Genomic DNA, 57,671 nt, shown 5'->3' on the forward strand with positions numbered 1-57,671 from the left:
GTGCCGGCGCGAGATATCGACAAGGCCAAAGAGCTGATGAAGGAGGCGGGTTACGAAAAGCTCGACATCGAGCTTCAGCACGCCAACAACACCACGCAGACGCAGATGATGCAGGTCATCCAGTCAATGGTCGCGGAAGCCGGCTTCAACGTCACCCTGAAGGCGACGGAATTTGCGACGCTTCTGTCCGAACAGACCGCCGGCAACTACCAGCTCAGCCGTTCCGACTGGTCGGGACGTATCGATCCGGATGGCAACCTGCATCAGTTCGTCACCTGCAAGGGCGGCATCAACGATGTGAAATATTGCAATCCTGAGGTCGACAGGCTGCTGAACGAGGCCCGCGCCTCGACCGAAGATGCGGTGCGCAAGGAAAAATACGATGCCGCAAGCGTCATCCTCAACGATGACATGCCGATCATCTATCTCGGTCACCAGCCCTATGCCTATGCCATTTCCAACAAGGTCAAGGGCTGGGCGCCGTCGCCGGATGGCATGATCCGCCTTCTCGGCGTCTCCAAGGACTGAACGCTTCGCATGCGCCGCACGGCCTTGCCGTGCGGCCCTCACGAATTGGCACGAACGAGGGCCATGCCATGCCTGTTTATATCGGCAAGCGACTGCTGGTCGCTATCCCGACGCTTCTGATCATCTCCATCTTCGTCTTCTCGCTGCAGAAACTGCTGCCGGGCGATCCGGTGCTCGCCATGGCTGGCGAGGAGCGCGATCCGGCGACGATTGAATTCCTGCGGGAGAAATATCGCCTCAACGACCCCGTTCCACTTCAGTATCTCAACTGGCTGGGCGGTGTGGTGACGGGTGATTTCGGTATTTCGCTGCGCACCAACCAGCCGGTGCTGGAACTGATCGGCCAGAAGCTGCCGGTCACCATTCAGCTGGCGGTTATGGCGATGTTCTTTGCCATGGTCATAGGCATTCCCATCGGCATTCTGGCCGCCGTCAAGAAGAATACGTGGATCGACTACACGGCCAATATCGTGGCGCTTTCCGGCCTCTCCATCCCGAACTTCTGGCTCGGCATCATGCTGATCCTGCTGGTGTCGGTCAAACTCGGCTGGTTGCCGGCATCCGGTTATGAATCGATCTTTGTCGATCCCGTGCGTTCCATCGAAACCATGATCATGCCCGCCTTCGTGCTGGGCAATGCGCTTGCGGCGACGCTGATGCGCCATACGCGTTCGGCGATGGTGGCGGTGCTCAGTTCCGATTATATCCGCACCGCCCGCGCCAAGGGTCTTTCGCCGCGCGAGATCGTCCTGTCGCACAGTTTCCGTAACGCGCTTCTGCCCGTCATCACGCTGCTGGCGCTGCTTTTCGGAGAGTTGCTGGCCGGTGCGGTGCTGACGGAGCAGATATTCACCATTCCCGGCTTCGGCAAGATGACGGTCGATGCGGTGTTTACCCGCGATTACGCCGTCGTGCAGGGCATCGTTCTTTGCACCGCCGTCGGCTTCATTCTCATGAACCTTCTGGCCGACATTGCCTATGTCCTGCTCAACCCTCGCCTCAGGGCGACGATCTGAGGCCCCGATATCATGACCGTTCTCGATCAAAACCTCTCCGTAGCGGCGACGCGGCAGGAAAGCCGCGCCTGGAAGAAGATGAAGCGCAACAAATCGGCGCTTGTCGGCATGGTTATCGTGCTGTTTTTCGCCGCACTTGCCATCGCCGCGCCGATCCTGCCGATTGCCGATCCGGTGGCGACCAGCTGGTCTGCCATCCGCAAGGCGCCCTCGGCCGCCCATTGGCTCGGCACCGACGATCTCGGCCGAGACATCCTTTCCCGCATGATCTATGGCGCGCGCGCCTCGCTGATGGCGGGCGTCGTCTCGGTGATGATCGCGGTGGTGATCGGCGTGCCCTTTGGCCTGATTTCAGGTTATTTCGGCGGCTGGGTGGATATGGTCATATCCCGCATCACCGAAGCGTTGCTGGCCATGCCGTTTCTCATCATGGCGATTGCGCTTGCCGCCTTCCTCGGTCCGAGCCTTACCAATGCGATGATCGCAATCGGCCTTTCCGCCATGCCGATTTTCGTGCGGCTGACGCGCGGGCAGGTGCTGGCGGTCAAGACCGAAGATTATGTCGAAGGCGCAAGGTCCATCGGCCTCAACCACATCGACATCATGACGCGTTACATCCTGCCGAATGTCTTCGCCCCCATCATCGTGCAGGCGACCCTGACGGTGGCGACCGCCATCATCGCGGAGGCGAGCCTTTCTTTCCTCGGCCTCGGCCAGCAGGCGCCGGCGCCCTCCTGGGGTTCGATGCTGAATACCGCGAAGAATTTCTTGAGCCAGGCGCCGTGGATGACGATGTGGCCCGGCATCGCCATCTTCCTCGTCGTCATCGGTTTCAATCTTCTGGGTGATGGCCTGCGCGATGCGCTCGATCCGCGCGAAGCATGATTTTTTACAAGGAATATCCGAATGAATGAATTCACAACACGCCCTGAAATCCTTGGCACCTTCGGCGTCGTCACCTCAACGCACTGGATCGCCTCGGCCGTCGGCATGGCCATTCTCGAAAAGGGCGGCAATGCTTTCGACGCCGCCGTCGCCACCGGTTTCGTCCTGCAGATTGTCGAGCCGCATCTGTGCGGTCCGGGCGGAGATATGCCGGCCGTGTTTTATTCGAAGCACAAGGACAAGGTCGAAGTCATCTGCGCACAGGGCTCGGCCCCGAGCGGTGCGACGATTGAACATTACACGTCGGAAGGGTTGAAGCTGATCCCCGGCGACGGGCTGCTCGCCACCGTCATTCCCGGCGCTTTCGATGGCTGGATGCTGATGCTGCGCGACTATGGCACGATGAGCGTGCGCGAGGTGCTGGAACCCGCCATCTATTATGCCGAGCACGGGCATCCGACATTGCCGCGCGTCTCCGCCACCATCAAGGGTCTGGCCGATTTCTTCGAGAAGGAATGGCCGACATCCCATGAGACATGGCTGCCGGGCGGCGCGGCACCCGAGCCTCACGCCAACTTCCGCAATCCGGTCCTGGCCGCGACCTATCAGCGGATCGTCACCGAAGCCGAAGCGCGCTCCGGCCGCGAAAACCAGATCGAGGCGGCACGCGACGCCTTTTATCGGGGTTTCGTTGCGGAAGCTATCGACGGTTACGTAAGGACAGCGGAAGTCATGGATGCCAGCGGCGCACGGCACAGGGGCGTGCTGACGGCGCAGGATATGGCGGACTGGAGCGCGACCGTCGAAGCGCCGCAGACGCTCGACTATCACGACTGGACGATTGCCAAGACGCCCGCCTGGGGGCAGGGTCCGGTTCTGCTGCAATCGCTTGCGCTTCTGAAAGGCTTCGACATTGCGGCCATGGACCCCTCCGGTCCCGATTTCATCCACACCATCGTCGAAGCCATGAAGCTCGCTTATGCCGACCGCGAGGTCTATTACGGCGATCCTGAATTCGGCCAGATCCCGACGGAATATCTCCTGTCGGAAAGCTACAATGCCGGCCGCCGCGCGCTGATGAGCGGCGAGGCATCGCTGGAGCTGCGCCCCGGCACCGTGCCGGGTTACGAAAAGCAGGTGGATGCCACCATGGCCATGCTGGCCGAGATGAGCGGCACCGGCACGGTCTACGAGCCGACCATGTCGCATCTGACGGAGAAGCGCGGCGACACGGTGCATATCGATGTCATCGACCGCTGGGGCAACATGGTCTCCACCACGCCCTCCGGCGGCTGGCTGCAATCCTCGCCCATCGTGCCCGGCCTCGGTTTTGCGCTCAATTCCCGCGCCCAGATGTTCTGGCTGAAGGAAGGCCTGCCGACCTCGCTTGCACCGGGCAAACGCCCGCGCACCACGCTGACGCCTTCGCTTGCGCTGCATCAGGGGCGTCCCTCCATGGTGTTCGGCACGCCGGGCGGCGATCAGCAGGATCAGTGGCAACTGCCCTTCTTCCTGCGTTATGCCCATCACGGCAAGAACCTGCAGGCCGCCATCGATATGCCGCTGTTCCACACCGCGCATTTCCCGGGCTCGTTTTATCCGCGCACCAGTTCGCCGGGTGAAATCACCGTGGAAAGCACCGTGGGCGAAGCGACCTTGCAGGAGCTTCGCCGTCGCGGGCACCGCGTCACGGTTGCCGATGCATGGTCGGTCGGGCGGCTCACCGCCGCGCGTCGCGATGCGGACGGCCTGCTGCGCGCCGCCGCAACACCGCGGCTGATGCAGGCCTATGCGGTGGGGCGGTGACACCATGGAGACAAAACCCGTCCTTTCCGTCCGTAACCTCACCACCTCCTTCCTTGTCGATGGCGCCTGGAAGAGCGTCGTGCGCAACGTGTCCTTCGATGTCGCGCCCGGCGAAACCGTCGCGATTGTCGGCGAATCCGGCTCCGGAAAATCGGTGACGTCGCTGTCTCTCATGCGCCTGCTTGCCCCGGCCTCCAGCCGGATCGAGGGGGAAGTGCTGCTCAACGGGCGCGATCTTCTTGCGCTTTCCGAAAGAGAAATGCGCGGCGTGCGCGGCAACGATATCTCGATGATCTTTCAGGAGCCGATGACCTCGCTCAATCCGATCTTCACCATCGGCCGCCAGATTTCCGAAGTGCTCATCCGGCACAAGGGGCTTTCGAAGCAGGAGGCGCGGGCGGAGACGGTGCGGCTGCTGGAAAAGGTTCGCATTCCAAACGCTTCCGGCCGTTTCGACGAATATCCGCACCAGTTTTCCGGCGGCATGCGCCAGCGCGTGATGATCGCCATGGCGCTCGCTTCACGGCCGAAACTGCTGATCGCCGACGAACCGACGACGGCGCTCGACGTCACCATTCAGGGCCAGATACTCGATCTGATCAAGCTGCTGCAGGAAGAGGAGGGCATGTCCGTTCTCTTCATCACCCATGATATGGGCGTTGTGGCCGAAATCGCCGACCGGACGATCGTGATGTATCGCGGCGATGAGGTTGAGACCGGACCGACCGAGGACATCTTCCGGCGCGGCAAGCACTCCTATACGCGGGCGCTGCTTTCGGCGGTGCCGAAGCTCGGCTCGATGCGCGACCGGCAATGGCCGACACGGTTTCCGGTGCTCGACATGAAAACCGGCCTTTCGAGCGAGCCGCAGGAGGTGGCGGGGACGGTTGCGAGCGGGCAGACGCCGGTTCTGTCGGTCAGGAACCTTGTGACGCGTTTTGCCATCCGCTCCGGCCTGCTGGCACGCCAGACGGGTGCGGTTCACGCCGTCGAAAACGTCTCCTTCGATCTGTTCCAGGGCGAAACGCTGTCGCTGGTGGGTGAATCCGGCTGCGGAAAATCCACCACCGGCCGCTCGATCATGCGGCTTGTGGAGCCGACGGCCGGCGACGTGTCGCTCGATGGTTACGACGTGATGCGGCTCGATACGGTCGGCTTGCGCAATATGCGCAAATCCGTGCAGATGATCTTTCAGGACCCGTTCTCCTCGCTCAATCCGCGCATGACGGTAGGCACGGCTATTTCCGAGCCCTTCATCAAGCACAAACTCGGCAGCACCAGACAGGCGAAGGAAAAGACTGCCGATCTTCTCGAAAAGGTGGGCCTGTCCGCCGATATGGCCAGCCGCTACCCCCATGAATTTTCGGGCGGTCAGCGTCAGCGCATCGCCATTGCCCGCGCGCTTGCGCTCGATCCGAAGGTCATCGTCGCCGATGAAAGCGTCTCGGCGCTCGATGTTTCCATCAAGGCGCAGGTCTGCAATCTGCTGCTCGACCTGCAACAGAGCCTCAACCTCGCTTTCCTGTTCATCAGCCATGACATGGCGGTGGTGGAGCGCGTCAGCCATCGTGTGGCGGTGATGTATCTCGGCGAGATCGTCGAAATCGGCCCGCGTGCTGCTGTCTTCGACAATCCGCAGCATCCCTATACGAAAAAGCTGATGGCCGCCGTGCCGGTGCCGGACCCGGCAAGGCGCGGGATAAGGCGCGGCATATCCAATGACGAGCTGAAAAGCCCGATACGGGCCATGGGATATGAAGCACCGACGCGGAACTACAGGACCGTATCGCCCGGCCACCTGGTGCAGGTGGCCTGAGACGATTGCTGCGGCATGGATGCTCCGAAGAAGAAGCCGTTATGCGGGGTTCTTGGGCGGAACGCCGCGCAGGTGCTCCATGAGATAGGCATGGGTCGCGGCATTGGCGACGATCAGCGTACCGGTCTTTTCATAGAACTCCGGTCCGCGGCCCCACCAGTCGGTCACGATGCCGCCGGCCTCCTGCACCAGCAGAATGCCGGCTGCCGTGTCCACGAAGCCCGTTTCCTCGTAATAGCCGGTCAGCCGGCCGCAGGCGACGTAAGCGCAGGAATTGGCGGCGCTGCCGACCACGCGGACCGCGCCGATGGGCGCACGAATGGCGTCGAGGCGCTGATAGGCGCCTGGATAAAGCTGGAGATTGGGCGTGGGCAGGCCCGTGCCGACGCACATCAGGGCGACATCGGTGCTGGCATTGACCCGCATGCGCTCGCCGTTGAGATAGGCGCCGTCTCCCTTGATCGCGGTGAACATCTCGTCGGAAACGGGATTGTAGACCAGCCCGCAGATCGTTTCATTGCCGCGGCGCAGCGCGATGGTGATGGTATAGTGCTGGCCGAAGATGAAATTGGTGGTGCCGTCGATGGGGTCGACCAGCCAGCGGTGATCCTGATCCGCCCCTTCGACGGGCGCGAATTCCTCGCCGGTCAGTCCCCAGGGATATTGCCCGAGCAGGCGGTCGCGGATCAGCGTTTCGGAATCCCTGTCTGCATCGGAAACGAAGTCCCCCGGTCCCTTGACGCCGATTTCGATCTCGCCGAAGCGCCTGAAATGGTCGAGCGTCAATACGCCGGCTTCGCGGGCGGTGGCGACCATGTGGTCGAGAATGGTGCTGTAATCGGTTGTCATCGGCTGAAAACCTCGGCGAGCCCTTCCGGATCATCGGTGGTGATCTGGTCCACCTTAAGCCGCAGGAGGCGTTTCACCTGTTCTATGGATTGCGGTGTGACGCTGTTGATCGTCCAGGCGTCGACCCGGCGGCCGGCGGCATGGATGGGGGCGATGATATCGACACCCGCATCCTCGGCGGCAAGAATGATCTGGTAATCGACATAGATCATTCCGGCGGCGGGTGCCGTAGCCAGGGCCTGTTCGATGAAGCCTGAAAAGTTTCCGTCCTTCTGCAACTGGGCGAGTGTCTCGTCTTCACAAGGGTCATATCCGGTCTTAAGATCAGGAACCGATGTCGCAAGCGTCGCGATGGCGTCGAAATCGCCGCCGGACAGGATCATTGCGCCCACCAGCGGCGCGATGCTGTCGCTGAAACCGGCGACCACCTGCGGGGTAAGCGCCTGCCGGTCTTCCTTGAAATCGAGCTGGAGCAGGGCGTCGGGATGAACGGCGCCCTCGGCAAGCAGGGCGCAAAGGTCTTCGAGCAGCATTACCTTCGCATCGATGGGCTGGCCGTCATTGTCGCGCAAACGAAGCTGACGCAGGGTGGCGGCGGATGTATCGCGCACCCGGCCGGTGCCGGTGGTCTCCCGCTCCAGCGTCAGGTCATGCAAAACGGCGCAGCCGTGATCGGCGTGAATGACAAGATCGACCTCGATGCTTGCACCGAGCCGCATCGCCTCGATGATACGCTCGCCGGTAAAGACCGGATCGTCAGCGCGGCGGCGGGCGCGATGCCATTTGAGCCATGTTCTGTGGCCGTCGCGGTCGATAAGGATCGGCTGGTTCATGTCAGCTCCGGTAGATTGGGCGGTTGTCGCGATAGGCCGTGACGGCACGGGGCGAAATCCGTACGCCCTGTCCCGTCTGGAACATATCCGGGTGGGCGACCATGGATTTGATCCTTGTACCATCGGCAAGATCAAGGTCGACAAGCCCGTGGGTCCCGTAATCCGTCACCCGATGCACACTTGCTTCCGGCGTTTCGGAAATCGTCAGATCGATGGCTTCCGGGCGAACGGCGAGAATGGCCGGTCCGTCGGAGACCGGAAGCGGCAGGGTGAAGTCGGCGCGCATGAAGTTGCCGTCTGAAACCGCGCCCTCTATCAGGTTCATGGTGCCGATGAAGCCGGCGACGAACGGGGTCTGCGGTTCGCGATAGATCACATTCGGCCGGTCGATCTGTTCGGTCTTGCCGTTCGCCATCACGACGATGCGGTCGGCCATGGAAAGCGCCTCGTCCTGCCCGTGGGTGACGAACAGGGTGGTGATGCCGAGACGCTGCTGAATATCGCGGACCTCTTCCCGCAGCCGCTCGCGCAGATGCTGGTCGAGGCTGGCGAAGGGTTCGTCGAGCAGGAGTATTTTCGGTTCGAGAACCAGCGAGCGCGCGAGCGCCACGCGCTGCTGCTGGCCGCCGGAAAGCTGGCCGGTGGCGCGCTCGCCATAACCGGAAAGCCCGACGAGTTCGAGCACGGCCTCCACTTTCTCTCTGATGACGGCAGCCGGCATGCGACGCAGCCTGAGGCCGAAAGCGAGGTTTTTGAAGACGTTCATGTGGCTCCAGAGCGCGTGGCTCTGAAACACCATGCCGGTCGGCCGCCGCTCTGGCGGCAGGTGGGTGACATCTTCGCCATCAATGGTGATCTGCCCGCCCGTCGGCTGCTCGAAACCGCCGACCATGCGCAGCAGCGTCGACTTGCCCGAACCGGAGGGGCCGAGAAGGCACACGAGTTCGCCATCGGCGACATCGAGCGAGAAGCTGTCGACTGCCTTTGTACCGCCGGAATAGGTTTTCGTGACCTGGCGGATGTGAAGTACGGACATGATGATTTCCTAACCGCCGAAACCGCGGGCGAATGCGCCGCCACCGATGACGCGGCGGGCGAACATGAGGGCAATGAAGGACGGCACCCAGAGCAGGACGGACAGGACCGCGCCATACTGGATGACCATCTGGTTGTTGATGTAGCTGATCATCAGCACCGGCATGGTGCGGATGCCGGGCGCACCGATCAGCCATGCGCCTTCCGTCTCGTAAAAAGTGCCGACGAAGCTCAGCAGCACGGCGGCGGCGATGGTCGGTCCCGCCTGCGGCAGCGTAATCGACCAGAAGACCCTGAGCGGACTGGCACCGACATCGCGGGCCGCCTCTTCCATGCGCCGGTCGACGGCCTGAAATGCCGCCACGGGAATCCAGATCATGAACATCAGCGTGCCGACGAGCTGGATGAGAACGACGCCCCAGAAGGTGCCGATGAGGTTGAGCTGCAGGAAAATGGCGGCAATCGCCACCAGAAGCCCGAATTTCGGGAAGGCGTGGCCGGCAAGGAAGGAGAAGAACAGCAGGTTGCGGCCGGGAAAGCTCATGCGCGCAAAGGCATAGGCGGCGGGAAGGCAGATCGCTGCCGAAAGCAGCGTTACCACCGTCGTCAGCCGCAGGCTCAGCATCAGCGCATTCCAGACATCGGCGCGGCCGAGCGTCTGGCCCCAGAAGCGGAAACCGAACTGCTGGGGAATGACGTTGGGAAAACGCCAGACCTCGGTGAATGCCCAGGTGCCCACCACAAGCAGCGGCCCGACGATGGCGACGGTGAGAAGGGTTGCGAAAAAGACGCCGGGCCAGTCCATGCGGGCTCGCGCCCGCGTCAGCGTTGTCATGTCATTTCCCCTGGTTGCGTGCGACCGAACGCACGTAGAACAGGCCGAATGCGATGCAGAAACCGAAAGCGATGACGGCCTGGGTCATGGCGCCGATGGGATCCTGCACTTCGCGCAGCGTGCGCTGCATGAAGGGGCCGAGCATTTCGGGAGAGGCCGGTCCGAGAAGATAGGGCAGGGTGAAGGAGGAAAAAATGCCGAGCACCGAAAATGAAAGCGCCACGAGAATGGAATTGGAAATGCGCGGCAGGATGATGTGCCAGAAGACCTGAAGCGCATTTGCGCCCACATCCCGCGCCGCCTCCACCGACTGGTTGGCGACGCTGCCGAGGCCCGCGAGCAGGATGAGAACGGTCAGCGGAATATTGTCCCAGACAAGACCGATGACCGGTCCCCACGGGGTGAGATAGGGCGTGCGGATTTTCGGCAGGTCGACCGCATTGAGCAATATGTCCACCATGCCGTTCGGCCCGAGAACGCGGATGAAGGCGAAGGCGAGGATGATGGAGGGCACGAACATCGGGAAGATGGCGAGCGCCTGCACATAAGCCGAAAGGCGGCCTTGCGAAAAGCGCAGGTAGAGCGCGATCGGCAGGCAGATTACGAGCAGGAGGATCGCGCAGACCATTGTCGTCCACAACGTCACGGCAAGATTGTCGAGGCTGTAGCGGTCCGAGAAAAAGAAGCCGTAGCTCGAAAGATCGAAACTCGTTTCACCGCTCGCTCCCGTGCGCCAGACGGTGCGGCCGATGGCGTTGATGGCAGGCCAGATGACGAGCCAGATCATCAGGAACACGGGGATGGCGACGAGCAGGAGGCCGACTGGCCTCCTGCCTGCCGTATTGTCGATGAGCGGGCGAACCGCTCCTTCTGCAATCTCGGTCACGACTTGCGGTCGACGTTGGGAGCGACGTTGCGATACCAGCCATCATTGATGGCGGTTTCCCATTTGCCGGCCGGGAAGGTCGGAATGGTCTGCGGGATGATGTCGGCGAAACGCTTGCGCAGGTCGGCCGACACATGGTCCCAGGAAACGCCAGGGAAACCGCCGAGTTCGGTGAGGATCGCGCCCTGGATTTCTTCCGACAGCACGAAATTGGCGAGCTTCAGGGCAGCATCGCGATTGGCGCCGTTGGCAAGCACCACGGCGCGCGAGAAGTCACCGCAAAGCGCCAGATCCTGAAGCTGGACGAGGCCGGTTTCTTGCGGCAGAACGCCCTGATCGATGGCCTTCAGCACCTGATCGGACCAGACAGGGGTCATGGTGACCACGCCCTGCGAAAGCAGCTGCAGCGACTGCGTGTTGCCGGAAGAATATGCGCCTTTGTCATAGAGCGACGGTGCGATGTCCTTGAGCAGCGCCCATGCCTTGCCGAGAGCCTTGTCGCCGGCTTCCTGGGTGTAATTGTCGACCGTGAAGGCCTTGGGGTCGAGACCGTTGGCCTGATGGATGGCGCGGCGGACGAAGTTACCGCCGGAGCCGCCCTTGTCGGGACGGTTATAGACGAACTGGCCGGGATTGGCCTTGATCCATTTGACGAGCTCGTCCCAGGTCTTCGGTGCATCCGCCGGCTTGAGCTTGCTGGTGTCATAGGCGAGCAGAACCTGGCTGCCGCGATAGGGCAGGCTGTATTCGCTGCGGATGGCGAGCGGATTGACGCGCGAATAGTTGGAGAGGCCGGCTTTCGCCATGTTCACATAGATGCCGGCATCGATGCCGCCGGTGGGAAGCAGCGGATCGGCCGTTTCGAAATAATCGGCCTGCGGATCGGTGCCCGTCTGTTTTGCGGCGATGGCGCGTTCGCCGATGGCGGTGATGCCGGCGCTGTCGCCGGCATCGACGAGGTTGAGCTTCAGGCCGGGATTGGCGGCTTCAAAAGCGGGCTTGATCGTATTGGACCAGAAATCGAGGATATTTGTATCCGAACTGGTGTACCAGTCGATCGTGCCCGGAGCGGCGAAGCTCATGCGCGGTGCAAGGGCGAGACCGGCGGCGGCGCCTGCGGCGGACATCATAAAGGTGCGGCGTTTCATCTATGTCTCCGATGTTTTCGGCGCGAGTGGAACTGCTGAGCGCTGGCCCCGGAAAGATGCGGGGAAGGCTCTGGCCGGTCGTTGCACAGCCGTGCATTTTTTGAACGGGCCGGCGGCGGTTCTAATGTCTTTCCATAACGCTTTCGTGACGGTTGCTGCCGACAGGCATCGCCGGCACGCCCTGTCCTGATTGCCGTTCGAAAGCAGGCCCTACTAAAGGCGTTGCCGGGCAGATAGAGTGATCGCGATAGCATTGGAGGGAGGGGAGCGATGATCGCAGCCTATATCGACGAATTCATCATGTTTTGTGCCGGCCTGTGGATGACATGTGTCGGCTTCGGTTATCTGCCGCTGTCAAAAAACACGGTCAATCAGCCGCCAGTTGTTCGTCACTTCAGGTGGATGGGGCCTTTGCTGATCGTCATCGCGTTTGTTCTGGCCCTTGCCAGCTGACCGAAGAATTTTTCGCAAAGAAAAACCCCGCCGAAGCGGGGTCTCGTCTTACCAGGGCTGACGGCCATACCAGTCGTCGATATCTTTCCTGGCCCGGTCCTTTTCGTAACCGTAGCGCTCCTGAATCTTGCCTTCGAGCTGGTCGCGCTTGCCGTTGATGACGTCGAGGTCGTCGTCGGTGAGTTTGCCCCACTGCTCCTTGACCTTGCCCTTCATCTGCTTCCAGTTGCCTTCAACGCGGTTCCAATCCATTGGTGCTCTCCCATTTTTTGGCTTGCACCGGTAAATGTCCGAAGCTGCGCAGGGTTCCCTCCGGCGGCCGGAATGTTCGGCGTAACTGTGGCCTGCTGCCACGAAAAGATCACGATTCATTCAGCCGCAGTTCACCCGGCGGGGCGCTAAATCCCTTCATCCCACAAGGAGGGAGATAAGATGCGCAAGATGATTCTAACCGCCGGGCTAATTCTCGGCGCCCTGTTCGGCACCGGCGCCAACGCCATGCCTGTCGGTCAACCGTCCGCACCTTCGGCATCCCACATTCAAAAGGTGGATTATGCCTGCGGACGCGGCTTCCATTTGACCCCGCGCGGCTATTGCCGTCCGAACGGACCGCGTTATGAGCGCGGCTGGGACCGGCGCGACCGCTGGGAAGCTCGCCGTGAATGGCGCGAGCGTCAGGCCAGACGGGAATGGCGTGAGTGGCGCGACCGCAGAGATTATCGCGACTACCGCGATCGTCGCGATTATTATCGATACTGATCGGGCAAGGCCCTCTCCACGTCGGGAGGGCCTTTCCCATATGGGCCGGTGAGGTCCATCCGCTCTCGGGGAGGGTGTGAATACAGCGTCCCTGCTGCAAATCCGCACGGCCTTAGACAGAATTGCATTCAATGTGAGGAAACCCGGACGGCAGTTCGGGGTTAGTCCCGTATCACCGTTCATAAGGAGGATACGATGGACATCACCAGACGCACCATTCTCACCGCCGGCGCAGCAACCGCCGCCGCTGCAATCTTTCCCCGCCCGCACGTCGCGCGTGCCGCGCTGCCCTTGACGCAGCCCAAACTTCCTTTCGCCGAGGCCGATCTCGCGCCAGTGATTTCGGCGAAAACGGTGGGTCTTCATTACGGAAAACACCACAAGGCCTATTACGACAAGCTGAATACGCTTGCCGCCGGCACGCCCTATGCCGACATGGAGCTCACGGATATCGTGACGCAATCCGCCAAATCGAAAGACGCGGCGGACGTCAAGATCTTCAACAATGCCGCACAGGCGTGGAACCATGTCGCCTATTGGGATCAGTTCGTACCGGGCGGGCCGAACCGGCCGACGGGCGATCTCGCCGCTTCGGTAGACGAGACCTTCGGCGGTTATGATGGTTTCATCAAACGCGCGGTCGATGTTTCCGATACCGTCTTTGGCACCGGCTGGGTCTGGCTGACGCGCGGCGACGACGATCGGTTCGCGCTGATCGGATATGAGGACGGCAAAAATCCCGTCGCTGTCGGTCGCCCGGCCTATCTCGGCATCGACATATGGGAGCATGCCTATTACGTCGACTATGAAAATCGCAAGGCCGAACATATTCGCGCCGTGCTCGACAAGCTGGTCAACTGGCGGGTCGTCGAAGAGCGCCTGAAATCATAACGATCCTTTCTACTGAAACCTGCAGGGAGCGGCCGGCCGCCTGCGGGTTGCCCTGAGGTGCATTTTAGCTACTATGCGCCCATGGCGAGGAGGCCATGTTACAGGAGGGTTCATGATTTACCGGTCTTCAAAACGGCGCATGGTGCTGAAACTTGCCGCTGCGGCGGTTTCTTTCGGCATGCTGGGAACGGCTGCGGTCGCGCAGGGCTTCCCCGATCGAACGATTACTCTGGTCGTTCCTTTCGCGGCGGGCGGCTCTACCGATGTGGTCGCGCGTGTTATCGCACAGAAGATGGGTGATGAGCTCGGCCAGCAGATCGTCGTTGAAAATGTCGCCGGGGCCGGCGGCAATCTCGGCGCTGATCGCGTGGCCCGCGCCGATCCCGACGGCTATACGATCCTGATGGGCACGGTGGCCACCCACGCCCTCAACCCGCTCATTCTCAAGACCAAGCCTTACGATCCGGAAAAGGATTTCACGCCGGTTTCGCTGCTCGTGGTGGTGCCGAATGTGCTGGTCGTCAATCCGAAGCTCAACGTCAACAGCGTGGCGGAACTGATTGCTCTCTTGAAGGCCGAGCCGGATAAACACGCCTATGCCTCTTCCGGCAATGGCACCCCGCTGCATCTTTCCGGCGAGCTGTTCAAGAGCATGGCCGGTGTCAGCATGCAGCATGTTCCCTACAAGGGCGCAGGCCCGGCGCTTAACGATCTGCTCGGCAACCAGATTTCCATCATGTTCGACAATCTGCCGTCTTCGTCCGGACATATCAAATCCGGCACGTTGCGGGCGCTCGGCGTCACGACCAAGGAGCGCGCCTCGTCCTTCCCGGATCTGCCGACAATCGCCGAGACGGTGCCGGGTTATGAGACCTACACCTGGAATGCACTCTTTGCGCCTGCCGGCACACCGGCTGAGGTGGTCGACAAGCTGAATGCCGCCGCCAAGAAGGCGCTTGCCGATCCGGGGGTTGCCGGACGCATGGCGGAATTCAGCGCCAAGATCGTCGCCTCTTCGCCGGATGAGCTGAAAACCCACGTTGCGGCGGAAATCGCCAAGTGGGGACCGGTGGTCAAGGATGCGAATGTGCAGATGGACTGACCGGTAACGGCAGATACCATCGCGATTTTCCGCCGCACATCCTGCCGGTTGCGGACGGAAATAACGATCTGACGAAATCGTGGCCGATGCCGTTGTCGCATCGGCCACGATTTATAGTGTCGCACCCAGCCGGTGTGGCCTTTCCGCATCACTCACCAGCCGGTTGCAAAAACCTGCTTGGCAAGCTTCAACCGCTGAGTTACAAATCTCATTACCGCGTCAGATCGAACAAAGGGAGGCGTTGCATGACACCAGCATTCTTCGAAACCCTCCCGCAGGGAATGACCCGACACTAGGTCATATCCATTCGCGGCCCGCCTTGAGCGCGCCCGACATGCGGTTTTACTTCCCCCATAGCCCGATTGATCTGACGGGATCACTTCGTCTCCCGCCCGGGCTGTGCCATCCAACTTCCGTTTTGAGGACCGGTCGCCGATTACAGGGCGCTGGGCTGGTAAAAATGACTCGCAAGAAGCTCGATTTCCGCGCCGATGCCTATCGACATGTGCTCGGCTTTGTTTTCAACCATTGGCGTCATCGGCCGGCGCTGGTGGGTTTCATCATCGTTCTGGTGATTGCCAGCACGCTGGCCGAAGTGATGGTGCCGGTCTTTTCCGGCCAGATCGTCGATGCCATTGCCGGTGGCAACGGGGCCGGCAACGGGGCGGATAAGGCGCTGCGCGCCTTCGTCATCGTGGTGGCGTTGGGGCTGGTGAGCGTGGTGCTGCGCTGGTTCATCTTCAACGGCATCATCCGGCTGACGCTGAAGATCATGGCGGATGTCGCCAATAACGGCTTCCACAAGGTGCAGCGTTTCTCTACCGACTGGCATGCCAACAGCTTCGCCGGTTCCACGGTCCGAAAGATCACGCGCGGCATGTGGGCGCTGGATTCGCTCAACGACCTGCTGCTCGTCGCGCTTTTGCCTTCCATCGTCATGCTGGTGGGCGCCACCATCGTGCTCGGCAGCTACTGGCCGGTCATGGGCCTGATCGTCGGCCTCGGATCGCTGATCTATATCGGCGTCACGGTCGGCCTTTCCATGGGGTATGTGTCGCCGGCGGCAAGGCTTGCCAATGCCTGGGATACCAGACTTGGCGGCGCGCTGGCGGATGCCATCAGCTGCAATTCGGTGGTCAAGGCCTTCGGTGCCGAGACCCGCGAGGAAACGCGGCTGGGCCATGTGCTGGTGAAATGGGACAACCGCACGCGCAGGACATGGAAGCGTGGCACGCTGAACGGCACGATCCAGAGCTTCATGATGGTCTCCATGCAGGCCGGCATTCTGGGCACGGGCCTCATCATGTGGCAAAAGGGGCTGGCGACGCCGGGCGACATTACCTTCGTGCTGGCGATGTTCTTCGTGTTGCAGGGTTATCTGCGCGATGTGGGGCAGGATATCCGCAACCTGCAACGCGCCGTCAACGACATGGAAGAGCTGGTGCTGCTGGACAAGATGCCGCTCGGCATCGAGGACAGGCCGGATGCAGGGCCGATCAGGATCGGAAAGGGCGAGATCGTCTTCGATCACGTCACCTTCCAGTATGGCGCCCATCCCACGCCGCTTTACGATGACTTTTCGGTCACCATCAAGGCGGGTGAACGGGTGGGGCTGGTCGGCCATTCCGGTTCGGGCAAGACAACCTTCGTCAAGCTCATCCAGCGGCTTTACGACATCAAGTCGGGCGCGATCCGCATCGACGGCCAGAATATCGCCGGGGTCACGCAATCGAGCCTGCGCGGCCAGATCGCCATCGTGCAGCAGGAGCCCATCCTGTTCCACCGCACGCTGGCGGAAAACATCGCCTATGGCCGGCCGGACGCCACGCGGCGTCAGATCGAGCAGGCGGCGAAACAGGCCAGCGCCCATGATTTCATCATGTCCCTTCCCAAGGGTTATGAGACGATGGTGGGCGAACGCGGTGTCAAGCTGTCCGGCGGTGAGCGTCAGCGTGTCGCCATCGCCCGTGCATTCCTTGCGGATGCGCCGGTGCTGATACTGGACGAGGCCACTTCCAGCCTCGACAGCGAAAGCGAAGTGCAGATCCAGCAGGCGATGGAACGGCTGATGGTCGGCCGCACCACGCTCGTCATCGCCCATCGGCTCTCCACCGTCAGGGCGCTGGACCGGCTGCTGGTGTTCGACAGGGGCGGGATCGTCGAAGAGGGTGACCATCAGGCGCTGATCCGCCTCAATGACGGCATCTACCGCCGGCTGTTCGAACGGCAGGCGCTGGAGCTGACCAAGGGCCTGGTGGCCTGAGAAAAACGGAACGCCGGGGGTATACTCCCGGCGTTCCCTTCCCGAACATTGAACCCGCGCCACGAACACGCCGCTTTTTTCGCGTAAGGGCGTGCTCTGCGCAACACCAACAGGACGGTGAACCATGGATTTCCACCCGATCACAAAGCCGCAACGCCTTGTCATCAGGGGAACCCATATCCATGCCGCATTCCATCACTCTCTCGGACCTGTCGTGGTCGACACCTGACGGTCATCCGCTCTTTTCTAACATCAATCTTCGCTTCGGACCCGAACGCAGCGGCCTCGTCGGGCGCAACGGCGTCGGCAAGACGACGCTTCTGAAACTGATCGCCGGCGAACTGTCGCCGTCCGCGGGTACGGTTTCCATCTCGGGCAGCATCAATCTTCTGCGCCAGAGCGTACAGGTCGTGTCCGATGAGATCGTCGCCGACCTGTTCGAAGCGCGCGATACGCTGGACGTGCTTGCCCGTGCGCAGGCAGGAACGGCCACTCTGGAAGAGCTTGAAGACATCGACTGGACGCTGGAGGAGAAAATTGCCGGGGCGCTCGCGCAGGTCGGGTTGGACGCCTTGCCTTCCACACCGCTTTCGGCGCTTTCCGGTGGACAGCGCACGCGTGCCGCACTCGCGGCTCAGATCCATGCCGCGCCCGATTTCCTGATCCTCGACGAACCGACGAACAATCTCGATCGGGACGGGCGCATTTTCGTTGCCGATTTTCTGGCGGGCTGGCGCGGCGGAGCGATCGTCGTCAGCCATGATCGGGAGCTTCTCGAAACCCTCGACGCGATTGTCGAAATGACCACGCTCGGTGCTACCCGTTACGGCGGCAACTGGAGCCACTACCGCGCACAAAAAGCGCTGGAACTGGCTGCCGCCGAACAGGACTTCGCGAATGCGGAAAAGCGTCTGTCCGAGGTAAAACGCCGGTCGCAGGAAGCGCTGGAGCGCAAGGCCCGCCGCGATAGCAGGGGTGCTGCAAAAGCGGCGAGGGGGGACATGCCGCGTATCCTTGTCGGTGCGATGAAGAGGCGTGCCGAAAAGACGAGCGGCGACAACGCCAATCTGGCCAGCCGCCTGACGGCCGAGGCGACCGAAGACCTGAAGACGGCGCGTGAGCGGATAGAAATCCTGCAGGGCGTCAGTGTCACATTGCCGCCCAGCGGGCTGCACGCGACAAAGACCGTGCTCAGCCTGCAGAACCTGACCGCGGGGTATCGGGCCGAACCCCCCGTGCTTCGCGATCTGTCCTTCGAGATCACCGGGCCGCAACGCGTTGCCGTCACCGGCCCGAACGGGTCTGGAAAAACGACGCTGCTTTCGGTGATTACCGGGGAATTGCCGCCATTCGAAGGGGCGGTGCACGTCGGGGTGAAGTCCGTGTTTCTCGACCAGCAGGTCAGCCTGCTCGATGCGAACCTGTCGATCCGCGACAACTTCCTTCGGCTTAACCCGCAGGCTGGGGAGAATGCCTGCCGCTCCGCGCTTGCGCGCTTCATGTTTCGTGCCGATTCCGCCTTGCAGATCGTTGCAACGCTCTCGGGCGGGCAGATGCTCAGGGCTGGTCTCGCCTGTGTTCTGGGAGGCCCGCAGCCTCCGCAATTGCTGATCCTCGATGAACCGACCAACCATCTGGATATCGATTCCATCGCGGCCGTGGAGGCTGGCCTTCAGGCCTATGACGGCGCCTTGCTGGTCGTCAGCCATGATGAGGCGTTTCTCGCCGCCATCGGCATTGATCGGCGGCTTGAACTTGGGAAGTCAGAGATGCGTTCGGGCGCTCAGTAGTTCACCGTCACGACGACCGTATCGGAGTAGTTTCCCGGCACTGGCGTGTTCTGCGCCGGGACGCGGCCATAGACGGTCAGCGTCTGCAGGCCGCCCGTTCCGGTGCCGGTGGCTATCTCGCCCGCCGCACTTCCCCAGACATTCGTGCGGTTCGCGTCGCGGTAGAGACCATAGGTTATCGATGCGCCCGCCTGCACCATCTGGCGCGCGGCCGGCGGGCTGTTGCTCAGGCCGCCATTGAGCGCCACACTGTAGTTCAGATTGGTGGTGCAGGTCAGATTGATCGCTCCGGTCGCATTGACTGCCGTGTTCAGCACGCCGTGACTGCCGAAATCGATGTTCTGGGCCGAGATGATGCATGTGGGCGCAACTGCGGCCGACACGTTGAACGGCACCTGCGTGGGGTTCTGGGTCACGGAAGAGCAGCTCGGTGCAAGCAGGGTAAAGCTCGTATAGGTGAAGCTCGTTTCCGCGCCGGCAAAGCTGGAAAGATAAAGGCCGCGCGCTGCCGAGGCCTGACCGGCGTTGATCCGGCCATAGACCGTGCGGCTCGTGGTGTTGATCAGGAGCGGCAGCGCCATATCGATTGGCGGAGGCGAGCCGAGTGCGGGCTGTGTGACCGATCCCCATGAGGTTGTCCGCGCCGAGTTCTGGTAGAGCTGGTAATTGAGGATGTTGCTGCCCTGAAGCATGCGACGGATGCCGCCCGACTGCCCGCCGCTTCCGGCATTGATGTTAGGGCAGATGCGGATGGAAAGCGCCAGCGACAGGGGGTTGGAGCAGGTGACTGACAATGTCGCCGTCGTGTCCACGGCGCTGCCGCCTGCGAGATTGACGAAGCCGAAATTCATGTCCGACATGCTGAAGGTGCAGCTTTGTGCCAGTATCGGTGAAGCCGGGAGGAAAGCGGCGATGGCAAGGGCGGCACGGGTCAGGACCTTCATTGGATGCTCCTGCATAGGGTTTCGAAAGTTGCGCGTGAATTGCCGGCAGAGGGGAGGGTGATCTGTGCTTCGCATTCGCCCTTCGTCGGCTGCATGATGCGCAGCCGATGCGTTTCGCTGATATTGTCGAGATAGGCCTGTCCGTCATAACCGACGATGAAATCGCGCTTGCCGTCGATTTTGCCGGTCGATCCGGTTTCGATGAATTCGCCGCTCTCGTCTTTCAGCGTCACCAGCGCCACCTGACCCTCGGTTTCGACCTTGAAATTGACCACCGCGCCGGCCTGTTGCGTCGGCCTGACGGTCTGTTTCGTCCGGTCGATGCGGGCGTCGACCGGGAGATTGCTCGGGTCGAGCGTGATGTTGTTGACGTCATAGGAACGCAGGTTCGGAAGCAATATCTTGCCGCGGCGGTTGGTCTGGCCGATGGGGCGGTTTTCCAGCAGGATATCGACACCGGGCGCGCCCGCATCCACCACGGCGAAAGCGTCATCGATCCGGTTGCCGACAAAGACATCGCCGCCGGCGAGCGCGATAGATCCCTCGATCTGCGCATAGGCCTGCGTCGTGCGGTTGAATTGATCGACGCCGGCCGAAACGCGTGCGGCGCTGCCGCGGTAACTGCCGGAAACGGAAGCGATATCGTTGCCGCCGGTCGAGCCGCGCAGGCGCCAGCCATAACTTCCCTCGGCCTGCTCTTCGGATTTGCCGACCTCGGCCGTCAGCGAATATCCATCCGCATCCGACGACATGCCGGCCGAGCCGGAGACGCCGCCGCCGAACGACCAGGAGAGGCCCGCGAAGATGCCGTAGGATTTGTTGTCCTCGAGGTCCTTGTAGGCGGTGATGAAGATATTGCCGTTCTCGCCGAATGGCCGCGTGGCGGAAAGGCCGAGCAGCCGGGATCGCCTTTCATCGAAGGTTTCGAGTTCGGTATAGGAGAAATTGAGGCTGGTCTCATCGAAACCGAGCTGGGCGGAAACGGAAATCTGGTCGAGGGCACGCGGCGGCCGCGCGCTCAGCAGCCCGGATACCGTGCGGATATCGGACAGGTCGGCGGAGACGGAGGCCATATCGTGATAATCCCCGAATGTCCTTTGCGACCGCGCGTGAAATTTTACCCCCAGCAATTCCGCTTCGACGCTTGCGGAAAGCTGATAACCGCTTTCCGCGCCAAAGCGGCTCGATGCGCCCGAAACCGCCGCCAATCCCTGCGCTCCAAGGGTGAAGACCCCGCCAAAGCCGATATTGTAGAAATTCTCGCCGCCTTCCGCATGGCCTTCCAGCGTCAGACTGTCCGACACGCCATAACGCAGCGTCGCAGACCCCAGCGGTTTGTCATCGTAATCGAAAGACGAGGTTCCGTAATTGCGTCGGGCAAAACCAAGCTCGGCCGAAAAATCGATAAGACCCTGCGCCAGCAGGTCCGGTGAAGCATAAAAGGGCGTTTCGGACACGGTTTCGCGCCCCAGCGCATCCCGCACCACCAGTCGCGCATTGCCCGCGCCGCTGATGACAGGGAGATTGGTGATGGAGAACGGCCCTTCGGGAACATCCTGCGACAGGCGGCGGACATTGTTGACATAGACGTCGACGGTGGAAGGCACGGCGGCGGAGCCGGCGAATTCCGGCATCGGCATGGTGACGATATCCGGCCGCAGCTCGAAATTACGGCGTATCTGCAGGCCGCCCAGCCGTGTCGGGCGTGTCCAGCTCAGCCCGCCGGTGATGAGGTCGCCGGCCCGATAGCTCGTCAGGGTGTCCTCGTCCGAATAACTCCAGGTGGTATCGAGGCGCTGGGTGTCGAACTCCGACAGGCGCGATGTGCTCAGAACCTGCGATGAGGACAGCACGCCGAGCGGACCGAAGGCCCTGCTTTCCAAAAGGGCCGAGACACCGTTGAAATCGGCGATATCCGACCATTTGTTGCCGCCGGAGGAACCGTAGATCGTGTAATTCACCAGACCTCCAAAATCGCTCGTGGCCTTTTCCCGGGTCTCTTCGTCTTCTTCCTGCGCAATCTTGCCGGAGGCGTCGATGACCCTGTTCGCCCGCGCCGCCATCGGCAGGGTGAAATGCATGGACTGGCTGCCTTCATCGTAACGCGCCACCACATCCGGCAACCGGGAAACATCGATCCATCCATCATCGCCGGCCGCGCTTTCAACCGGGGAAATCCCGATATTCGTGAGCTGTTCCGGCTCGATGAGAAACGATCCGGCGTCGTTTTGACGAAATGTGGCGATCAGTTCTGTCGAAACATCGTTGATGTAGACTTCGAGCTGCAGCTGTCCCGCTTCTTTTGCGGCAAAAGAGGCCGGTTGCGCCGCAGGGGGAATATCCTGCGCCACGGAGAAACTGCTCGATGAAAAGACCGTCAGAGCGGCAATCGTCAAAACGGCGAGATCAGCCGCCCGAGACGCGCGCCGTCGCATTGACGGGGCCGCCTTCGCTGTCTGCCGAAATCTTCAGCGTGCCGCCGCCTTTCTTGCCGCCCGTTGCCGAAACCACAAAGCTTGCGGCGGATCCGCCAAGCACATATCCCACCAGTCCCTGCTGCCGAGCAATCGCCTGCCCGTTGCTGCCGGAAAGCATCAGGTTGGCGATCCTTATCCGCTTTGCGCCCGTGTTGGACACCGAGACCCGGTAGCCATTGCCCTGCGGCGTTACCTTCCAGGCCGGTTCCGCATCGCCTGTGGAGGCGGGTGAGAAGAAAACGGGTATGGAGTGGCGCACCACCAGATTGACCGTGCCGGATTGCGGTCTTCCCGCCGGCGGCAATTCATCGACGATGACGCGATAACTCTCTTCGGCCCTGAGCGGCGCCTTGGAAAGCCGGACGATGCGGATGAGGTTTTCCGCGCCTCCCTTCAGCTGCGTCATCGGCGGGCTGGCGACGACGTCCTGCGCCGCCGTATAGACGTCCTGCCCATTCTGCTGGGTCCAGCGGAATATCCTGACCTGAACGTTGATCGGGGTTTTCGCATCGTTCCAGATGCGGAGGCTGGAGGCCGCGGTGGGCGCTTTAAGATCCAGAAGCACGGGTGCGACCCGTAGCGAGGCAGACTGTGAAGGTGAAACACTCAAACCGGCAAAAAACGCAGCCGCTAAGGTAAAAACACGCATGGCGATCCTCCCTGTGGCGATCAGTAGTTGAGCGTGGCCGTCACCGTATCGGTGTAGACGCCGACCGCGGGTGTCGTTTGGGCGGGAACGCGCCCAAAGACAGTGAATGTCTGCGGCGCCCCGGTTCCGGTTCCCGTTTGCCGGTCCGTTCCCACGGTGTTCCCCCACACCGTGCTATGTGCCGCAGTCGTATAAAGCGAGTAGGAAATGGTCGCACCCGCAGGTGATGTCATCAGACGGTTGGCGACCGTCGCTCCAGAGCCGGCGCCGGCGCTGAGACCCAGGCTGAAGGGTGTGCTGGCCGTGCATTGCACGATGATATCGCTGGTCGCATCGATATTGCTGCCGATCACACCATTGGTGCCGAAATTGAGGTTGCCGGCGGAATTGATCTGGCACGCCGCCTGAATGGTGATCTGGACGTTGAAATTCGTCGTGGCGACCTGCGCGACGCCCGATGCCGGCGTGAGAACCAGTGCCGCAAACGATAATAGATAGCCTGATGCTGCAAACTTCATGCTGCCTCCCCAAGCTGCTGCGCTGCTGATTTTTCGGTGCGCAACATGAATTACGCCAATAACGGGTAATTAGAATAATCTAATATTCGTATCAACTTGGTTAATAAATCCTTAATGGGGAATGCCTGAAAAACCACTGGCTGAAATGCAGTGGGCGCCACAATCAAAAGTATCGCGGCGGGATTGCAAAGCACAGGATCGACGCTAAATCCCGTCTACGAGTTTTTTACTGAAATGCGACATCTTGTCAGCCGGCCCCGGTTGGCGTACTCGAAATCGATAGAAACCCGGGCCGATCAACAGTACCGTTCGGTGACGCTGTGTTCGGCCCCATAGACATCATGACGTTGGGATTGCGATGAACCTTTACTTGGATTACCTGGCTGAAATCAAAAGCAGAGAACCACAGGGTCTCGCGCCCAAGCCGATCGATGACGGTGCACTGACGGCCGAGATTATCGAACTGATCAAGGATGCGGGCAGCGAGCACCGCGCTGATGCCCTGAAATTCTTCATCTACAACACCCTGCCGGGCACCACGAGCGCCGCCGGCGTCAAGGCGGCCTTCCTGAAGCAGATCATCCTCGGCGAAGTCGTCGTGCCGGAGATCACGCCTTCCTTCGCGCTGGAGCTGCTGTCGCACATGAAGGGCGGCCCGTCGATCAAGGTGCTGCTCGATATCGCGCTCGGTAACGATGCTGCGATTGCCACTGAGGCCGGCGAAGTGCTGAAGACGCAGGTCTTCCTTTACGATGCCGACATGTTCCGCCTGCGCGACGCCTACAAGGCCGGCAACGCCATCGCCAAGGCCGTGCTGGAAAGCTACGCCAAGGCCGAATTCTTCACCAAGCTTCCGGATGTCGAAGACGAGATCAAGATCGTCACCTTCATTGCCGCCGAAGGCGATATTTCCACCGACCTCCTGTCTCCCGGCAATCAGGCGCATTCGCGCTCGGACCGCCAGCTGCACGGCCAGTGTATGATCTCGCCGGAAGCGCAGGCGGAAATCGTCGCGCTGCAGAAGCAGCATCCGGACAAGCGGGTGATGATGATCGCCGAAAAGGGGACGATGGGCGTTGGCTCGTCGCGTATGTCGGGCGTCAACAACGTGGCGCTGTGGACCGGCAAGCAGGCCAGCCCCTATGTGCCCTTCGTCAATTACGCCCCCATCGTCGCCGGCACCAACGGCATCTCGCCGATTTTCGCCACCACCGTCGATGTGACGGGCGGCATCGGCATCAACCTGAAGAACTGGGTGAAGAAGCTCGGCGAAGACGGCAAGCCGATCCTCAACAACGATGGCAACCCGATCCTCGAGCAGAAATATTCGGTCGAGACCGGCACCGTCCTCAAGATCGACGCCAGGAACCGCAAGCTGCGCGACGAGGCCGGCACGGAACTGGTGGATATCGCCTCTTCCTTCACGCCCCAGAAGATGGAGTTTATGAAGGCCGGCAGCTCTTACGCCATCGTCTTCGGCAAGAAGCTCCAGACATTCGCGGCTGAAACGCTCGGTGTCGAGACCACTCCGGTCTTCGCGCCCAACAAGGAAATCTCCATCGAAGGCCAGGGTCTTACCGCCGTCGAGAAGATTTTCAATCGCAATGCCGTCGGCGTCACCCCCGGCAAGGTGCTGCATGCCGGCTCGGACGTTCGCGTCAAGGTCAACATCGTCGGCTCGCAGGATACCACCGGCCTGATGACCGCGCAGGAACTGGAAGCGATGGCGGCCACCGTCATTTCGCCGCTGGTCGACGGCGCCTATCAGTCCGGTTGCCACACGGCCTCCGTCTGGGACAAGAAGGCACAGGCGAATATTCCGAAGCTCATGTCCTTCATGAACAATTTCGGCGTCATCACCGCGCGCGATCCGAAGGGCGCCTATCACTCGATGACGGACGTGATCCACAAGGTGCTGAACGACATCACCGTGGATGACTGGGCGATCATCATCGGCGGCGACAGCCACACCCGCATGTCCAAGGGCGTTGCCTTCGGCGCTGACTCCGGCACCGTCGCACTGGCGCTGGCAACGGGCGAGGCGACCATGCCGATCCCGCAGTCGGTCAAGGTCACCTTCAAGGGCACGATGCAGCCCTATATGGACTTCCGCGACGTGGTGCACGCCACGCAGGCGCAGATGCTGAAGCAGCACGGCGACAACGTTTTCCAGGGCCGCATCATCGAAGTGCATATCGGCACGCTGCTCGCCGATCAAGCCTTCACCTTCACCGACTGGACGGCCGAAATGAAGGCCAAGGCGTCGATCTGCATCTCGCAGGACGAAACGCTAATCGAGTCGCTGGAAATCGCCAAGTCGCGCATCCAGATCATGATCGATAAGGGCATGGACAACCCCGCCCAGACGCTCAAGGGACTGATTGCCAAGGCGGATCAGCGCATTGCCGAAATCCGCTCCGGCGAAAAGCCGGCGCTGAAGCCCGATGACAATGCGAAATATTTCGCCGAAGTCGTCGTGGATCTGGACGTGATCGATGAGCCGATGATCGCCGACCCCGACGTCAACAACAACGACGTGTCCCGTCGCTACACCCACGATACGATCCGCCCGGTCTCCTATTACGGCGGTACCAAGAAGGTCGATCTCGGTTTCGTCGGTTCGTGCATGGTGCACAAGGGCGATATGAAGATCGTCGCCCAGATGCTGAAGAACATCGAGAAGTCCGAAGGCAAGGTCGAGTTCAAGGCGCCGCTCGTCGTCGCCGCGCCGACCTACAACATCATCGATGAGCTGAAGGCGGAAGGCGACTGGGAAATCCTGCAGAAATATTCGGGTTTCGAGTTCGACGATCTGAAGCCGAAAACCACCAACCGGACGGAATACGAGAACATTCTCTATCTCGAGCGTCCGGGCTGCAACCTGTGCATGGGCAACCAGGAAAAGGCCGAAAAGGGCGACACGGTTCTTGCGACCTCGACCCGCCTGTTCCAGGGCCGCGTGGTGGAAGATACGGCTGAAAAGAAGGGTGAATCGCTTCTGGCCTCCACTCCGGTCGTGGTGCTCTCGGCCATCCTCGGCCGCACGCCGAGCATCGAGGAATATCGCTCTGCCGTCGAAGGGATCGACCTGACGAAGTTCGCCCCGCCGAAGGTAACGCCGATCGATTCGCAGTCGGTCCACTACTGAGGCCGTGATTATCGCCGTGCGTGGGCTACAGGCTCCGCGCTGGCGATGCACTGAAAATGCCGAATGAACGCGGACAGCGGGGAGAAATCCCCGCTGTTTTTTATGGGCCTGCGGTACTCCGATTAAGCCGTGGGAGACTGGCGACATGTCTCGGCTTGGCCTTTTCCCCTTTTTGCGATAACCAGACTGAATGATAAAAGCATCGAGTATCACCTGCATCTAGCTCCCGCCGCCGCGCGAGGAGCATCGAGCGAAAAGCCGACAGGCTTGGCGCTCGGCGTCGGCTTGTCTGAAGGCAAGCGAATGCGAACATATGCAGTGAGATTACTCCAATGGAAAATTACTTCGAAAGCCCGTTCCGGGGCATCACGCTTGACAAGCAGGTCAGGAACCCCAACCTCGTGGTCGGGAAATACAGCTATTATTCCGGCTATTATCACAGCCACAGTTTTGAGGACTGCGCCCGTTATCTGCTGCCGGATGAAGGCGCGGACAGGCTGGTGATTGGAAGCTTCTGCTCGATCGGTTCGGGCGCCGCCTTCATCATGGCCGGCAATCAGGGCCATCGCAACGAGTGGATCAGCACCTTCCCGTTCTTCTTCATGCCGGAGGTGCCGGAATTCGAGAATGCCGGCAACGGTTATCTGCCGGCGGGCGATACCGTCATCGGCAACGATGTCTGGATAGGCTCGGAAGCGATCATCATGCCCGGTATCACGGTCGGCGATGGGGCGGTGATCGGAACGCGGGCGCTGGTGACGAAGAATGTCGAACCCTATGCCATCGTCGGCGGCAATCCCGCAAAAACGATCCGCAAGCGGTTCGATGACGACAGCATCGCCCTGCTGCTCGAGATGAAATGGTGGGATTGGCCGGCGGCGCGGCTGAAGGCGGCAATGCCGCTCATGACCAGCGGCAATGTCGCCGAGCTTTATCGGTTCTGGCGATCCGATAAGCCGCAGCCGTAAAAATGCCCGGCCCGTCTCATCGAGGCGGGCCGGCGCTTTCGGGTGCCTTGCGGGCGAGCGGAAAGGTCTGCCCTGTTTCAGGGCGTCGTCGCAGGCTGGCGGCGATTTGTCATTGCCGTTCCGATGAAGGGTTGCCGTTCCTGCTCAGACCTCTGCTGCGCCTGGCGCAGATGAAGCAGGTCCTTGCGCGTAACGAGACCGACGAGACTATTCGAGGACTTGTCTACAATGGCGATCCTGCCCGTGTCGGCGCTAAGCATCAGGTCGGCGATCAACCCAACGGGGTCGTTTTCGTGCGCAACCGGGATTTCACGGTCAGCCAGCCTGTCGGCCAATGTTTCTTCGCCGCCATGCGGCTCCTGTTGCCAGGTGAGAATGTCTGCCCGCGACACAAGCCCCACCAGCGTTCCCTCGGGCTGTACCACCGGATATGTCCGGTGCGTTTCCTGCGAGCCGGTGAAGAAGGAAATCGCCTGCGATACCGTCATCCCGGCAGGCAGCGTGTCGACCTTGCGGATCATGATCTCGGACGCACGGGTGAGCTCAAAGGAATCGATCGCATATTCGCGTGTGATGTGCTGGCCGCGCCGGGCGATCTTTTCCGTAAGGATCGAGCGCCGCATCAAAAGGACGGTGACGGAATAGGCGGCCACGGTGGCTATCATGAGCGGGATCGCGGTGCTGAGATCGCCAGTGATCTCAATCGCGAAGAAGATGCCGGTCAGCGGTGCGCGCATTGTCCCACCCATCATGGCGGCCATGCCGAGCAACGCCCAGAGGGCGGGCTCTCCGGGCAGGAATGTCCCTGTCAGATAACCCGCCGATCCGCCGAGGATGAGAAGCGGCGCGAGCACGCCGCCGGATGTGCCCGAGGACAGGGCGATGAGCCAGATTCCCGACTTGACCAGAAGAATGGTGAGGACGGCCTGAGCGGCAATATGGTTATTGAGAAGGTCGGCAATGATGTCGTAACCGACGCCGAGCGCTCTTGGCTCCATCAGGCCGCCGAGGCCGACGGCGAGGCCGCCGAGCGCCGGCCACCACATCCAGTGGATGGGGAGCTTTTCGAAAAGATCTTCGATCTTGTAGAGCAATATAGTCATCAATCCGGACTGCAGGCCGGCGACCACGCCGATCAGGACGCAGGGCGCAAGCCCCCACCATGGCAGATCATAAGCGAAATCCGTGGGAAATAGCGGACCGGTGCCGAAATAGAACGGCCGCCAGGTAATCGAAACCGCAGCGGCGACTGCAACCGGTATGAAGCTTCTCGGCTTCCACTCGAATAGCAGGAGTTCGACCGCGAGCATGACAGCGGCGATCGGCGAACCGAAGATCGCCGTCATGCCGGCGGCGGCGCCTGCCACGAGCAGGGTTTTGCGTTCCGCGCTGCTCATGTGGAAACATTGCGCAAAGAGAGAGCCGATCGCGCCGCCCGTCATGATGATCGGGCCTTCCGCGCCGAAGGGCCCGCCGCTACCGATCGAAATGGCGGACGAGAGAGGCTTCAGGAGCGCCACTTTCGGCGACATGCGGCTGCCGCCGATGAGAATGGCCTCAATCGCTTCCGGAATGCCGTGCCCCCGGATTTTTTCCGAACCGAAACGGGCCATCAGCCCGATGACGATACCGCCGAGGACCGGCGCCACGACCATCCACAGGGAAGGATGTATGTCTGCGAAACTGACCTCGTGCGTGCTGAACCTGCCAAGCCAGACAATGTTGGTGACAAGCTGGATGAGGCTGACCAGAAGCCATGCGGCAAGGGCCCCGAGCGAGCCGACGATGCATGCCATGGCGATCAGCAGCAGCACGCGTTTGTCCGTCGTGAAATCTCCGGCTTGCCGCCTTGGAAAACCGCTGTCGAATTGACTTGATCTTGAGGGTGAAGAGGCTTGGGTCAACGGCTTATCCTTGGGTGCACGAAAATAGTGGCGCGATAAATATGTCGTAATACGATATAAATCAATGGATTTGTAATCTCTCAAAATATCCGGCGATTTTCATTCGCGGATAGTCGGGCTAAAGAAGAATGAGAGGCGACCAGGATAAGGGCTTGTGACATATGACATTGCCGACCCAATCGGAATATGAGGCGCTTGCCGTCTTTCGCCACACGCTTAAGAAATTCATGGATTTCAGCACCTCGGCCGCTCAGGCGGCGGGCCTGCCGCCGCAGCAGCATCAGGCGCTTCTCGCCATCAAGGGCTTGCCGGCGGGCGAGGTCATGACGGTGGGGCTACTTGCGGAACGGTTGCTGATCGCGCCCCATTCGGCAACCGAGCTTGCCGGTCGTCTGTTAAGCGGCGGCCTCATCACGCGCGAACCAGACCCTGCCGATCGCCGCCGTCAGACGTTACAGCTGACGGAAAAGGCCGAGCAGATCATGGCGCATCTGAGCGCAATCCATCTCAAGGAAATCCGCGAAACGGCACCGCAGCTGATTGCCATATTGAGCGAGCTTGGAAACGTGGAGAAGACTTAGACGGAGACATGTCTGTCGCCCGGGGGCGCCGAGATCGGCCTGCGCCCCCGGGCTCTGATCAGGACAGATGATGCGGCTTCTGAAGGCCATAGACGGGCGTCTTCAACCCTACCTGCCGCGCCTTGAGCTGTAGCGACAGATATTGCGAATAGTGCCGCGATTGGTGCAGGTTACCGCCGTGGAACCACAGCGCCTGCTGTTGGGTCGGTTTCCACATGTTGCGCTGCTCGCCCTCCCAAGGGCCGGGATCCTTGGTGGTGTCGGAGCCGAGGCCCCAGCATTTGCCCACCTTTTCCGCCACCTCGCGCGAAATGAGATCAGCCGCCCAGCCATTCATCGAACCATAGCCGGTCGCATAGACCACCAGATCGGCGGGTAGCTCCGTGCCATCCTTCAGCACCACGGCGTTCTCCGTCAGATGCGAGACGTCGACACCGGATTTGAGCTTGATCGAGCCGTCGATCACGAGGTCACAGGCCCCGACATCAATGTAATAACCCGATCCACGCCGCAGATATTTCATAAACAGGCCCGATTCGTCATCGCCGAAATCGAGCATGAAGCCGGCTTTCTCCAGGGCGGCATAAAAATCGGCGTCCTGTTCGCGAATGCGGTCGTAAATCGGAACCTGAAACTCATGCATGATCCTGTAGGGCAGGGAGGCGAAGATGAGGTCGGCCTTGCGCGTTGTCATGCCGTTTGCCACTGCCCGCTCGGAATAGAGATCGCCGAGGCCGATATCCATCAGCGAGTCCGATTTGACGATATGGGTGGAGGACCGCTGCAGCATGGTGACATCGGCGCCCGCCTCCCAGAGCGCTGCGCAGATATCATGCGCCGAGTTGTTGGAGCCGATTACCACGACCTTCTTGCCGGCATAGGCGTCGGGGCCTGGATGCTGAGAGGAGTGCTGCTGTTCGCCCTTGAAGACATCCTGTCCGGGAAATTTCGGGATATTCGCCTTGCCCGACATGCCGGTCGCCAGTACCAGCTGTTTCGGCCGTAGCACGACCTCTTTGCCGGCGCGGTCGACAACCACCGTCCATTCGCCCGTCGCTTCGTCATATTGGGCCGACTTACAGGTGGTGGAGCCCCAATAATTCAGCTCCATGACCTTTGTATACATTTCCAGCCAGTCTCCCACCTTGTCCTTCGGCGTGAAGACCGGCCAGTTTTCCGGGAAGGGAATGTAGGGCAGGTGATCGTACCAGACGGGGTCATGCAGGCAGAGCGATTTGTAGCGCTTGCGCCAGCTGTCGCCGGGTCGCTCATTCTTTTCGATGATGATCGCCGGCACACCAAGCTGGCGAAGACGCGCGCCAAGCGCGATACCACCCTGTCCGCCGCCGATGATGACGACGTAGGGCTGCTCCGAATAGCCGAGTTCGGCGGCTTCGGCCTCGCGTTTTTCCTTCCAGGTCCGGCGGTTGCGGTCGTGGCCGTGTTCTGCGCCCATGGGCCGCCGGATACCCTTCGGCTCTTCATGGCCTTTCAGTTCACTCATGGTGGTGAGCAGGGTCCAGATCAGCCCATCCTTGAGGCGGATATGGCCGTAACCACGGGCAACTCCGGTCTCGAACTCGAACCAACCTTCGGTGACGCCATCGCCTTCCGAGGCTTGCTCCTTCACATCCTGCACCAAGCCCGAGGGTTTGATGGCGGAAAGTTGGCTCGTCAGCATGTCGCGGATCTGGTCTCGCCCTTCCAGCGTTTTCAGGTTCCAGGTGAAGGTTACGAGATCGCGCCAGTAACAATCGGCCTGAAACAGGTTGACGGCGGTGTCTATGTCTCCATTTTCCAGCGCATTGCCGAGCTTGGAAAGAACCGTGTCGATTTTGGTGGCGGGACTGACATCAAGCATATTCATCTCCTCCATGGTGCTTGGTCTGATCGTGGAGCGGCGAAGTCGCCGCCCCGAAAGCCAACGGCTCCCGCATACCGGGCTCCTCTTCCCGGCATGCGGAGGCGGAAAGCCTATTTCGAAAGATCGATCAGGATCTTCAGATGAGTGCCGGCGGGATCGAGCAGGGCATCGAAGCCCTCAGACACGGCCGTATCGAGCGTGATCCGCTTGGTAACGATCTTCGTCGCCGGTAGCAGGCCGGAGGCGATGAGTCGGATGACCCGCGGCCAATAATGGGTCGGATAGGCCCATGAGCCCTTGATCTCCAGGTCGCGGAATGTCACCTGGAACCAGTCGATCGGGTTTTCATGCGGATGCAGCCCGGTCTGTACGACGACGCCCTGTTTGCGCACCGCATCGACGCAGGCCTTGAGCGCATGTTCATTGCCTACGCATTCAATGGCAACATCACAGCCGACCTTGCCTTCCGTTGCCGCGCGCACGACATCACCGACATTGTCGCGCTTCGGGTTGATAGTGATGACGTCGGGGACGATGCTGCGGGCAAGCTCAAGGCGGGCATCATTGAGATCGGACACGAAGAGCTGGGCAGCGCCGGCCGCACGCGCGGCCAGAAGCGTGAGCATGCCGATCGGGCCGGCGCCCGTGACCAGAACGCTGTTGCCGGCGGTGACGCCGCCGCGGTCGCAGGCATAGACAGCAACCGCTGAGGGTTCAACGAGTGCGGCCTCTTCATCTGTCATCTCGTCGGGAATCTTCTGAACGTTATATTCGTTGACGAGTGCTGCCTGCGCCATGCCGCCGCCTTCCCAGCTGAGACCGACCAGCGCCAGCTGCGTGCTGAGATGGAAAAGGCCACGGTCGGCGAAATAGTCACCGGATCGCGGCATGATGAGCGGCTGGATCGAGACGCGATCACCGACGCCGACCGAGGTGACGCCTTCGCCGATGGCCTCCACGACACCGCCGAATTCGTGACCGAGAATTTGCGGGCCATGTGCGCCGGTAAAGGGGTGCGGTTCGGTGGGGATGAAGATCGGACCGTAACTATATTCATGCAGATCGGTGCCGCAGATGCCGACGAACCGGTTGCGGACGAGAACCTGCCCCGGCCCCGGCCGTTTCGGCTCGGGAATGTCTTCAACCCGCAGGTCCCTGGCTGCATGAAATCTGAGCGCGCGCATGTTTTCTCCTCGATGGCTCCTGATGCCAGAGAAGGTGCAATGCCCGTGCCAGCACGGTTTGCCGTGCTGGAAGCCTGAAATTGCGGGGTTCTACGAGAATGCCGGTTTTGTATGACGCCACAGCTGTGGCGCAACAGCCGTGGCATATGCCTCACCTGTTAGTGAGGTTTTCCGATGCCGAGGCGTCGCATTCGCCGGTGCATCGTCGTGCGATCGATGCCGAGCCGGCGTGCGGCCTCCGACACATTGCCGTTGCAGGCCGCCAGAAGCGCGCCGAGATCGGCCCCGCGACTGTCAATCATCGGGGCTGATGCGGTGGCGGCAAGATGATCGGGAAGGTCTTCCACCGTAATCACCCCGTCGTCGCAAAGGGCGGCGGCAAAGGCTATCGCATTGTCCAGCTCGCGGATATTGCCGGGCCAGCGATGGCCAAGGATCGACATCCTCGCTGCGTTGGAAAGTGTGAGAGGACGACCGGGCAGCCCATGTTTTTCCAGAATCTTATCGAGAAGCCAGGGGAAATCATCGCGCTCGTTTAGTGCGGGCAAGGTCAACACAGCCGCATTCAGACGGTAATAGAGGTCTTCGCGGAAATCTCCTGTCCGCACCATGTCGCTCAACGGGCGGTGCGATGCGGAAATCACCCTGAAATCCACCTTCTGAGGCGTGGCGCCACCGACAGGCAGGATTTCGCCTTCGGCCAATACGCGTAACAGCCGGCTTTGCGCCGCAAACGGCATGTCGCCGATTTCGTCGAGGAAAAGCGTCCCGCCCTGCGCTTCTTCCACCAGCCCTTTGCGTCCCTTCGCCAACGCGCCCGTGAAGGCCCCAGGCAGATAGCCAAACAATTCGCTTTCGATCAGCTGTTCGGGAATGGCGGCGCAGTTGACGGCGACGAAGCGGCCTGTAACACCGCTGGCGTCATGGATGATGCGTGCGAGATGTTCCTTGCCGGTTCCGGTCTGGCCCTGCAGAAGGATCGGCAGTTTCGCGGGCGCCAGTTTTTCCACCTTGCGTCTGAGGTTTCGAACCGCCGGCCCATCGCCGCCGATCTCTTTCATGACGGGCCGGGGCTTTGGACGGGCAAGCGGCACGGTCGACCGGCGTTGTTGCGGTTCGATCGCATGCGCATAAAGCACCGTGCCATCCTTCACGACAATGCGCCGCTCCCGCGGCAGGCTTGACCGGGTGAGAGAGGCAAGCTCATCAAAGCCGGCCTCGAAAAACTCCTCAACTCGCTCTCCGAGGAGACGTTCCGGCATGCGCCAGTCAAGCCCGTGCGATGCGGCGAGAAGGCGTGCGGCGGCATGCGTCATGCCCGTTATCCGGCCGGAGCCATCGACGGACAGAGCCGCTTCGGGGTCGACGTCCAGAAATTCGGGCGCGCCAGCAAAGCGCAGCACGAGATCATGACGGCTGCTGGCCATCAGATTTGCCAGTTCGATCCTTCGCACGGTCGAGGAAACCAGATGACGCGCCATGTTCTGGCTGGTCTTGAGGATAGGCGAACTTAGGAGTGAAATATCGAGTACGGCGGTGAGTGCGCCCTGGGTATCGTAGATCGGGGCGGCGGTACAGGAAAGCGGCGTATGCGTCACATCAAAATGATCGGTCTGGTGGATCGTCAGCGCTTCGCCGGTGGCGATGCAGGCGCCGACGGCGCAGGTGCCGGCGCGCGGTTCCGACCATTCCGAGCCCAGGTAAAGCCCGGCCTTGCGCAGATTGTTGTTGAATGACGGGTCGCCCAGAAACTCGACCGTCACCCCTTGCTGATCCGAAAGAAGAAGAACGTAATTCTGCTCGGCCACCTGCTGGTATAGCCGCTCCAGGCCGGAACGGGCGATGTGCACAAGGTCTTCCGCCCGCTGGCGATGTTCACGTAGGCATGTCTCGGAAACGATCACCGCTTCGCGGGCCTTGGCCGGATCAAGCTGATAGGTATCGAGACAACGCCGCCAGGATTCGAGCACCACCGCGTCGCGGCCGGTATTCCCGCCCCGTCGGACGCGCTCAATTTCCTTGATGTGATCGGAAAAACCCATAAACCACCGGCCCTCGACAGCCGCCTCCCGTGATTTTCCCAGCGATCATATCCAGTTTTATGAAGTCTGGCTAACCTCCCGGTGAATTTTTAGCGTATTGGCTCGATTGTGCTGGCAGCGACGCGGCCGAGTTGCGCCCGTGATGCGGGTCTCATCAACTGACGCCCTTCAGGGCGCGTGACCGCAAACGTCGCAGCCGAACCTCCATCTGCCTCTTTGCCTGAATGTCGCCACGCCTCACGGCCACCGCGATGCCTTCCACCCATGCCGCAATGGCGCCGTCGTCATCTCCCAGCCGTGCACGACATTCGCCGAGTTCGGCCCAGACCGCCGAATAGTCGGGATCCTGCCGGACGGCCTCCTGGAGATGAAAAGCGGCGTCTTCGAACTGCCCGGCCGCCTTGAGCGTCTTTGCGATTGAAAAGCGCAGGAGCGGGCTGTCCCGTCCGTCTTCCAGCATCCTCATGAGTTTTTCGATCATCATTATCCCGTTGCAATGGTGAAGCACCATGCAATCGGTACGACCTCAAGCGCGCTTGAGGTCAATCGGGATTTTGCGCGTTCACTTCGCCATGCGCCGCAATGCAACCGGGTCCCATATGTCGTCGAGCGGGCCTTCGAGAGCGGTTCGCGGGGGGATGAGCTTCGGTTCGATGATGGTGACTTCCGGCTCGGTCCGGTTCTCTTCCAGCAGTTCGAAACCCTTTTCGAGCATCTGCGCGATATCGGGCTTGATCATATAGACCGGGAAGGGAAGGAATGACGCGAACGGGTCGTAGTCGAAGCAGCCGACAACGATGTCGCCGAAGGCCTCACCGTCATGACGCCCCATGAAACGAAGCAGGCCTTCGAAATTTATCGATGAATTGACGAAGAAACAGCGGGGCAGGCGGCCCCTGCGCTCGAAGAAACGTTCGAATGCCAGCTCTGTCATATGCGGTGAATAACCGGTGATCTCGATATCGTCTCCGCTCTCCGCCCCGAAATAGGCGGCCTTGGCGGCATGGAAGCCGTCGATACGCTCGCGGCTGGCGTGGTCGTCATGACCGCCGAACAGGATGACGTCATCGGGACCGAGAGGCCCGTTTTTTTCCGCATGGGCAAGGATCGCCGATGTCAGTATTTCCGCGCCGTGCCTGTTGTCGGAAATGACCGAGGAGGCAAATTTGCCGGGCAGGTCGATATTGACATGCGGCAGCGCCGCGCGGGCGCAGACCTGGTGCACGCCATCTGGATCGGTCACGCCGGCAATGAAGAGCGCATCGATGGAATAGGCGATCAGGGTCTCGACGGTGCGCCGTTCCTCCTCGGGATCGCGTCGCCCGGAGACCACCATGGGCGACAGGCCGCGTTTGCGCGCCTGCCCCTCGAATGTCTGCGCCATCGAGGAGAAAAACCGGTTGTCATAAACGGGCACCAGAAGCCCGACGAGGCCGGATTTCGAACTTCTCAAACCGCGCGCCTGAAGATTGGTGGTGTAACGGTGCGCCTTGGCAAGCGAGAGAATTCTGTCGGCAGTCTCCTCCGAAATCCGCCGTTTGCGCCACGATCCGTTCAATACGGCGCTCACTGTCGAAGCCGACGCGCCCGACAATATCGACAAGTCATAAATGGTGGCTTTCTTGGAACTTATGCCCGTCACTGTGATCTCCCCAACTGATTCCGATTATTAGAGCACGCGTCCCCTTGACGGAAGGGAGCTTCATGATATGGTTATTGCACCATCGATTGTGCAGCTTGGCAATATCGATTGTGCAAGATGGTTGCTGTGGGAGTGGCAAGGGAGAGTCTCGAATAAGCGAGATGAGAAATTTTGAACGCGCCAGATGAAAAAATGGCTGCGGCGGGGTTTCGTTTGCCGATTTTTTGAGGAGGAACATCATGAAGAAAATTATTGCTGCAGCGGTCGGCCTGTCGCTCGCGTTGCTCTCGTCCACCGCCTTTGCCGAAGGGCCGAAGGTGGGCGTCGTCGTCAAGATCGGCGGCATTCCGTGGTTCAACGCCATGGAGGCTGGTATCAAGGAGCAGAGCAAGAAGCTCGGTGTCGACGGTTTCATGGTCGGCCCGACCAGCGCCGACCCGGCCCTGCAGGTCCGCGCCATCGAGGACCTGATCGCCCAGAAGGTCGATTTCATCGGTGTTGTACCGAATGATGCGAAGGTGCTGGAGCCGGTGCTGAAAAAAGCCCAGGCCGCCGGTATCAAGGTCATTACCCACGAATCGCCCAAGCAGCTCGGTGCTGACTGGGATTTCGAACTGGCATCCGCAAAGGGTTTCGGTGAGGCGCATGGCAAGCTCTTGGCGGAAAAGATGGGCGGCAAGGGCTCCTATGCTGTCTTCGTCGGTTCGCTCACTGTTCCGCTTCATAATGCCTGGGCGGACGCCGCCATCGCCTATATCAAGGCCAATTATCCGGACATGAAGCTCGTCGGCGATCGCTACGGCGTGGCGGAGGACCTCGACAAGAGCCGTTCGACGGCGCTTGACCTGATGTCCGCCAATGCTGACCTGAGCGGTTTCCTCGCCTTCGGTTCGCAGGGACCGATCGGAGCCGGGCGCGCCGTTGAAGAGCGGCGCAAGGATGGCAAGGTCTTCGTCATCGGCCCGTTCTCTCCGGGGCAGGGCGTCAAGCTCATCAAGTCGGGGGCGCTGACGGGCGGCTTCATGTGGAACCCGAAACAGGCCGGTGAAGTCTTCATCACCCTCGCCGATCGTATCGCCAAGGGCGAGACACCCAAGGCCGGCGACAATATCGAAGGTCTCGGCACCATCAATCCCGAGGGTAACACCATCGTCGTCGACCAGCTTTTGAAGATCGACAAGGAAAGCATCGACAAGCTCGTTTCCATGGGCCTCTGATCCTCCCCAAGGCCAAGGGCGTCGCGCGAGGTGTAATACTCGCGCGACGCCTCATCAGGAAAAACATGCCGAGCGCCACGTCTGCAATGCTGCCGCGGCGAAGGAGATTTACATTATCATGAGCGCAGAACCGCTCCTGTCCCTTAAAAATGTCAAAGTCACCTTCGGTGGTGTCCGCGCGCTGAAGGGTGTTTCTTTCGAGGTCAATCGGGGTGAAGTGCATTGCCTTGCCGGCGAAAATGGCTGCGGCAAAAGCACTCTGATCAAGGTCATAACGGGCGTTTACACGCCCCAAAGTGATGCTGAACTCTATTTCGACGGTAAGCCGATAGCCACGATGACCCCAACGCTTGCGCAATCGCTTGGCATTCAAGTGATCTGGCAGGATCTGGCGCTGTTCGATGAAATGACGGTGGCTGAAAATATCGGCTTCCAGTACGCGGTGAATGGAAAATACGGGCTGGTCGACAAGCGCGCCATCGAACAGGCTGCCGAAAAGGCGCTGGCGCGGCTCGGCGTCGAGATCGATCTTGATAAGCCGCTCAAGGAACTGCCCATCGCCCAGCGTCAGATCGTGGCGATTGCCCGCGCGCTGGTTGGGGAAGCGCGGCTCGTTTTCATGGACGAACCGACCGCGTCGCTCACGCAGTCGGAAACGGATCACCTGATCGACATCGTCCGCAACCTCTCCGCCTCCGGCGTTGCGGTTGTGTTCGTCTCGCACCGGCTGGCGGAAGTGCTCGAGATTTCAGACCGCATCACCGTGCTGCGGGACGGGTCACTCGTTGGCGTTTTCCCCGTCGAAGGCATGACCCAGTCTCGGGTGACCGAGCTGATGACCGGCCGCAATTTCGACAGCGCCGTCATTGCCGCCGATCACGATGACAAGCCCGTCGTTCTTTCTGTGCGCGGGCTGAGCCGGGCCGGCGAGTTCGAGGATGTTTCGTTCGATCTGCGGCGGGGAGAAACGCTCGGTATTACCGGCCTGCTTGGAGCCGGCCGTACGGAACTGGCTTTGACACTGTTCGGCATGCATCGGCCGCAATCGGGTGAAATCCTCATTGACGGCAAGAAGGTGGATTTTCATTCCAACCGCGATGCGATCCGGGCGGGCGTCGCCTATCTTTCCGAAGACCGGCTATCGCTTGGTCTCAACCAGCCGCAATCCATTGCTGACAATATGGTCATGGCTTCGCTCGACCGGCTGCTGAGCGGCGGCCTGATCTCACCGTCGAAAAAGGCCGATGTCGTTTCCCGCTGGATTTCGGCGCTCGGCGTCAAGATCGGCCTGCCGGAAGATCCGATCCGCACGCTTTCGGGCGGCAACCAGCAGCGTGTGGCGATTGCCAAGTGGCTGGCGATCGGACCGAAAATCCTCATCCTCGACGCGCCGACCGTTGGGGTCGATGTCGGCGCCCGCGCCGGCATCTTCGAAATCGTCCGCAAGCTCGCCGCAGAAGGTCTTTCGATCATCGTGATCTCCGACGAGCCGCCGGAAGTTTATTTCAATACAGACAGGGTCATCCACATGGTCGAAGGCCGGTTCCACGCCACCTATGATCCGCGATGCCTGTCGCTCACCGAACTGGAGGCCGCCATCTATGCGTAGGCTCATCCTCGGACATACAACCGAATTCACGCTGCTTGTGGTCATGGTGCTGCTCTGCACGGGACTGTCTTTCGCCACCGACCGGTTCCTCACCATCTCCAACGCTTTCGATGTGCTGAATGTCTCGGCGGTCAACATCATCTTCGCGGTCGGCCTGCTCGTGGTGCTGATCTCGGGCGGTATCGACATTTCCTTCGCGGTCGCAGCCTCCGTCGTCCAATATGTGACGGTGCTGGCGCTCAATGCGCTCGGCGGCGGCAACTGGGCGGAAGGTTTCATCATTGCCGGCGCGGTTGGCCTCGGTCTCGGTTTCGTCAACGCCTTCCTCGTCTGGCGGCTCAACATCATTTCCATCGTCGCGACCATTTCCACCTTCAACATCTTCTTCGGGCTGTTGATGTTCTTCACCAAGGGCGTGTCGATCTACGACCTGCCGGAATGGCTGTCGACGCGCGTGGTGTTTTACGAGCGTGAGATGTCCGATGGTTCCTGGGTCGAGTTGACGCTGCCGGTCGTGGTGATGATCCTTTGCTGCCTCGCCACCTGGTTCATGATTTCGCGCACCACTGTCGGCCGCAAGCTTTATGCCTTCGGCGACAATCCGGAGGGCGCTCGCCGCTTCGGCATCAATATTGGCGCCATGCACTACATTTCCTTCGGCTGGCTTGGCCTGATGGCGGGCATTGCCGGGCTCATGCAGGCGCATTATGCGCAGGAGGTGGTGCCGAACGCGCTTTATGGCCGCGAGCTGGATGTTCTTGCCGCAACCGTCCTCGGCGGCGCGCGGCTTGGCGGCGGCAAGGGCTCCGTCATCGGCTGCGTGCTCGGGGTGCTGATGGTGTCCATCACCCAGAACGGCCTCAACCTGATGGGCGTTTCTCCCTTTGCCTTCAAGATGATCGTCGGGGCCATCATCCTCATCGCCATCACGCTCTCTTCCACCCGGTTCGACAAGCTCCTGCCGAGCGCCTTACGGACATCCGCAAAGAAGGGGAGCGCACAGCGATGAACAGTCTCGTTCGGAAATTCAACGCGATTTTCGGTGCCGACATGGCCGGGCCAGTGATTGCCTTCATCGCGGTCATGCTCATCTTCGGAACCTTTGCCGATAACTTCCTCTCGCTCGCGACATTCGGTTCGGTCGCCTTCCAGCTGCCGGAACTCGGTCTCTTGACACTGGCGATGCTGCTGCCGCTTCTGACGGGCGGCATCAATCTGTCCGTCACCTTCGCCGCCAATCTGTCGGGTCTCGCCGCAGCCTGGGTGTTGCAGGCCCATGGCGGGGTGGATGCGCCGCCGAGCGCATTCCTGTTTGCCTGCCTTGCCGCACTAGCCACCGGCGGCGCTGCCGGAGCCATGACGGGGGCGGCGATTGCCTACACCCGCGCGCACCCCATTCTGGTGACGCTGTCGATGATGATCTTCCTGCGCGGCCTCGGCGAGTTTCTCACCCGTGGCGGAGACGTCTCCGGTTTCCCCGCCTATATGGCGCCGCTCGGTCACGGCACGCTTCTCGGTCTGCCGATCCCGCTTCTGATCTTTATCGTCTGCGTCGGCCTCTGGCATGTGCTGCTGACACGAACCAAGCTCGGCTTCGGGCTGTTGATGATCGGCTCGAACATCGAAGCCGCGCGTTATTCGGGCCTCAACACGCGCAAGATTCAGGTTCTCGTGTACACGCTCTCGGGTCTGATGTGTGCGGTTGCCGGCATCATCATGCTTGCCCGTTTTAATTCCGTCCGTGTCGGCCACGGGGAATCCTATCTGCTGATCACGGTGCTGGCGGCCTTTCTTGGCGGCATCAATCCGTTCGGCGGTTTCGGTCGTGTCCTGCCCGTCTTCGTCGCGCTCATCGTTCTGCAGCTTCTGTCATCCGGCCTCAATCTTCTCGGGGCCAATCAGCATCTGGCAACGGCGCTCTGGGGCGTGTTGATGATCGTCGTCATGGCGGCGCGCGGCCTGTTTTCAAGCTACTTCGCATCTCTCAGAAAGAAGGTATGACGTGAAAGGCTTCGGTGTTCACGCAATGATGTGGTCTCTCAAATGGGACCACGAAAACGCCAGACGGTCCATCGCCGCTGCCGCGGATTACGGTCAGGATTTCATCGAGATTCCACTTATCGATATCCCCTCCGTCGATGCAAAACACACACGCACCCTGCTGGAGAAATACGGCTTGCGCGCCGTCTGCTCGCTGGTGCTGCCGGAACCCGCCTGGGCGTCCGTACATCCCGATGCGGCAATCGACCATCTGAATGCCGCGCTCGACAAGGCTGCAGAAATGGGCGCGGAAGCGCTGACGGGTGTTACCTACGGCGGCACCAATGAGCGAACCGGATTTCCGCCGACACAGGGTGAATATGACAACCTGACAAGGGCGCTTTCGCGGGCTGCCGGCCACGCAAAAACACACGGCCTGCAATTCGGCATCGAGACCGTCAACCGTTACGAGAACCATCTGCTCAATTCCGCCGAACAGGCGGTGGCGCTGGTGGAGCGCATCGGCGCCGACAACGTCTTCATCCATCTCGATACCTTCCACATGAATATGGAGGAAAAGGGCATCGCCAATGGCATCATCGCCGCCCGCAACCATCTGAAATACATGCATATGTCGGAAAGCGACCGCGGTACGCCGGGTTGCGGCAATGTTGCCTGGGACGAGGTGTTTTCGGCGCTCGCAGCCATCGGCTTCAAGGGCGTGCTGACGCTCGAAAGTTTCGCCGCGATGCCCAGGGAGATGGCGGGCGCGATTTCGACCTGGCGGCCGGTTGCGCCCAGTGCCGATGAGGTTCTCGACAGGGGACTGTCATTCCTGCGCGACAAGGCAAACCAGTACCGCATTTTCTGAGAGTACTCATTATCGGGGCAAGCACCTTGAACACTATTGACGATAATGCCCGCGAGATTGCGGGCCTTGCCCTCCAGCGACTGGAAGGGTCAAAGGGCCGGCGTGTGATGATTGCGATTGCCGGCGCCCCCGGATCGGGAAAATCAACCATCGCCGAACGCGTGGTCGAGGCGTTGAACGCAGGCGACGGCGTATCGGCCGCACTGTTCCCGATGGATGGTTTTCATTATGACGATGCCGTTCTGGAAGAGATGAAGCGCCGTCCCTTCAAGGGCGCCATCGATACGTTCGATGCTCACGGCCTGCGCCATATGCTTGAGCGCCTGAAGGCCAATGAGGACGATGTCGTCGCCGTTCCCGTCTTTGACCGCGCCCTCGAGATCGCCCGCGCCGGTGGCCGCCTGATCCCGCAATCCGTCGATATCATCGTCTGCGAGGGCAATTATCTTCTCGCCGGCCAGTCGCCATGGGATCGTCTCAAGCCGATCTTCGATCTCACGATTTTCGTTGATGTCGACGAGGACGATCTGCGTGCTCGGCTGCGGGACCGCTGGCGGAGCTTCGGTCTCGGCGAGGGGGAGATCAACCGGAAGGTGGAGGAAAACGATCTCCCCAATGGCCGCTTCATCACATCCACAAGCACGGAGCCGGACCTTCGCATCGGAAATCCGGGAAGCACTCCCGCGTCCTGAACCTGCCTGAAGGGCTGCGCCTCCCCACCCAAAGTCAAGCGAAACAGAAAAGCGAAAGAGACCCCCATGAAACACGGCATCTATTACTCTTACTGGGAACATGAGTGGAGCGCCAAGTTCGGCCCCTATATCGAGAAGGTCGCCAGGCTCGGTTTCGATATCATCGAAGTCGCCGCCCACCACATCAATGAATACAGTGACGCCGAACTCGCCGTCATCAGGCAGAGCGCGAAGGATAACGGCATCATCCTCACCGCCGGCATCGGCCCTTCGAAAACGAAGAACCTGTCGTCGGAGGATGCTGCGGTTCGCGCAGCCGGCAAGGCGTTCTTTGAACGCACCCTTGCCAATGTCGCCAAGCTCGACATCCATACGATTGGCGGCGCGCTGCACTCCTACTGGCCAATCGACTATTCGCAGCCGGTCGACAAGGCGGGTGACTATGCGCGCGGCGTGGAAGGCATTCACGGCATTGCCGATTTCGCCAATGATCTCGGCATCAACCTGTGCATCGAAGTCCTCAACCGCTTCGAAAACCACGTACTCAACACGGCGGCCGAAGGCGTCGCTTTCGTCAAGGATGTCGGCAAGAACAACGTGAAAGTCATGCTGGATACCTTCCACATGAATATCGAGGAAGACAGTTTTGGCGAGGCCATCCGCACGGCCGGCCCGTTGCTGGGGCATTTCCATACCGGCGAGAGCAATCGCCGCGTACCGGGCAAGGGCAGGATGCCCTGGCACGAAATCGGCCTTGCCCTTCGCGATATCAATTACACCGGCGCGGTCGTCATGGAGCCGTTCGTCAAGACCGGCGGCACAATCGGCTCCGACATCAAGGTGTGGCGCGATCTCAGCGGCGGCGCCGACCTCGCGAAAATGGACGAGGATGCCCGCAATGCCCTGGCATTCTCCCGTTTCGTCCTTGGCGCCTGACGCCCCCTGAGCGCATTGACCGGGCGGCGGCCATCTGTCGCCCGGGCAGCCATTGCTATGTTTGCCCGCCATCGCCGAGTTGAAAAGACAACCGCTTGTGGGCTAAAGCACTGATGTCTTTTCAGGATCAAAACGATCCGCCCAAGACCATTGGTTTGCATGATCCCTGTCGCATTGCCCTCCGTCGAAGCGCTGCTTCTCCTTGCCTTCTTGATCGTCACGACCCTCATATGGATCGTCTGGACGCTCTCGCTGTTCGTGCGATATGTGGCAGGCCGCTGGAAACGCCTGATGATCCTGCCCTATGGGCTGGTAACCGCCGTCGCGCTTTTCACCCTCTTTTGGTTCGGTGATTTTTATCTCCAGATGCGCGCCTATGACAAAGAGAGGGCGGCAAGCCATCGGCCGGAACTGCTAGAGCCGGCACGCCTTGGCCAGATCGACATGCCCAAGGGCACGAAACTCGAACTGGCCATTGCCAACGACAGGGAAGCCTTCGACCGGGCCGTGTTTCCGCATCCCGTGCGGGTGGCGGATATCGATGCCGTCGAAATCGCCCGTTATATCGCGAAAAAAACCAACGAGAATTACGAAACGGTGGGCTTTACCCCGCAGACCATGCGGATTACCGGCAACGGCGTGACCAACCAGAGCGCCTGGCGCTGCGACGCGACGCAACCGGTGGAGTTCGATCTTTCGCCTGATGGCGGCATCTCCGCCTTCAGCAATTGCACTCTTTCCGACGGCAATGTTGTTGACGGCATCACCGTGCCGAAAGGCACGTCCCTGCGCGCCTCCACCGGCAATGTCTATACCGATGGCTTCGTCGATTCCGATCGATGGGTTCTCGATACGGCTCAGGACCAGACCGTTCACATCGACAGTTTCGATCTTTTCGAAGCAACGCTTGCCCTTGATGGCGAGCGAAAACTCCACGAAATCAAAAGAGGTGTCCTGTCGAAAGACGCAACGCTCGGGACGCTTCACCATGCCGCCGGAAGCAATATTCGTTATAATCCCCGGCATCTTCGCAAGGATTATCCCGGCGCGTGGTTGATAATCCCGCCCCTGCCGGTTGCCGATGCTCCACCGGTTCCGTCGCATGGTATCGTGCAGGGCAGGGACGGAAAGCTTCTGTCCTCCGCCGCTGACTGATTGCACGAGGGTCACCGTAAAACGGAAGCGAGAAATTCGCGTGTGCGGTCTTCTTTCGGCTGGCCGAAAATCTCGTCTGGTTTCCCCTGTTCGCAGATGCGGCCCTTGTCGAAGAAACAGACGCGGTCCGAGACTTCCCGGGCAAAACGCATTTCATGGGTGACAAGAAGCATCGTCAGGTCATGCTCATGAGCCAGATCGCGGATGACGGACAGCACTTCGCCGACCAGTTGCGGGTCTAGCGCCGAGGTCGGCTCATCGAAAAGCAGAACACGCGGACGCATGGCAAGCGAACGGGCAATGGCGACGCGCTGCTGCTGCCCGCCGGAAAGCTGCACCGGATAATGATCCTTCTTGTCCGCCAGCCCGACCATCTTCAGCAATTCGACTGCGCGCGCCTCCGCCTCTGCGCGGCTGATGCCCAGAACCCGCACCGGCGCTTCCACGATATTGCGAAGGACGGTCATATGGGGAAAGAGATTGAAGCTCTGGAAGACCATGCCGACGTGGTTGCGGATCTGGCGCAGATGTTTTTCCGAGGCCTTGAAAGGTCCTTTGCCGCCTGGCTCATGGTAGGACATGTCGGCAAGGGTCAGCTTTCCCTCCTGGAACGGCTCCAGCGTCATGAGAATGCGCAGAACCGTTGATTTGCCGGAGCCGGAAGGACCGATGAGGGTGACTTTTTCGCCCTTCGCCACGCTGAAATTGAACTGGTCGAGCACCGTCAGAATGCCGAAGCGTTTCGTGACATCGGAAAATTCGATCAGTGGCTGGTTGGTGTTGTTGGTCATCGCAAGGGTATTCCTGCTTTTGGAAGCGCCCTTTGCAGGCGGCTGAGGCCTGCCGAGCAGATTATGGTCAGAAGGAGGAAGATCAGGCCCACAAGCGTCAGCGGCACCAGATATTCGAAGGTGCGCTCGCCGATCATATTGGCAAGGCCCATCATTTCCAGAACCGTGACGACGGAAAGCACCGGCGTTTCCTTGATCATGGCGACGAGATAGTTGCCCATGGCCGGGACGATGCGCGGAATGGCCTGCGGGATGATGATATCCCTGTAGGTCTGCATGCGTGTGAGATTAAGCGCCGTCGCCGCTTCCCATTGCCCGTGATGCACCGCCTCGATGCCGCCGCGATAGACCTCGGACGTATAGGCGGCATATTGCAGGCCGAGCGCCAGCGCGCCGGTGAGAAATGCCGGCAGAACAATGCCGAAATCCGGAAGCACGTAATAGAGAAAGAACAGCTGCACCAAAAGCGGCGTATCGCGCAGGAATTCGACAATCAGCGCGGTCGGCCAGGAGATCATCCTGACGCGGCTGCGGCGCAGCAGCGCGAAGACGAGCCCCAGAACCAGCGCAATGGCAAAACCGGCGGCGGCGGCCTTCAGCGTCACCGTAAGCCCGATCAGGATGATGGGCAGGATGGAGGTCGTGTAGGTGAGCCAGGTGGTCGTGTCCCATTCGTAACCATACATCATGAGCCGATATCCTTACGAATGGCGGGTGCGCGGGAAGACGTTGCCGCGCCGCACGAAGCGTTCGATCACCCGGATGACGACCATCAGGATCAGCGACATCGCGAAATAACAAAGCAGCGTGATCGAATAGATGCTGGCGCTATCCAGCGTCAGGTTGCGGATCGACTGCGCCGCGAAAGTGAGGTCGGCAATCGAGATCAGCGACACGAGCGAGGAAAGCTTCAGCGTTTCGATGGCGAGATTGCCGAAGGCCGGCATCATCTCGACAACGGCCTGCGGCAGCGAGATGCGAAACAGCGTCTGCAGCCGTGTGAAGTTCAGCGCTCGTGCGGCTTCGAGCTGCTGCACCGAAACGGAAGACAGCGCGCCGCGCACAATCTCGGCGCCATAACCGCCGGCATGGGCGGCAAGCACCAGCACGCCGGTGGTGATCGGGTCGAAGCTCAGCCCGACCAGCGGCAGCGCGTAATAGAACCAGAAAAGCTGCACCAGCAGCGAGGTGCCGCGGAACACTTCCGTGTAACATAGCGCGATGGTCGACAGGATCGGTCCACCCTCGACGCGCAGAATGCCGAAGAAAAAGGCGAGCACCGTGCCGACGACAAGGGCTGCGAGCGTAATCGTCATGGTGACGACGGCGCCTTGCCACAACATCGGCAGATAGGCGGTCATGTCCATCTGGCGTTTTCCCGAATTCCCGAGGAACGGCGCCCGGTCATGGCCGGGCGCCGGCTGGCATTATTTGCCGGCGCAGAGATCGGCGACCTTCTTTTCGGCCGCCGCCGCGATACTCTGTTCAGACAGGCCGTATTTTGCGAGGATTTTCTTGTAATCGTCGGTCTTGCGGAATTCGACGAGCGCTGCGTTGAAGGCGTCACGCAGCTCCTTGTCTTCCGGCCGGAAAGCGAAACCGCCGTAATTGCGCACCGGCGCATCCTTCACGACGGGGTCGGTGAAAGGCTCGACCTGCTCGACATTGGCCTGCCCCTTGGCGAGTTCCGAAACAGTCAGCTCCGTCGCTGCATAAGCATCGGCGCGGCTCTGGACGGTCGGAATGGCATCGGCGTTGGCCGGGATGAAGACGATCTGTTCTTCCTTGACGCCGACCGCCCGCAGGAAGTCGACATTATTGGCGCCCGACACGACGGCCACCTTCAACGAGGGGTCCTTGGCGATATCGGCATAGGTGGTGAGCTTTTTCGGGTTGCCCTTCTTCACCAGCAGGCCTTCGCCATAGGACGAGTTCGGTTCGGTGAAGGCGACCTGCTTGCAGCGCTCGGGCGAGATGTTCTGTTCGGCGGCTGCAAAATCGAAGCGACGGGCTTTGAGGCCGGGGATCAGCGTGCCGAATGGGGTCACCGTCCAGTTGACCTCTTCGATACCCATCGATTTCAGAACCGCATTGGCCACATCGGGGCCGATGCCGGCGGAGGTGCCGTCTGGCTGCATGTAGGAATAGGGGACTTCATTGGCTGTGGCGGCGCGGATATAGCCTTGGCTTTTGACTTCCTCGACTGTCAGGGCGCTGGCGGACGTCATGCCGATGGTAAGCGCGAGGGCGGAAAGCCCGGCAAGTCTGGTAATGTGCATGTTCTTACTCCTCTGGTTGGGTTACGTGGTCCGTTTTCGGATCTCACGATGATTTTTGGCTAGGTATTCTCCGTGACCGTGGCGATGACGGAAAGGCAGTCGCCGGCCTTGATGAGGCCGGGAACATGGCGCGCGGCAAGCACGCCATTGATAGAGGCGCGGTAATCGACCGGCGCGAGGCCGGTTTTGCCGACGGGATAAACCCGGGCGATTGTTTCACCCGCCGTGACCGCGTCTCCCAGATCGCGGACAAAGGCGACAAGCCCGTCGTCTTCGGCAAAGGTGAAGCAATCGCTGGATGGCATGTCCAGCCAGCGGCTTGGCGCAGGCGCCGGTGCGCCGGCGAGGATGCCGGCATGGCGCAGCAGATTGACGGTGCCTTTGCGGGCAATGTCGATCGATCTTGCGCTCGCCGTGCCGGCTCCGCCGAGTTCGGTGGTGACGAAGACCTTGCCCATCTCCTCGACTGTCGTGTCGAGCATGCCGACGGCATCGATTTCCAGCATCTTCATCGAATAGGGGGCAGCAAAAGCCGCCACCGCTTCAAAACACCGGGCCTCCTGCGTCTTGTCGGGCAATTCGTGGGCTGCGGCATAAGGCAGGAAATCAAGCGTCCTGCCGCCGGAATGGAAATCGAGAACGATATCCGCAAGCGGTATCAGATAGCGGGTCACGTAGTCGGCGATCTTCTCCGTCACCGTGCCGTCAGGGCGGCCGGGAAAACTGCGGTTCAGGTTTCCCCGGTCGATGGGTGAGGTGCGTGTTCCCGCTCGGAAGGCGGGATAGTTGAGCGCCGGCACGATGATGACGCGCCCGTTCACGTCTGCCGGATCGAGCGTGTGGGCGAGTTCGAAGAGTGCTGCCGGTCCCTCATATTCGTCGCCATGATTGGCGCCGGTCAAAAGGGCTGTCGGCCCTTCGCCATTGGCGATGACGCAGATCGGGATCATCACCGAACCCCAGGCGCTGTCATCGCGGCTGTATGGCAGCCGCAGATGACCGTGCTGCACGCCCTTCGCGTCAAAATCGACGGAGGGCGTGATCGGTGAGGGGCGAAGCGCGGTCTTCAACATCGTCTCAGCCTTTCACGAAGAGTTGCCGCGGCACATTGGAAAGGCATTCGACACCGGTTTCAGTGATGGCGATGCTTTCGGTGATTTCGAGGCCCATGTCTTCCAGCCAGAGGCCGGTCATGAAATGGAATGTCATGCCGGGTTTCAGCTCCGTGCGGTCGCCCGGGCGAAGGCTCATGGTGCGCTCGCCCCAGTCCGGCGGATAGGACAGGCCGATGGGATAGCCGGTGCGGTTGTCCTTGATGATCCCGTATTTTTTCAGGACGGCGAAAAAGGCATTGGCGATGTCCTCGCAGCTGTTGCCCGGTTTCGCTGCGGAAAGACCGGCTTCCATGCCTTCAAGCGTTGCTTTTTCCGCATCGAGAAATGCCTGTGTCGGCTTTCCGAGAAAGACGGTGCGCGACAGCGGGCAATGATAACGGCGGTAAGCACCGGCGATTTCGAAGAAAGTACCTTCGCCTGAGCGCATCGGCTTATCGTCCCATGTCAGATGTGGCGCGGACGCGTCTGCACCCGAAGGAAGCAGCGGCACGATGGCGGGATAGTCTCCGCCGAATTCGGCGGTTCCACGAATGCCGGCATCGTATATTTCGGCCACGAGATCGCATTTGCGCATGCCCGGCTCAACGACATCGACAATACGCTTGTGCATCAGCTCGACGATCTTGCCGGCCTTGCGCATATAGTCGAGTTCAGTCGGGCTCTTCACCGCGCGCTGCCAGTTCACGAGACCGGCGGCATCCTTGAAACGGGCGTTCGGCAGATGTTTCTGCAGAGACGCGAAGGCGGCTGCCGAGAAATAATAATTATCCATCTCAACGCCGACTGTCAGGCTGGACCAGCCGCGCTCCTCTATGATCTGCGACAACAGATCCATCGGGTGCCGTTCGGTCGATTGAACGTAGTGATCCGGATAGCCGATGATATTGTCCTGGGCGAGATAGGCTGTGCGCCTGGCGCCGTTGGCATCCTGCTTGCGGCCGTACCAGATCGGCTCGCCCTCCGGCGGCACCAGCACGCATTGATGCACATAGAAGGACCAGCCGTCATAGCCGGTCAGCCAATGCATGTTGGACGGGTCGGTGACGACAAGCAGGTCGATGCCCGCCTTTTCCATGGCATTGCGGGTTTTGGACAGGCGCGCGGCATATTCCTCGCGCGTAAAGTTCAGCGTTACGCTCACGCTGCGTCTCCCATTTTTACGCTGTTTTCGATGGTTTGACCGCTCTTGGCTTCCCTTGCGCGGGCAAAGGCGAGATTGGCGATGGCGGTGTCCTGCACGCCGGTGCCGGTCAGATCGGCAAAGGTGATGTCCTTGCTCGATACGCGGCCCTGTACCTTGCCGGCAATGACACCCCCAAGTTCGGCGGAGTGTTGATCCGACGCGGCGCGCCCGGCGGCGATGGCGTGATGCAACTCACCGAGAATGCGGGTTTGCGATATGCGGTCCGCGACATAGCGCGCTCTGGCGAATACGGCTGGATCGATTTCGTTCTTGTGTTCGGCATCCGATCCCATGGCTGTCAGATGCTGGCCTTCTTCCAGCCAGTCGGCAAAGAGGATCGGCTTTTCGGCGGGTGTCGTTGTCACGATGATATCGGCGCCCCGCGTGGCGGCCTGCGGATCGGCCATGGCGGTGACTTCGATGGCGTGTTCGCTGGCGAAATCGCCCGCAAGTCTCTTGGCCTTGTCATGGTCGCGCGCCCATATCCGCGCCGATCTGATCGGGCGCACCAGCATCAGGGCTTCAAGCTGCAAACGTGCCTGCATGCCCGCCCCGAAGATCGCGGCGACGGAAGCGTCCTTGCGGGCCAGATGCCGCGCCGTAACAGCACCGGCCGCGGCGGTCCGCACATCGGTAAGATAGCCGTTATCGAGGAGAAGGGCCTCCACCAGTCCGGTCTTTGCGCTGAAGAGGATCATCAGGCCATTGAGGCTGGGCAGACCGAGTTTCGGATTGTCGAAGAAACCGGGGCTGACCTTGATGGCGAAACCGTCGAAACCCGGCACATAGGCCGTCTTCACATCCACTTCGCCACGAAACTCGGGGATATCGAGCCGCAGGATCGGCGGCATGGCAACGGCTTGCGTTGCGAGCGCCGCAAAGGCCCGCTCCACGCAATCGACAGCGGAAAGGTCGAGCTTCACGACAGCCCGCAGGTCTTTTTCGGTCAGGATGGTGATGCGGCTCATGCGGCTCCCCCATCGATGATCGTTCTGTGGACCGCCGGATCGATATTTCCGCCCGACACGATGATGGCGGTCGGGCCGCTGATGTCGATCTTGCCGGACAGGATGGCAGCGAAACCGACGGCGCCCGCACCCTCCACCGTCGAACCTTCTTCGCGCGCCGCATGGCGGATGCCGGCTGCGATCTCGTCTTCGGAAACCAGCACGATCTCATCGAGAAGCGCCTGGCAAAGCACGAATGTCACACGGTTCTCCAGGCCAATCCCGCCGCCCAGCGAATCCGCCAGCGTTTCTTCCTCCCGGACGGCGACGGGCCGGCCGGCTGCGACCGACGCCTGCATGGCCGCACCCCGCTCCATGGAAATGCCGATGACCCGTACCCGTGGTTTCAGCGCCTTGACCGCAACGGCGATACCGCCCGCAAGCCCACCGCCGGAAAGAGGGACAAGCACCGTCGCCAATCCCGGCATGTCTTCGACAACCTCGAGACCGATCGTGCCCTGGCCGGCCACGACGTCAGCATCATCGAATGGTGGGATTGCGGTCAGGCCACGGCTTGCAGTCAGGCGCTCTGCTTCCTCCTGCGCGTCATCCTGCGACCTGCCGACGATCCGAATCTCCGCACCGAGCGCGCGGATCGCCTCAACCTTGTTCGCCGGTACGAGTGCCGACATGCAGATCGTGGCGGGAATTCCGAGCTTGCGGGCCGCATAGGCCACGGCGCGGCCGTGATTGCCTGTCGAGGCGGTGACGAGGCCGCGCCTGCGCGCCTCCTCGTCAAGCGAGAGGATAGCGTTCATCGCGCCGCGCAGTTTGAAGGCGCCGATGGGCTGAAGGGTTTCAAGTTTGAGATGAACGGGATGACCACAGCGTTCGGACAGATTGTCCGAGCGAACAAGCGGTGTTCGCTCCACCTGTCCGGCAAGCCGCACCGCCGCCCGCTCTATCGCGGCCAGTGAGACCGGAAGCGGGTTTTTATCGGCGGATATGGACAGGTTTTCGCTCTTCATGATTGTCATGTTGAGAGCGAAGTAAAATCATGTCAATTATTATATTGTAATGATTCAATGATTTTCGGGCAGCTGCCTCAGCCGATTGAACCGATATCGTAGACTGGCGGCAGTTGCTCGAAGGTCTGCCGCACGGTGGTCAAGGCTTTGACGAGGCTTGAGTGATTGAGGCGACCGCCGAGGCATATGCGGATGCCGCCGCCATGGCCGGGGCCGGCAATGAATGGTTCCGACGGCGTGACCGCGACGTTCTGGTTTGTGAGCGCGCGCACCAGGCCGTCCTCCGTCCAGCGCGGTGGAACCTTCAGCCAGGCGCAGAAGGAGAGCGGGTGGCTGGAAGCGATATGGTCGCCCAATATGTCCGTGGCGATCTTTTGCCGCGCACGCACTTCGGCACGCTGGACATCCAGCAGCCGCCGTGCGGTGCCGTTTTCGACCCAGCGCGTGGCGATTTCGGCCGTGAGATAGGTGCCGCTCCAGCTCGATACACGCAGGATGGAGGCGGCGCGGATGGAGTAGGCGGGCGGCACGACGAGATAACCGACGCGCAGCCCGGTGAGGACCGTCTTGGTAAAGCTGGTGACGAAAAAGCCCAGATCGGGCAGCATTTCGGTGATGGATGGCAGGTCATCCTCGATGATCGGGCGATAGACTTCGTCCTCGATGACAAAGACGCCGTACCGTTCGGCAATCGCGGCAATCGCCCGTCTGCGCGCAGCACCGGAAACATGCCCGGTGGGATTGTTGAGGGTGGGAATGAGCACCAGCGCCCTGACGCCTCCAGCTGCACAGGCGGCCTCCAGCGCGTCCGGCAGAATGCCTTCTTCGTCGGTCGGCAGGCCCTTGAGGCTGAAGCCCAGAATGTTCGACAGGCCGATAATGCCGTGGTCGGTGAGGTTCTCGCAGAGGACCACGTCGTTCGAGCGGATAATGCAGCTCAAGGCAAGGAAAATGCCGTGCGCAGCACCATTGGTGACGAGAATACGCTCCGCGCCGGCGGTCACGTCCATCATGCCAAGCCAGATCCGGGCGGTTTCGCGATGGCTGTCGAGGCCCGCTACCGGCCGGCAGGGGCGCATGAAGCCCGAATTGTCGCCATCGGCCAATTCGCGAAGGATGGCGCGCGAGGCGTTTTCATGGTCGTCGAGATAAACGCCGCGAATGATGGAGAGATCGAGCACCTCGGTCGGGCTGTGATCGAGCATCATACGGCCCGCGCGTTCCGTCACCCGCGTCTTCACGAAGGTGCCGCGGCCGATTTCGCCGCTGAGATAACCCAGCCGCTCGGCCTCCTTGTAGGAAAGGCTGACGGTCTGGACCGAAAGGCCGAGTTCGCGAGCGAGATCGCGGTGGGTCGGCATACGGTCCATTGGCTTCAGGACGCCGGCGTCGATATCGGCAATGATGCGTTCCGTCAGTGCGGAATGTTTCGTTTCGCCTTTCTGCTTGGCGAGAGTTGGCTGCCACGCCACCGGTTTGGTTGCGGAAACCGGATCGGAGCTGAGCGGATTGGCTTGACGGCGCATGAAATTGTCTCGTTTTCGACGAAGGTAATTTCATGACATTATGCATGCTTCTGCGAAAAGATGAAGCCTTATGCAGCGCAGATGACAACTGCGCCGCAAATAGGCGCAGTTGTCACGTCATGCTGTCAGAATGGGCAGCAGCTGTGACCGTTAAACGCCAAGGCTGGCGATCAGATTTTCTCGCCAGCCCGCACCAGATCGTCCATGACGCTGCGCACGGCCGCTTCGGCGATGGCGATGATTTCATCCACCTCCGCCTTCGTTGTGACGAGCGGCGGTGCAAAGCCCAGAATATCGCCATGCGGCATGGCGCGCGCAATAAGGCCGCCGTTGCGGGCAGCCTTCGAAACGCGCGCACCGACCGTGAGATGAGGGGCAAAACGCGTCTTCTTTTCACGATCCGCCACGAATTCGATGGCGCCCATCAGGCCTACGCCGCGCACCTCTCCAACGATTGGAAGCTGCGCGAACTTCGCCTTCAACTGCTCCTGAAAATAGCTGCCGACGGCCCGCGCATTGCCGGGCAGGTCTTCCTTTTCGACGATGTCCAGCACGGCATTTGCCGCAGCCGCGCCGATCGGGTGGCCGGAATAGGTGTAGCCGTGGGAGAATGCGCCGACGCGATCGGCCCCTTCCTCCATCACCCTGTAGACTTTCTCCCCCACGATGGCGCCGGAGAGCGGGAAATAGGCCGATGTCAGACCCTTGGCGACGGTGATCAAATCCGGCTCGATACCGTAATGCTGCGAGCCGAACATGGAGCCTGTACGCCCGAAGCCGGTAATCACCTCATCGGCAATCAACAGGACATCGTATTTTTTGAGAACATCCTGTATCGCCGGCCAGTAGCCTTCCGGCGGCGGCGTGATGCCGCCCGTGCCGAGCACCGGTTCGGCAATGAAGGCGCCTACCGTGTCAGGGCCTTCGCGCAGGATGAGCGCTTCCAGTTCGTCGGCGCGCCGCTTGGAGAATTCCAGCTCGGTTTCACCGGCCTCCGCGCCCCAGTAATGGTGCGGAACGCCGGTGTGCAGCACGCCGGCGCGGGGCAGGTCCATGTGGTCGTGATAAAAACTCATGCCGGTCATGGAGCCGGAAACCACGCTGCAGCCGTGATATCCCCTTTCGCGGGAGATGATTTTTTTCTTCTGCGGCTTGCCGCGCAGGTTGTTGTAATACCAGACGAGCTTCGCCTGGGTCTCATTGGCGTCCGAGCCCGACATGCCGTAAAAGACCTTGCTCATCTTGCCGGGCGCCATCTTCACCAGCCGGTCGGAAAGGATCGCCAGTTCGTCCGTCGTGTGGGCGGCGTAAGAATGGTAATAGGCAAGCCGATAGGCCTGACGGGAGATGGCTTCCGCCACTTCGGTGCGGCCATAACCGACATTGACGCAATAAAGACCGGCAAAGCCATCGATCAGCTGCTTGCCATGCGCGTCCTGAATGCGGATGCCCTTGCCGGTTTCGACGATGGTCGGTTCACCGAGTTTGCCGCTGGCGAAATCCTTCAGCTGCGTGAAGGGATGCAGAACCGCATTTCGATCCATTTCCGCGATATTTTTGATGTCGATGGTCATAGGCGAGTTCCTTTCAGGCAGCCAGGTTGCCGAAGCAGACATATTTGGGTTCGAGATATTCCATGAGGCCATGACGCGAGCCCTCGCGACCAAGGCCGGATTGTTTCCAGCCACCGAATGGAATGGGCGCGCCGGTGAATTTCGGCGTGTTGACGGCAACCATGCCGTATTCCAGCTGGTCCGTCAGGCGCATCGCCCGGCCGAGATCGTTGGTGTAGACATAGGCCGCAAGCCCCATCTCCGTGGCATTGGCGCGGCGGACCACCTCCCGCTCGTCAGCGAAGGGCAGAATGGCGGCGACCGGACCGAAGGTTTCTTCGCGCGCGATCAGCATGTCCTCGGTCACATCGGCCAGCACGGTGGGGGTGACGAAATTGCCGCCGAGCGGGCTGTCCTGCCCGCCGCAGACGAGACGCGCGCCGGAAGAGAGCGCCTGCGCAATCTGCTGACGGCACTTCTCGGCGACGGATGGGCGGGTCATCGGCCCGATGTCGATACCGGGTTCAAGGCCATGGCCGACGGTCAGTCTGGAGGTCGCATCGGCAAACCGCTCAATGAAACGGTCATAAAGCCCGCGTTGAACATAGATGCGGTTTGCCGCGAGGCAATCCTGTCCCGATGTGGCGAATTTGGCGGCGAGGCAGCCCTTCACGGTCTGGGAAAGGTCCGCATCGGCGAAGACGATGAAGGGTGCGTGGCCGCCAAGTTCCAGCGAGGCTTTTTTGATGGTCGCCGCCGATTGCGTGAGGAGGAGCCGTCCCACCTCCGTCGAGCCGGTGAAGGAAAATGCCCGTACCTCGGTATGCTCCAGCAGGCGGCGCGCGAGCGGTGCGGCTTCACCCGGCAGAACCTGTAACACGCCGGCCGGCATGCCCGCCTCCTGCGCCAGTTTTGCCAGTGCCAGGGCCGAAAGCGGCGTTTCCGGTGCCGGTTTGACGATCATCGTGCAACCGGCAGCAAGGGCCGCGCCGGCCTTGCGGGCGATCATGGCTGAGGGGAAATTCCAGGGCGTGATGGCCACCGTGACGCCGATCGGCTGCATCCGCACGGAAAGATTGCCGCCTTTGAGGTGGCTTGGAATTGTCTCGCCATAGGATCTTTCGCCTTCGCTCGCAAACCAGTCGAGAAAGGCGGCAGCATAAGAAATTTCGCCGAGCGATTCCGCAAGCGGCTTTCCCTGTTCGGCGCTGATGATGGTCGCGAGGTCGCGGGCATTGTCACGCATCAGCCGGCCCCATGTCCGCAGGATATCGCCGCGTTTGACGGGCAGCATGTCCCGCCACCGAAGAAATGCTCTGCCGGCGGCCTCGACTGCGGCGTCCACGTCGTTCAGGGAGCAGGAAGAGACATCGAGCAGGTGATCTCCGCTTGCCGGATCGACAACGCCCAGCGTCTCCTTACGCGCCACCCATTGCCCATCCAGAAAGGCACGATGCTCGATCAGCTCCGGTCGGTGAAGGTTTTTAAGCGCTGCGCTGGCGATAGCTTCCATCGGCAAGTTCCCTTTTCATTTGCCAGAAGCTTAACTGCGCTGCATGATTGATCGGCGGCGTTTAAGCGCGCTTCGACGCAGGAATAATGCTTAATTAGACATCCAAACGCAGGAATCCCGCATGACCCAGATTGACCGAGCCGACCGGGCTCTGCTTGACGCCGTGCAGAAGAACAATCGCCTGACATCGGAAGAGCTGGCGAAAATCGTCAACCTGTCGCCAACCGCGTGCCAGCGTCGGTTGAAGCGCCTGCGTGATGCGGGGGTGATCGAAGCCGATGTGGCAATCGTTTCGCCCAAGGCCGTCGGACGTGGCATCACCATGATCGTTCTCGTCTCGTTGGAGCGGGAAAGGGCCGATATTGTCGACCGTTTCAAAGCCGCCATTCGCGCCACGCGGGAAGTCATGATCGGTTATTACGTAACGGGCGATGCCGATTTCATCCTGGTGATCACGGCC

Annotated in this window: 51 protein-coding genes (2 of these 51 running past the window's edge); 23 read left to right on the plus strand and 28 right to left on the minus strand. The window is 60.8% G+C overall.

What is annotated here, in order from left to right; genetic code table 11:
• The 5 genes from ACIK7D_RS14685 to ACIK7D_RS14705 all read left to right on the plus strand — a co-directional run.
• Positions 1-528: the final stretch of an ABC transporter substrate-binding protein gene (locus ACIK7D_RS14685; protein ID WP_400156644.1), read on the plus strand. Its footprint begins 981 nt before the window's first position; only the last 528 of its 1,509 coding nucleotides appear in the window; the start codon falls outside the window, past its left edge; the stop codon is at positions 526-528.
• Between the two features lie 68 nt (positions 529-596).
• Positions 597-1,544, plus strand: coding sequence for an ABC transporter permease (locus ACIK7D_RS14690; protein ID WP_137454092.1), 948 nt, complete (start codon positions 597-599; stop codon positions 1,542-1,544).
• A gap of 12 nt (positions 1,545-1,556) precedes the next feature.
• Positions 1,557-2,429, plus strand: a complete 873-nt coding sequence (locus ACIK7D_RS14695) for an ABC transporter permease (RefSeq protein WP_167857076.1) — start codon at positions 1,557-1,559, stop codon at positions 2,427-2,429.
• A 21-nt stretch (positions 2,430-2,450) separates the two neighbouring features.
• Positions 2,451-4,235, plus strand: coding sequence for a gamma-glutamyltransferase family protein (locus ACIK7D_RS14700; RefSeq protein WP_400156645.1), 1,785 nt, complete (start codon positions 2,451-2,453; stop codon positions 4,233-4,235).
• Positions 4,236-4,239: 4 nt separating this feature from the next.
• A complete protein-coding gene (locus tag ACIK7D_RS14705) occupies positions 4,240-6,051 on the plus strand; it encodes an ABC transporter ATP-binding protein (RefSeq protein ID WP_400156646.1) in 1,812 nt (603 codons plus the stop codon).
• Between the two features lie 39 nt (positions 6,052-6,090).
• Here ACIK7D_RS14705 and ACIK7D_RS14710 read toward each other — a convergent pair whose 3' ends face one another.
• The 6 genes from ACIK7D_RS14710 to ACIK7D_RS14735 are packed head-to-tail and all read right to left on the minus strand — an operon-like array spanning position 6,091 to position 11,637.
• Positions 6,091-6,900 carry an inositol monophosphatase family protein gene (locus ACIK7D_RS14710; RefSeq protein ID WP_400156647.1) on the minus strand — a complete coding sequence of 270 codons (810 nt, stop codon included), beginning with the start codon at positions 6,898-6,900 and terminating at the stop codon, positions 6,091-6,093.
• Complete coding sequence (locus ACIK7D_RS14715) at positions 6,897-7,733, minus strand: glycerophosphodiester phosphodiesterase (protein ID WP_400156648.1); 837 nt, start codon at positions 7,731-7,733, stop codon at positions 6,897-6,899. Before ACIK7D_RS14715 ends, ACIK7D_RS14710 begins: the two co-directional genes overlap by 4 nt.
• 1 nt (position 7,734) lies before the next feature.
• Entirely contained in the window at positions 7,735-8,769 is a 1,035-nt protein-coding gene (locus tag ACIK7D_RS14720) for an ABC transporter ATP-binding protein (RefSeq protein WP_400156649.1), read from the minus strand.
• A gap of 9 nt (positions 8,770-8,778) precedes the next feature.
• Positions 8,779-9,603 (minus strand): ABC transporter permease, encoded by an 825-nt coding sequence (locus tag ACIK7D_RS14725; RefSeq protein ID WP_080818912.1) that lies wholly within the window; start codon positions 9,601-9,603, stop codon positions 8,779-8,781.
• A 1-nt stretch (position 9,604) separates the two neighbouring features.
• Positions 9,605-10,489, minus strand: a complete 885-nt coding sequence (locus ACIK7D_RS14730; RefSeq protein ID WP_127757103.1) for an ABC transporter permease — start codon at positions 10,487-10,489, stop codon at positions 9,605-9,607.
• The gene (locus ACIK7D_RS14735) at positions 10,486-11,637 is read right to left on the minus strand and encodes an extracellular solute-binding protein (protein WP_080818910.1); all 1,152 of its coding nucleotides are present in this window, start codon (positions 11,635-11,637) and stop codon (positions 10,486-10,488) included. The genes ACIK7D_RS14730 and ACIK7D_RS14735 overlap by 4 nt, the downstream gene beginning before the upstream one ends.
• 270 nt (positions 11,638-11,907) lie before the next feature.
• Here ACIK7D_RS14735 and ACIK7D_RS14740 point away from each other — a divergent pair, with 270 nt between their 5' ends.
• Positions 11,908-12,090: a hypothetical protein gene (locus ACIK7D_RS14740; RefSeq protein WP_020810615.1), complete on the plus strand. Its 183-nt coding sequence runs from the start codon at positions 11,908-11,910 to the stop codon at positions 12,088-12,090.
• Positions 12,091-12,138: 48 nt separating this feature from the next.
• Here the strand turns inward: ACIK7D_RS14740 and ACIK7D_RS14745 are convergent, their stop codons facing one another.
• The gene (locus tag ACIK7D_RS14745; RefSeq protein WP_080818909.1) at positions 12,139-12,342 is read right to left on the minus strand and encodes a CsbD family protein; all 204 of its coding nucleotides are present in this window, start codon (positions 12,340-12,342) and stop codon (positions 12,139-12,141) included.
• Between the two features lie 180 nt (positions 12,343-12,522).
• Here ACIK7D_RS14745 and ACIK7D_RS14750 point away from each other — a divergent pair, with 180 nt between their 5' ends.
• The 5 genes from ACIK7D_RS14750 to ACIK7D_RS14770 all read left to right on the plus strand — a co-directional run bounded on the left by ACIK7D_RS14750 (position 12,523) and on the right by ACIK7D_RS14770 (position 18,895).
• On the plus strand, positions 12,523-12,849 hold the full coding sequence (locus tag ACIK7D_RS14750; protein ID WP_020810616.1) for a GCG_CRPN prefix-to-repeats domain-containing protein: 327 nt from the start codon (positions 12,523-12,525) through the stop codon (positions 12,847-12,849).
• A gap of 195 nt (positions 12,850-13,044) precedes the next feature.
• Complete coding sequence (locus tag ACIK7D_RS14755) at positions 13,045-13,740, plus strand: superoxide dismutase (protein WP_400156650.1); 696 nt, start codon at positions 13,045-13,047, stop codon at positions 13,738-13,740.
• Between the two features lie 112 nt (positions 13,741-13,852).
• Positions 13,853-14,842, plus strand: coding sequence for a tripartite tricarboxylate transporter substrate binding protein (locus tag ACIK7D_RS14760; protein WP_003521655.1), 990 nt, complete (start codon positions 13,853-13,855; stop codon positions 14,840-14,842).
• Between the two features lie 460 nt (positions 14,843-15,302).
• Positions 15,303-17,105: an ABC transporter ATP-binding protein gene (locus tag ACIK7D_RS14765; RefSeq protein WP_400156651.1), complete on the plus strand. Its 1,803-nt coding sequence runs from the start codon at positions 15,303-15,305 to the stop codon at positions 17,103-17,105.
• A 182-nt stretch (positions 17,106-17,287) separates the two neighbouring features.
• Positions 17,288-18,895 carry an ABC-F family ATP-binding cassette domain-containing protein gene (locus ACIK7D_RS14770; RefSeq protein ID WP_400156652.1) on the plus strand — a complete coding sequence of 536 codons (1,608 nt, stop codon included), beginning with the start codon at positions 17,288-17,290 and terminating at the stop codon, positions 18,893-18,895.
• Here ACIK7D_RS14770 and ACIK7D_RS14775 read toward each other — a convergent pair.
• Genes ACIK7D_RS14775 through ACIK7D_RS14790 form a run of 4 tightly spaced genes read right to left on the minus strand, consistent with a single transcriptional unit; the run spans position 18,889 to position 23,483 of the window.
• Positions 18,889-19,839, minus strand: a complete 951-nt coding sequence (locus tag ACIK7D_RS14775) for a spore coat U domain-containing protein (RefSeq protein WP_080818905.1) — start codon at positions 19,837-19,839, stop codon at positions 18,889-18,891. The genes ACIK7D_RS14770 and ACIK7D_RS14775 overlap by 7 nt on opposite strands.
• On the minus strand, positions 19,836-22,274 hold the full coding sequence (locus ACIK7D_RS14780; protein WP_400156653.1) for a fimbria/pilus outer membrane usher protein: 2,439 nt from the start codon (positions 22,272-22,274) through the stop codon (positions 19,836-19,838). The genes ACIK7D_RS14775 and ACIK7D_RS14780 overlap by 4 nt, the downstream gene beginning before the upstream one ends.
• Positions 22,246-22,965 carry a molecular chaperone gene (locus tag ACIK7D_RS14785; RefSeq protein ID WP_400156654.1) on the minus strand — a complete coding sequence of 240 codons (720 nt, stop codon included), beginning with the start codon at positions 22,963-22,965 and terminating at the stop codon, positions 22,246-22,248. The genes ACIK7D_RS14780 and ACIK7D_RS14785 overlap by 29 nt, the downstream gene beginning before the upstream one ends.
• A 20-nt stretch (positions 22,966-22,985) precedes the next feature.
• Positions 22,986-23,483, minus strand: a complete 498-nt coding sequence (locus tag ACIK7D_RS14790; protein ID WP_080818902.1) for a spore coat U domain-containing protein — start codon at positions 23,481-23,483, stop codon at positions 22,986-22,988.
• A gap of 358 nt (positions 23,484-23,841) precedes the next feature.
• On the opposite strand from ACIK7D_RS14790, the gene ACIK7D_RS14795 reads away from it, so the two are divergent.
• On the plus strand, positions 23,842-26,631 hold the full coding sequence (locus tag ACIK7D_RS14795; protein WP_080818901.1) for a bifunctional aconitate hydratase 2/2-methylisocitrate dehydratase: 2,790 nt from the start codon (positions 23,842-23,844) through the stop codon (positions 26,629-26,631).
• A gap of 332 nt (positions 26,632-26,963) precedes the next feature.
• Positions 26,964-27,599: a type B chloramphenicol O-acetyltransferase gene (gene catB / locus ACIK7D_RS14800; protein ID WP_080818900.1), complete on the plus strand. Its 636-nt coding sequence runs from the start codon at positions 26,964-26,966 to the stop codon at positions 27,597-27,599.
• A 77-nt stretch (positions 27,600-27,676) separates the two neighbouring features.
• Here catB and ACIK7D_RS14805 read toward each other — a convergent pair whose 3' ends face one another.
• Positions 27,677-29,503: a chloride channel protein gene (locus tag ACIK7D_RS14805; RefSeq protein WP_078053867.1), complete on the minus strand. Its 1,827-nt coding sequence runs from the start codon at positions 29,501-29,503 to the stop codon at positions 27,677-27,679.
• Positions 29,504-29,664: 161 nt separating this feature from the next.
• On the opposite strand from ACIK7D_RS14805, the gene ACIK7D_RS14810 reads away from it, so the two are divergent.
• Positions 29,665-30,084 carry a MarR family winged helix-turn-helix transcriptional regulator gene (locus tag ACIK7D_RS14810; RefSeq protein ID WP_080818899.1) on the plus strand — a complete coding sequence of 140 codons (420 nt, stop codon included), beginning with the start codon at positions 29,665-29,667 and terminating at the stop codon, positions 30,082-30,084.
• A 58-nt stretch (positions 30,085-30,142) separates the two neighbouring features.
• Here the strand turns inward: ACIK7D_RS14810 and ACIK7D_RS14815 are convergent, their stop codons facing one another.
• The 5 genes from ACIK7D_RS14815 to ACIK7D_RS14835 form a co-directional block, all read right to left on the minus strand.
• The gene (locus ACIK7D_RS14815) at positions 30,143-31,945 is read right to left on the minus strand and encodes an NAD(P)/FAD-dependent oxidoreductase (protein WP_174046672.1); all 1,803 of its coding nucleotides are present in this window, start codon (positions 31,943-31,945) and stop codon (positions 30,143-30,145) included.
• Positions 31,946-32,058: 113 nt separating this feature from the next.
• On the minus strand, positions 32,059-33,132 hold the full coding sequence (locus tag ACIK7D_RS14820; protein ID WP_003505729.1) for a 2,3-butanediol dehydrogenase: 1,074 nt from the start codon (positions 33,130-33,132) through the stop codon (positions 32,059-32,061).
• A 158-nt stretch (positions 33,133-33,290) separates the two neighbouring features.
• Entirely contained in the window at positions 33,291-35,174 is a 1,884-nt protein-coding gene (locus ACIK7D_RS14825; RefSeq protein WP_080818898.1) for a sigma-54-dependent Fis family transcriptional regulator, read from the minus strand.
• A gap of 154 nt (positions 35,175-35,328) precedes the next feature.
• The gene (locus ACIK7D_RS14830; RefSeq protein ID WP_080820923.1) at positions 35,329-35,655 is read right to left on the minus strand and encodes a tetratricopeptide repeat protein; all 327 of its coding nucleotides are present in this window, start codon (positions 35,653-35,655) and stop codon (positions 35,329-35,331) included.
• An 81-nt stretch (positions 35,656-35,736) separates the two neighbouring features.
• Positions 35,737-36,816 carry a LacI family DNA-binding transcriptional regulator gene (locus ACIK7D_RS14835; protein ID WP_135397728.1) on the minus strand — a complete coding sequence of 360 codons (1,080 nt, stop codon included), beginning with the start codon at positions 36,814-36,816 and terminating at the stop codon, positions 35,737-35,739.
• Between the two features lie 239 nt (positions 36,817-37,055).
• Here ACIK7D_RS14835 and ACIK7D_RS14840 point away from each other — a divergent pair, with 239 nt between their 5' ends.
• The 8 genes from ACIK7D_RS14840 (at position 37,056) to ACIK7D_RS14875 (ending at position 45,276) form a co-directional block, all read left to right on the plus strand.
• Entirely contained in the window at positions 37,056-38,033 is a 978-nt protein-coding gene (locus ACIK7D_RS14840; RefSeq protein ID WP_400156655.1) for a substrate-binding domain-containing protein, read from the plus strand.
• Between the two features lie 118 nt (positions 38,034-38,151).
• Positions 38,152-39,642: a sugar ABC transporter ATP-binding protein gene (locus ACIK7D_RS14845; RefSeq protein ID WP_400156656.1), complete on the plus strand. Its 1,491-nt coding sequence runs from the start codon at positions 38,152-38,154 to the stop codon at positions 39,640-39,642.
• On the plus strand, positions 39,635-40,651 hold the full coding sequence (locus tag ACIK7D_RS14850; protein ID WP_065657734.1) for an ABC transporter permease: 1,017 nt from the start codon (positions 39,635-39,637) through the stop codon (positions 40,649-40,651). Before ACIK7D_RS14845 ends, ACIK7D_RS14850 begins: the two co-directional genes overlap by 8 nt.
• Complete coding sequence (locus ACIK7D_RS14855; RefSeq protein ID WP_080818895.1) at positions 40,648-41,643, plus strand: ABC transporter permease; 996 nt, start codon at positions 40,648-40,650, stop codon at positions 41,641-41,643. Before ACIK7D_RS14850 ends, ACIK7D_RS14855 begins: the two co-directional genes overlap by 4 nt.
• A 1-nt stretch (position 41,644) precedes the next feature.
• A complete protein-coding gene (locus ACIK7D_RS14860) occupies positions 41,645-42,493 on the plus strand; it encodes a sugar phosphate isomerase/epimerase family protein (RefSeq protein WP_400156657.1) in 849 nt (282 codons plus the stop codon).
• 26 nt (positions 42,494-42,519) lie between these two features.
• Positions 42,520-43,185: a nucleoside triphosphate hydrolase gene (locus ACIK7D_RS14865; protein WP_400156658.1), complete on the plus strand. Its 666-nt coding sequence runs from the start codon at positions 42,520-42,522 to the stop codon at positions 43,183-43,185.
• 66 nt (positions 43,186-43,251) lie between these two features.
• Positions 43,252-44,121: a sugar phosphate isomerase/epimerase family protein gene (locus tag ACIK7D_RS14870; protein WP_400156659.1), complete on the plus strand. Its 870-nt coding sequence runs from the start codon at positions 43,252-43,254 to the stop codon at positions 44,119-44,121.
• Positions 44,122-44,280: 159 nt separating this feature from the next.
• Positions 44,281-45,276, plus strand: coding sequence for a hypothetical protein (locus ACIK7D_RS14875; protein WP_400156660.1), 996 nt, complete (start codon positions 44,281-44,283; stop codon positions 45,274-45,276).
• Positions 45,277-45,287: 11 nt separating this feature from the next.
• Here ACIK7D_RS14875 and ehuA read toward each other — a convergent pair whose 3' ends face one another.
• From ehuA to ACIK7D_RS14930, 11 genes are all read right to left on the minus strand, one after another.
• The gene (gene ehuA / locus ACIK7D_RS14880; protein WP_400156661.1) at positions 45,288-46,067 is read right to left on the minus strand and encodes an ectoine/hydroxyectoine ABC transporter ATP-binding protein EhuA; all 780 of its coding nucleotides are present in this window, start codon (positions 46,065-46,067) and stop codon (positions 45,288-45,290) included.
• Positions 46,064-46,756 carry an ectoine/hydroxyectoine ABC transporter permease subunit EhuD gene (gene ehuD / locus ACIK7D_RS14885; protein ID WP_262530603.1) on the minus strand — a complete coding sequence of 231 codons (693 nt, stop codon included), beginning with the start codon at positions 46,754-46,756 and terminating at the stop codon, positions 46,064-46,066. Before ehuD ends, ehuA begins: the two co-directional genes overlap by 4 nt.
• Positions 46,757-46,768: 12 nt before the next feature.
• Positions 46,769-47,434 carry an ectoine/hydroxyectoine ABC transporter permease subunit EhuC gene (gene ehuC, locus ACIK7D_RS14890; protein WP_080818889.1) on the minus strand — a complete coding sequence of 222 codons (666 nt, stop codon included), beginning with the start codon at positions 47,432-47,434 and terminating at the stop codon, positions 46,769-46,771.
• 60 nt (positions 47,435-47,494) lie between these two features.
• Positions 47,495-48,346 carry an ectoine/hydroxyectoine ABC transporter substrate-binding protein EhuB gene (ehuB, locus tag ACIK7D_RS14895; protein ID WP_080818888.1) on the minus strand — a complete coding sequence of 284 codons (852 nt, stop codon included), beginning with the start codon at positions 48,344-48,346 and terminating at the stop codon, positions 47,495-47,497.
• A gap of 59 nt (positions 48,347-48,405) precedes the next feature.
• Positions 48,406-49,419, minus strand: coding sequence for a N(2)-acetyl-L-2,4-diaminobutanoate deacetylase DoeB (gene doeB / locus ACIK7D_RS14900; RefSeq protein ID WP_080818887.1), 1,014 nt, complete (start codon positions 49,417-49,419; stop codon positions 48,406-48,408).
• 4 nt (positions 49,420-49,423) lie between these two features.
• Positions 49,424-50,602 (minus strand): ectoine hydrolase DoeA, encoded by a 1,179-nt coding sequence (doeA, locus tag ACIK7D_RS14905; protein ID WP_400156662.1) that lies wholly within the window; start codon positions 50,600-50,602, stop codon positions 49,424-49,426.
• The gene (gene eutC, locus ACIK7D_RS14910) at positions 50,599-51,612 is read right to left on the minus strand and encodes an ectoine utilization protein EutC (protein ID WP_080818885.1); all 1,014 of its coding nucleotides are present in this window, start codon (positions 51,610-51,612) and stop codon (positions 50,599-50,601) included. Before eutC ends, doeA begins: the two co-directional genes overlap by 4 nt.
• Positions 51,609-52,628 carry a hydroxyectoine utilization dehydratase EutB gene (gene eutB, locus ACIK7D_RS14915; RefSeq protein ID WP_400156663.1) on the minus strand — a complete coding sequence of 340 codons (1,020 nt, stop codon included), beginning with the start codon at positions 52,626-52,628 and terminating at the stop codon, positions 51,609-51,611. The genes eutC and eutB overlap by 4 nt, the downstream gene beginning before the upstream one ends.
• Positions 52,629-52,696: 68 nt before the next feature.
• Positions 52,697-54,145 carry a PLP-dependent aminotransferase family protein gene (locus tag ACIK7D_RS14920; protein WP_400156664.1) on the minus strand — a complete coding sequence of 483 codons (1,449 nt, stop codon included), beginning with the start codon at positions 54,143-54,145 and terminating at the stop codon, positions 52,697-52,699.
• Positions 54,146-54,315: 170 nt separating this feature from the next.
• On the minus strand, positions 54,316-55,719 hold the full coding sequence (locus tag ACIK7D_RS14925) for an aspartate aminotransferase family protein (protein WP_127757076.1): 1,404 nt from the start codon (positions 55,717-55,719) through the stop codon (positions 54,316-54,318).
• 13 nt (positions 55,720-55,732) lie between these two features.
• Positions 55,733-57,211 (minus strand): NAD-dependent succinate-semialdehyde dehydrogenase, encoded by a 1,479-nt coding sequence (locus ACIK7D_RS14930; RefSeq protein ID WP_080818882.1) that lies wholly within the window; start codon positions 57,209-57,211, stop codon positions 55,733-55,735.
• 121 nt (positions 57,212-57,332) lie between these two features.
• Here ACIK7D_RS14930 and ACIK7D_RS14935 point away from each other — a divergent pair, with 121 nt between their 5' ends.
• On the plus strand, positions 57,333-57,671 hold the 5' portion of the coding sequence (locus ACIK7D_RS14935; protein WP_400156665.1) for an Lrp/AsnC family transcriptional regulator. Its footprint extends 129 nt past the window's final position; only the first 339 of its 468 coding nucleotides appear in the window; its start codon is at positions 57,333-57,335; its stop codon lies off the right edge, out of view.

This window comes from Agrobacterium sp. P15N1-A, assembly GCF_044626815.1.
Lineage (GTDB): Bacteria > Pseudomonadota > Alphaproteobacteria > Rhizobiales > Rhizobiaceae > Agrobacterium > Agrobacterium leguminum.

Coding starts and splice junctions, on each gene's coding strand:
- ACIK7D_RS14690 (WP_137454092.1), top strand. CDS start 597: ATGCCTGTTTATATCGGCAAGCGACTGCTGGTCGCTATCCCGACGCTT.
- ACIK7D_RS14695 (WP_167857076.1), top strand. CDS start 1,557: ATGACCGTTCTCGATCAAAACCTCTCCGTAGCGGCGACGCGGCAGGAA.
- ACIK7D_RS14700 (WP_400156645.1), top strand. CDS start 2,451: ATGAATGAATTCACAACACGCCCTGAAATCCTTGGCACCTTCGGCGTC.
- ACIK7D_RS14705 (WP_400156646.1), top strand. CDS start 4,240: ATGGAGACAAAACCCGTCCTTTCCGTCCGTAACCTCACCACCTCCTTC.
- ACIK7D_RS14710 (WP_400156647.1), bottom strand. CDS start 6,900: ATGACAACCGATTACAGCACCATTCTCGACCACATGGTCGCCACCGCC.
- ACIK7D_RS14715 (WP_400156648.1), bottom strand. CDS start 7,733: ATGAACCAGCCGATCCTTATCGACCGCGACGGCCACAGAACATGGCTC.
- ACIK7D_RS14720 (WP_400156649.1), bottom strand. CDS start 8,769: ATGTCCGTACTTCACATCCGCCAGGTCACGAAAACCTATTCCGGCGGT.
- ACIK7D_RS14725 (WP_080818912.1), bottom strand. CDS start 9,603: ATGACAACGCTGACGCGGGCGCGAGCCCGCATGGACTGGCCCGGCGTC.
- ACIK7D_RS14735 (WP_080818910.1), bottom strand. CDS start 11,637: ATGAAACGCCGCACCTTTATGATGTCCGCCGCAGGCGCCGCCGCCGGT.
- ACIK7D_RS14740 (WP_020810615.1), top strand. CDS start 11,908: ATGATCGCAGCCTATATCGACGAATTCATCATGTTTTGTGCCGGCCTG.
- ACIK7D_RS14745 (WP_080818909.1), bottom strand. CDS start 12,342: ATGGATTGGAACCGCGTTGAAGGCAACTGGAAGCAGATGAAGGGCAAG.
- ACIK7D_RS14750 (WP_020810616.1), top strand. CDS start 12,523: ATGCGCAAGATGATTCTAACCGCCGGGCTAATTCTCGGCGCCCTGTTC.
- ACIK7D_RS14755 (WP_400156650.1), top strand. CDS start 13,045: ATGGACATCACCAGACGCACCATTCTCACCGCCGGCGCAGCAACCGCC.
- ACIK7D_RS14760 (WP_003521655.1), top strand. CDS start 13,853: ATGATTTACCGGTCTTCAAAACGGCGCATGGTGCTGAAACTTGCCGCT.
- ACIK7D_RS14765 (WP_400156651.1), top strand. CDS start 15,303: ATGACTCGCAAGAAGCTCGATTTCCGCGCCGATGCCTATCGACATGTG.
- ACIK7D_RS14770 (WP_400156652.1), top strand. CDS start 17,288: ATGCCGCATTCCATCACTCTCTCGGACCTGTCGTGGTCGACACCTGAC.
- ACIK7D_RS14775 (WP_080818905.1), bottom strand. CDS start 19,839: ATGAAGGTCCTGACCCGTGCCGCCCTTGCCATCGCCGCTTTCCTCCCG.
- ACIK7D_RS14780 (WP_400156653.1), bottom strand. CDS start 22,274: ATGCGACGGCGCGCGTCTCGGGCGGCTGATCTCGCCGTTTTGACGATT.
- ACIK7D_RS14785 (WP_400156654.1), bottom strand. CDS start 22,965: ATGCGTGTTTTTACCTTAGCGGCTGCGTTTTTTGCCGGTTTGAGTGTT.
- ACIK7D_RS14790 (WP_080818902.1), bottom strand. CDS start 23,483: ATGAAGTTTGCAGCATCAGGCTATCTATTATCGTTTGCGGCACTGGTT.
- ACIK7D_RS14795 (WP_080818901.1), top strand. CDS start 23,842: ATGAACCTTTACTTGGATTACCTGGCTGAAATCAAAAGCAGAGAACCA.
- catB (WP_080818900.1), top strand. CDS start 26,964: ATGGAAAATTACTTCGAAAGCCCGTTCCGGGGCATCACGCTTGACAAG.
- ACIK7D_RS14810 (WP_080818899.1), top strand. CDS start 29,665: ATGACATTGCCGACCCAATCGGAATATGAGGCGCTTGCCGTCTTTCGC.
- ACIK7D_RS14815 (WP_174046672.1), bottom strand. CDS start 31,945: ATGCTTGATGTCAGTCCCGCCACCAAAATCGACACGGTTCTTTCCAAG.
- ACIK7D_RS14820 (WP_003505729.1), bottom strand. CDS start 33,132: ATGCGCGCGCTCAGATTTCATGCAGCCAGGGACCTGCGGGTTGAAGAC.
- ACIK7D_RS14825 (WP_080818898.1), bottom strand. CDS start 35,174: ATGGGTTTTTCCGATCACATCAAGGAAATTGAGCGCGTCCGACGGGGC.
- ACIK7D_RS14830 (WP_080820923.1), bottom strand. CDS start 35,655: ATGATCGAAAAACTCATGAGGATGCTGGAAGACGGACGGGACAGCCCG.
- ACIK7D_RS14840 (WP_400156655.1), top strand. CDS start 37,056: ATGAAGAAAATTATTGCTGCAGCGGTCGGCCTGTCGCTCGCGTTGCTC.
- ACIK7D_RS14845 (WP_400156656.1), top strand. CDS start 38,152: ATGAGCGCAGAACCGCTCCTGTCCCTTAAAAATGTCAAAGTCACCTTC.
- ACIK7D_RS14850 (WP_065657734.1), top strand. CDS start 39,635: ATGCGTAGGCTCATCCTCGGACATACAACCGAATTCACGCTGCTTGTG.
- ACIK7D_RS14855 (WP_080818895.1), top strand. CDS start 40,648: ATGAACAGTCTCGTTCGGAAATTCAACGCGATTTTCGGTGCCGACATG.
- ACIK7D_RS14870 (WP_400156659.1), top strand. CDS start 43,252: ATGAAACACGGCATCTATTACTCTTACTGGGAACATGAGTGGAGCGCC.
- ACIK7D_RS14875 (WP_400156660.1), top strand. CDS start 44,281: ATGATCCCTGTCGCATTGCCCTCCGTCGAAGCGCTGCTTCTCCTTGCC.
- ehuA (WP_400156661.1), bottom strand. CDS start 46,067: ATGACCAACAACACCAACCAGCCACTGATCGAATTTTCCGATGTCACG.
- ehuD (WP_262530603.1), bottom strand. CDS start 46,756: ATGATGTATGGTTACGAATGGGACACGACCACCTGGCTCACCTACACG.
- ehuC (WP_080818889.1), bottom strand. CDS start 47,434: ATGGACATGACCGCCTATCTGCCGATGTTGTGGCAAGGCGCCGTCGTC.
- ehuB (WP_080818888.1), bottom strand. CDS start 48,346: ATGCACATTACCAGACTTGCCGGGCTTTCCGCCCTCGCGCTTACCATC.
- doeB (WP_080818887.1), bottom strand. CDS start 49,419: ATGTTGAAGACCGCGCTTCGCCCCTCACCGATCACGCCCTCCGTCGAT.
- eutC (WP_080818885.1), bottom strand. CDS start 51,612: ATGAGCCGCATCACCATCCTGACCGAAAAAGACCTGCGGGCTGTCGTG.
- eutB (WP_400156663.1), bottom strand. CDS start 52,628: ATGACAATCATGAAGAGCGAAAACCTGTCCATATCCGCCGATAAAAAC.
- ACIK7D_RS14920 (WP_400156664.1), bottom strand. CDS start 54,145: ATGCGCCGTCAAGCCAATCCGCTCAGCTCCGATCCGGTTTCCGCAACC.
- ACIK7D_RS14925 (WP_127757076.1), bottom strand. CDS start 55,719: ATGACCATCGACATCAAAAATATCGCGGAAATGGATCGAAATGCGGTT.
- ACIK7D_RS14930 (WP_080818882.1), bottom strand. CDS start 57,211: ATGGAAGCTATCGCCAGCGCAGCGCTTAAAAACCTTCACCGACCGGAG.